The organism is Helicobacter sp. 13S00482-2 (assembly GCF_002272795.1).
Taxonomy (GTDB): Bacteria; Campylobacterota; Campylobacteria; order Campylobacterales; family Helicobacteraceae; genus Helicobacter_J.
Window position 1 is genome coordinate 1 of sequence record NZ_MLAT01000010.1, and the last position, 57,671, is coordinate 57,671.

Annotated in this window: 58 protein-coding genes, 1 other RNA gene and 1 pseudogene (1 of these 60 running past the window's edge); 44 read left to right on the top strand and 16 right to left on the bottom strand. The window is 33.2% G+C overall.

What is annotated here, in order from left to right:
- The 3 genes from BKH42_RS09505 to BKH42_RS05755 all read left to right on the top strand — a co-directional run.
- Window positions 1-224: hypothetical protein (locus BKH42_RS09505; protein WP_219349840.1), on the top strand; the 224-nt coding region annotated here is incomplete at its 5' end.
- 125 nt (window positions 225-349) lie between these two features.
- On the top strand, window positions 350-532 hold the full coding sequence (locus BKH42_RS05750) for a hypothetical protein (protein WP_095295673.1): 183 nt from the start codon (window positions 350-352) through the stop codon (window positions 530-532).
- A gap of 98 nt (window positions 533-630) precedes the next feature.
- Entirely contained in the window at window positions 631-864 is a 234-nt protein-coding gene (locus tag BKH42_RS05755) for a hypothetical protein (protein WP_095295674.1), read from the top strand.
- Between the two features lie 148 nt (window positions 865-1,012).
- Here the strand turns inward: BKH42_RS05755 and BKH42_RS05760 are convergent, their stop codons facing one another.
- Both BKH42_RS05760 and BKH42_RS05765 read right to left on the bottom strand, forming a co-directional pair.
- Complete coding sequence (locus BKH42_RS05760; protein WP_095295675.1) at window positions 1,013-2,413, bottom strand: outer membrane family protein; 1,401 nt, start codon at window positions 2,411-2,413, stop codon at window positions 1,013-1,015.
- Window positions 2,414-2,561: 148 nt separating this feature from the next.
- Window positions 2,562-3,440: an aspartate carbamoyltransferase catalytic subunit gene (locus BKH42_RS05765; protein WP_095295676.1), complete on the bottom strand. Its 879-nt coding sequence runs from the start codon at window positions 3,438-3,440 to the stop codon at window positions 2,562-2,564.
- Window positions 3,441-3,530: 90 nt separating this feature from the next.
- Here BKH42_RS05765 and BKH42_RS05770 point away from each other — a divergent pair, with 90 nt between their 5' ends.
- From BKH42_RS05770 to BKH42_RS05795, 6 genes are all read left to right on the top strand, one after another.
- Entirely contained in the window at window positions 3,531-4,022 is a 492-nt protein-coding gene (locus tag BKH42_RS05770; RefSeq protein ID WP_095295677.1) for a hypothetical protein, read from the top strand.
- 10 nt (window positions 4,023-4,032) lie between these two features.
- Window positions 4,033-4,746, top strand: coding sequence for a TlyA family RNA methyltransferase (locus tag BKH42_RS05775; RefSeq protein ID WP_095295678.1), 714 nt, complete (start codon window positions 4,033-4,035; stop codon window positions 4,744-4,746).
- Complete coding sequence (locus BKH42_RS05780) at window positions 4,712-5,572, top strand: bifunctional riboflavin kinase/FAD synthetase (RefSeq protein WP_095295679.1); 861 nt, start codon at window positions 4,712-4,714, stop codon at window positions 5,570-5,572. Before BKH42_RS05775 ends, BKH42_RS05780 begins: the two co-directional genes overlap by 35 nt.
- Window positions 5,573-5,787: 215 nt before the next feature.
- Window positions 5,788-7,065: an MFS transporter gene (locus BKH42_RS05785; protein ID WP_095295680.1), complete on the top strand. Its 1,278-nt coding sequence runs from the start codon at window positions 5,788-5,790 to the stop codon at window positions 7,063-7,065.
- 72 nt (window positions 7,066-7,137) lie between these two features.
- Window positions 7,138-7,235: signal recognition particle sRNA small type (gene ffs, locus BKH42_RS05790), an RNA gene on the top strand.
- Between the two features lie 1,046 nt (window positions 7,236-8,281).
- Window positions 8,282-9,022: a carbonic anhydrase family protein gene (locus BKH42_RS05795; RefSeq protein ID WP_095295681.1), complete on the top strand. Its 741-nt coding sequence runs from the start codon at window positions 8,282-8,284 to the stop codon at window positions 9,020-9,022.
- A gap of 29 nt (window positions 9,023-9,051) precedes the next feature.
- On the opposite strand, the gene tgt is transcribed toward BKH42_RS05795, so the two are convergent.
- Window positions 9,052-10,188, bottom strand: a complete 1,137-nt coding sequence (tgt, locus tag BKH42_RS05800) for a tRNA guanosine(34) transglycosylase Tgt (RefSeq protein ID WP_095295682.1) — start codon at window positions 10,186-10,188, stop codon at window positions 9,052-9,054.
- 69 nt (window positions 10,189-10,257) lie between these two features.
- Between tgt and BKH42_RS05805 the strand changes: the two genes are divergently transcribed.
- From BKH42_RS05805 to bioV, 6 genes are read left to right on the top strand one after another with little or no spacing between them, the layout of a single operon-like run.
- Complete coding sequence (locus BKH42_RS05805; RefSeq protein WP_095295683.1) at window positions 10,258-11,691, top strand: TrkA C-terminal domain-containing protein; 1,434 nt, start codon at window positions 10,258-10,260, stop codon at window positions 11,689-11,691.
- 4 nt (window positions 11,692-11,695) lie between these two features.
- The gene (gene aroB / locus BKH42_RS05810; RefSeq protein WP_095295684.1) at window positions 11,696-12,757 is read left to right on the top strand and encodes a 3-dehydroquinate synthase; all 1,062 of its coding nucleotides are present in this window, start codon (window positions 11,696-11,698) and stop codon (window positions 12,755-12,757) included.
- Window positions 12,747-14,384: a mechanosensitive ion channel domain-containing protein gene (locus BKH42_RS05815; RefSeq protein WP_095295685.1), complete on the top strand. Its 1,638-nt coding sequence runs from the start codon at window positions 12,747-12,749 to the stop codon at window positions 14,382-14,384. The genes aroB and BKH42_RS05815 overlap by 11 nt, the downstream gene beginning before the upstream one ends.
- 1 nt (window position 14,385) lies before the next feature.
- A complete protein-coding gene (mtaB, locus tag BKH42_RS05820) occupies window positions 14,386-15,651 on the top strand; it encodes a tRNA (N(6)-L-threonylcarbamoyladenosine(37)-C(2))-methylthiotransferase MtaB (RefSeq protein ID WP_095295686.1) in 1,266 nt (421 codons plus the stop codon).
- Window positions 15,641-17,305 carry an ATP-dependent metallopeptidase FtsH/Yme1/Tma family protein gene (locus BKH42_RS05825; protein ID WP_343286868.1) on the top strand — a complete coding sequence of 555 codons (1,665 nt, stop codon included), beginning with the start codon at window positions 15,641-15,643 and terminating at the stop codon, window positions 17,303-17,305. Before mtaB ends, BKH42_RS05825 begins: the two co-directional genes overlap by 11 nt.
- Window positions 17,295-17,840, top strand: a complete 546-nt coding sequence (bioV, locus tag BKH42_RS05830) for a pimelyl-ACP methyl ester esterase BioV (RefSeq protein ID WP_095295687.1) — start codon at window positions 17,295-17,297, stop codon at window positions 17,838-17,840. The genes BKH42_RS05825 and bioV overlap by 11 nt, the downstream gene beginning before the upstream one ends.
- Window positions 17,841-18,892: 1,052 nt before the next feature.
- Here bioV and BKH42_RS05835 read toward each other — a convergent pair.
- From BKH42_RS05835 to BKH42_RS05865, 6 genes are all read right to left on the bottom strand, one after another.
- Window positions 18,893-19,126 carry a hypothetical protein gene (locus BKH42_RS05835; protein ID WP_095295688.1) on the bottom strand — a complete coding sequence of 78 codons (234 nt, stop codon included), beginning with the start codon at window positions 19,124-19,126 and terminating at the stop codon, window positions 18,893-18,895.
- A gap of 1,421 nt (window positions 19,127-20,547) precedes the next feature.
- The gene (gene motB, locus BKH42_RS05845) at window positions 20,548-21,327 is read right to left on the bottom strand and encodes a flagellar motor protein MotB (protein WP_095295690.1); all 780 of its coding nucleotides are present in this window, start codon (window positions 21,325-21,327) and stop codon (window positions 20,548-20,550) included.
- Between the two features lie 10 nt (window positions 21,328-21,337).
- A complete protein-coding gene (gene motA, locus BKH42_RS05850; protein WP_095295691.1) occupies window positions 21,338-22,108 on the bottom strand; it encodes a flagellar motor stator protein MotA in 771 nt (256 codons plus the stop codon).
- Between the two features lie 60 nt (window positions 22,109-22,168).
- On the bottom strand, window positions 22,169-22,582 hold the full coding sequence (locus BKH42_RS05855; protein ID WP_095295692.1) for a M67 family metallopeptidase: 414 nt from the start codon (window positions 22,580-22,582) through the stop codon (window positions 22,169-22,171).
- Window positions 22,579-23,358 carry a HesA/MoeB/ThiF family protein gene (locus BKH42_RS05860; protein WP_095295693.1) on the bottom strand — a complete coding sequence of 260 codons (780 nt, stop codon included), beginning with the start codon at window positions 23,356-23,358 and terminating at the stop codon, window positions 22,579-22,581. The genes BKH42_RS05855 and BKH42_RS05860 overlap by 4 nt, the downstream gene beginning before the upstream one ends.
- Before the next feature lie 11 nt (window positions 23,359-23,369).
- A complete protein-coding gene (locus BKH42_RS05865; protein ID WP_095295694.1) occupies window positions 23,370-23,981 on the bottom strand; it encodes an MBL fold metallo-hydrolase in 612 nt (203 codons plus the stop codon).
- 275 nt (window positions 23,982-24,256) lie between these two features.
- Here BKH42_RS05865 and BKH42_RS05870 point away from each other — a divergent pair, with 275 nt between their 5' ends.
- Entirely contained in the window at window positions 24,257-25,255 is a 999-nt protein-coding gene (locus BKH42_RS05870; protein ID WP_095295695.1) for an SAM-dependent methyltransferase, read from the top strand.
- A 16-nt stretch (window positions 25,256-25,271) separates the two neighbouring features.
- Here the strand turns inward: BKH42_RS05870 and hsrA are convergent, their stop codons facing one another.
- From hsrA to BKH42_RS05885, 3 genes are all read right to left on the bottom strand, one after another.
- Complete coding sequence (gene hsrA, locus BKH42_RS05875; protein WP_095295696.1) at window positions 25,272-25,949, bottom strand: homeostatic response regulator transcription factor HsrA; 678 nt, start codon at window positions 25,947-25,949, stop codon at window positions 25,272-25,274.
- A gap of 319 nt (window positions 25,950-26,268) precedes the next feature.
- Window positions 26,269-28,815 (bottom strand): flagellar hook-associated protein FlgL, encoded by a 2,547-nt coding sequence (gene flgL / locus BKH42_RS05880; RefSeq protein WP_095295697.1) that lies wholly within the window; start codon window positions 28,813-28,815, stop codon window positions 26,269-26,271.
- A 145-nt stretch (window positions 28,816-28,960) separates the two neighbouring features.
- Window positions 28,961-29,374 carry a hypothetical protein gene (locus tag BKH42_RS05885; protein WP_095295698.1) on the bottom strand — a complete coding sequence of 138 codons (414 nt, stop codon included), beginning with the start codon at window positions 29,372-29,374 and terminating at the stop codon, window positions 28,961-28,963.
- Window positions 29,375-29,446: 72 nt separating this feature from the next.
- Between BKH42_RS05885 and BKH42_RS05890 the strand changes: the two genes are divergently transcribed.
- The 23 genes from BKH42_RS05890 (at window position 29,447) to BKH42_RS06000 (ending at window position 46,921) form a co-directional block, all read left to right on the top strand.
- On the top strand, window positions 29,447-29,818 hold the full coding sequence (locus tag BKH42_RS05890; protein ID WP_095295699.1) for a RidA family protein: 372 nt from the start codon (window positions 29,447-29,449) through the stop codon (window positions 29,816-29,818).
- A 111-nt stretch (window positions 29,819-29,929) separates the two neighbouring features.
- On the top strand, window positions 29,930-30,241 hold the full coding sequence (gene rplU, locus BKH42_RS05895; RefSeq protein WP_095295700.1) for a 50S ribosomal protein L21: 312 nt from the start codon (window positions 29,930-29,932) through the stop codon (window positions 30,239-30,241).
- 10 nt (window positions 30,242-30,251) lie between these two features.
- A complete protein-coding gene (gene rpmA, locus BKH42_RS05900; protein WP_095295701.1) occupies window positions 30,252-30,506 on the top strand; it encodes a 50S ribosomal protein L27 in 255 nt (84 codons plus the stop codon).
- Between the two features lie 126 nt (window positions 30,507-30,632).
- On the top strand, window positions 30,633-31,529 hold the full coding sequence (locus BKH42_RS05905; protein WP_095295702.1) for a DUF535 family protein: 897 nt from the start codon (window positions 30,633-30,635) through the stop codon (window positions 31,527-31,529).
- Window positions 31,530-31,535: 6 nt separating this feature from the next.
- A complete protein-coding gene (obgE, locus tag BKH42_RS05910) occupies window positions 31,536-32,642 on the top strand; it encodes a GTPase ObgE (RefSeq protein WP_095295703.1) in 1,107 nt (368 codons plus the stop codon).
- Window positions 32,643-32,662: 20 nt separating this feature from the next.
- Window positions 32,663-33,574 carry a methionyl-tRNA formyltransferase gene (gene fmt / locus BKH42_RS05915; protein ID WP_095295704.1) on the top strand — a complete coding sequence of 304 codons (912 nt, stop codon included), beginning with the start codon at window positions 32,663-32,665 and terminating at the stop codon, window positions 33,572-33,574.
- A 37-nt stretch (window positions 33,575-33,611) separates the two neighbouring features.
- The gene (locus BKH42_RS05920) at window positions 33,612-34,241 is read left to right on the top strand and encodes a biotin--[acetyl-CoA-carboxylase] ligase (RefSeq protein WP_095295705.1); all 630 of its coding nucleotides are present in this window, start codon (window positions 33,612-33,614) and stop codon (window positions 34,239-34,241) included.
- Window positions 34,242-34,255: 14 nt separating this feature from the next.
- Window positions 34,256-35,044 carry an AAA family ATPase gene (locus BKH42_RS05925; protein ID WP_095295706.1) on the top strand — a complete coding sequence of 263 codons (789 nt, stop codon included), beginning with the start codon at window positions 34,256-34,258 and terminating at the stop codon, window positions 35,042-35,044.
- Between the two features lies 1 nt (window position 35,045).
- Window positions 35,046-35,927, top strand: coding sequence for a ParB/RepB/Spo0J family partition protein (locus tag BKH42_RS05930; protein WP_095295707.1), 882 nt, complete (start codon window positions 35,046-35,048; stop codon window positions 35,925-35,927).
- Window positions 35,928-36,024: 97 nt separating this feature from the next.
- A complete protein-coding gene (locus BKH42_RS05935) occupies window positions 36,025-36,450 on the top strand; it encodes a F0F1 ATP synthase subunit B' (RefSeq protein WP_095295708.1) in 426 nt (141 codons plus the stop codon).
- A gap of 13 nt (window positions 36,451-36,463) precedes the next feature.
- Entirely contained in the window at window positions 36,464-36,976 is a 513-nt protein-coding gene (locus BKH42_RS05940; RefSeq protein WP_095295709.1) for a F0F1 ATP synthase subunit B, read from the top strand.
- Window positions 36,976-37,515 (top strand): F0F1 ATP synthase subunit delta, encoded by a 540-nt coding sequence (locus BKH42_RS05945; protein ID WP_095295710.1) that lies wholly within the window; start codon window positions 36,976-36,978, stop codon window positions 37,513-37,515. The genes BKH42_RS05940 and BKH42_RS05945 overlap by 1 nt, the downstream gene beginning before the upstream one ends.
- Before the next feature lie 20 nt (window positions 37,516-37,535).
- Complete coding sequence (gene atpA / locus BKH42_RS05950) at window positions 37,536-39,050, top strand: F0F1 ATP synthase subunit alpha (RefSeq protein WP_095295711.1); 1,515 nt, start codon at window positions 37,536-37,538, stop codon at window positions 39,048-39,050.
- 14 nt (window positions 39,051-39,064) lie between these two features.
- Window positions 39,065-39,961: an ATP synthase F1 subunit gamma gene (atpG, locus tag BKH42_RS05955; RefSeq protein ID WP_095295712.1), complete on the top strand. Its 897-nt coding sequence runs from the start codon at window positions 39,065-39,067 to the stop codon at window positions 39,959-39,961.
- A 15-nt stretch (window positions 39,962-39,976) separates the two neighbouring features.
- On the top strand, window positions 39,977-41,377 hold the full coding sequence (gene atpD, locus BKH42_RS05960) for a F0F1 ATP synthase subunit beta (RefSeq protein ID WP_095295713.1): 1,401 nt from the start codon (window positions 39,977-39,979) through the stop codon (window positions 41,375-41,377).
- 12 nt (window positions 41,378-41,389) lie between these two features.
- On the top strand, window positions 41,390-41,782 hold the full coding sequence (gene atpC / locus BKH42_RS05965; RefSeq protein WP_095295714.1) for an ATP synthase F1 subunit epsilon: 393 nt from the start codon (window positions 41,390-41,392) through the stop codon (window positions 41,780-41,782).
- Window positions 41,779-42,354 (top strand): MotA/TolQ/ExbB proton channel family protein, encoded by a 576-nt coding sequence (locus BKH42_RS05970; RefSeq protein ID WP_180673999.1) that lies wholly within the window; start codon window positions 41,779-41,781, stop codon window positions 42,352-42,354. Before atpC ends, BKH42_RS05970 begins: the two co-directional genes overlap by 4 nt.
- Window positions 42,354-42,752, top strand: coding sequence for a biopolymer transporter ExbD (locus tag BKH42_RS05975; protein ID WP_095295716.1), 399 nt, complete (start codon window positions 42,354-42,356; stop codon window positions 42,750-42,752). The genes BKH42_RS05970 and BKH42_RS05975 overlap by 1 nt, the downstream gene beginning before the upstream one ends.
- Window positions 42,752-43,471 carry a TonB C-terminal domain-containing protein gene (locus BKH42_RS05980; protein ID WP_095295717.1) on the top strand — a complete coding sequence of 240 codons (720 nt, stop codon included), beginning with the start codon at window positions 42,752-42,754 and terminating at the stop codon, window positions 43,469-43,471. The genes BKH42_RS05975 and BKH42_RS05980 overlap by 1 nt, the downstream gene beginning before the upstream one ends.
- Window positions 43,468-44,724, top strand: a complete 1,257-nt coding sequence (gene tolB / locus BKH42_RS05985; protein WP_095295718.1) for a Tol-Pal system protein TolB — start codon at window positions 43,468-43,470, stop codon at window positions 44,722-44,724. The genes BKH42_RS05980 and tolB overlap by 4 nt, the downstream gene beginning before the upstream one ends.
- A gap of 86 nt (window positions 44,725-44,810) precedes the next feature.
- On the top strand, window positions 44,811-45,329 hold the full coding sequence (pal, locus tag BKH42_RS05990; RefSeq protein ID WP_095295719.1) for a peptidoglycan-associated lipoprotein Pal: 519 nt from the start codon (window positions 44,811-44,813) through the stop codon (window positions 45,327-45,329).
- 19 nt (window positions 45,330-45,348) lie between these two features.
- Window positions 45,349-46,374 carry a tetratricopeptide repeat protein gene (locus BKH42_RS05995; protein WP_095295720.1) on the top strand — a complete coding sequence of 342 codons (1,026 nt, stop codon included), beginning with the start codon at window positions 45,349-45,351 and terminating at the stop codon, window positions 46,372-46,374.
- A complete protein-coding gene (locus BKH42_RS06000) occupies window positions 46,355-46,921 on the top strand; it encodes a peptidylprolyl isomerase (protein WP_095295721.1) in 567 nt (188 codons plus the stop codon). The genes BKH42_RS05995 and BKH42_RS06000 overlap by 20 nt, the downstream gene beginning before the upstream one ends.
- A gap of 479 nt (window positions 46,922-47,400) precedes the next feature.
- Here BKH42_RS06000 and BKH42_RS06005 read toward each other — a convergent pair whose 3' ends face one another.
- Window positions 47,401-48,762, bottom strand: coding sequence for an outer membrane family protein (locus BKH42_RS06005; RefSeq protein ID WP_095295722.1), 1,362 nt, complete (start codon window positions 48,760-48,762; stop codon window positions 47,401-47,403).
- Between the two features lie 1,096 nt (window positions 48,763-49,858).
- A complete protein-coding gene (recR, locus tag BKH42_RS06010) occupies window positions 49,859-50,440 on the bottom strand; it encodes a recombination mediator RecR (RefSeq protein WP_095295723.1) in 582 nt (193 codons plus the stop codon).
- Between the two features lie 141 nt (window positions 50,441-50,581).
- Here recR and dnaJ point away from each other — a divergent pair, with 141 nt between their 5' ends.
- Complete coding sequence (dnaJ, locus tag BKH42_RS06015) at window positions 50,582-51,748, top strand: molecular chaperone DnaJ (protein WP_095295724.1); 1,167 nt, start codon at window positions 50,582-50,584, stop codon at window positions 51,746-51,748.
- Window positions 51,749-51,786: 38 nt separating this feature from the next.
- On the opposite strand, the gene dxr is transcribed toward dnaJ, so the two are convergent.
- Together dxr and BKH42_RS06025 are read right to left on the bottom strand one after the other, a co-directional pair.
- Entirely contained in the window at window positions 51,787-52,878 is a 1,092-nt protein-coding gene (gene dxr / locus BKH42_RS06020; RefSeq protein WP_095295725.1) for a 1-deoxy-D-xylulose-5-phosphate reductoisomerase, read from the bottom strand.
- An 11-nt stretch (window positions 52,879-52,889) separates the two neighbouring features.
- The gene (locus BKH42_RS06025) at window positions 52,890-53,702 is read right to left on the bottom strand and encodes a phosphatidate cytidylyltransferase (protein ID WP_095295726.1); all 813 of its coding nucleotides are present in this window, start codon (window positions 53,700-53,702) and stop codon (window positions 52,890-52,892) included.
- Window positions 53,703-53,804: 102 nt separating this feature from the next.
- On the opposite strand from BKH42_RS06025, the gene mnmG reads away from it, so the two are divergent.
- The 4 genes and pseudogenes from mnmG to selD all read left to right on the top strand — a co-directional run.
- Window positions 53,805-55,703 (top strand): tRNA uridine-5-carboxymethylaminomethyl(34) synthesis enzyme MnmG, encoded by a 1,899-nt coding sequence (gene mnmG, locus BKH42_RS06030; RefSeq protein WP_095295727.1) that lies wholly within the window; start codon window positions 53,805-53,807, stop codon window positions 55,701-55,703.
- 9 nt (window positions 55,704-55,712) lie between these two features.
- Window positions 55,713-56,867 (top strand): succinyl-diaminopimelate desuccinylase, encoded by a 1,155-nt coding sequence (gene dapE, locus BKH42_RS06035; RefSeq protein ID WP_095295728.1) that lies wholly within the window; start codon window positions 55,713-55,715, stop codon window positions 56,865-56,867.
- Entirely contained in the window at window positions 56,864-57,217 is a 354-nt protein-coding gene (locus BKH42_RS06040; protein WP_095295729.1) for a DsrE family protein, read from the top strand. The genes dapE and BKH42_RS06040 overlap by 4 nt, the downstream gene beginning before the upstream one ends.
- 53 nt (window positions 57,218-57,270) lie before the next feature.
- Window positions 57,271-57,671 (top strand): annotated as a pseudogene (gene selD / locus BKH42_RS06045) (selenide, water dikinase SelD); its annotated part runs 568 nt beyond the window's last position; the annotation flags it as partial.

A 57,671-nucleotide genomic window follows, 5' to 3' on the forward strand; every position in this document is an offset into this window, starting at 1 on the left:
ATCATATCTATTTAATAGATGGAATTTATTATTTATTTATTCTACCCATGCCATCAATATTGTTTGTTTTTGCATTTGGAAAACTTTGTATTTCTTGTTTTAAATCCATCAAGAATAAAATCCATAGGCCACAAACAAATAGTACCCCTGCTTTAGATAAAATGCATAGCAAGAAAAAAGTACACGAGGGGAAAGAAACAACAAAGGAAGGTGAAGGTAAATGAAAAGAATGGAAATTTTAGCAGAAAGATTTAAAGACGTTAAGGAACCTATGGAAACTTCTCTTATCATCTCTCTAATTTCTTAGGATTCTCTTCTATAAACACAAAAGGCAGAGCCACACATCATAATGATAACACTACCACCTATGCTCCCATCTCTTCTAAACAATGGTATGAAAATCAAATCAACAACATTGGATTCAAAGAACCTAACTATCAAAGATACAATGCAAACAACACACAAGCAAACAATCAAAACAACACAAATAGCCCAAACAATCAGGACAATGCAAACAATGCAAATGTTCTAAACCAAAACAATCAAAACCATCCTTTATACTCAAAAGACACAGACTCAAACCATCCTTCTTTTAAAGATATTTTAGATTACAATAACCACCAAGCTTCTTTGGTAAAACAAGAAGATAGGGATAATAATGCTGCAGCTATCATAGGTGGGGGTGCATTAGGAATTGGGGTTTGTACTGAAAATCCTATAGGTTGTGCTATTATTGGAGGAGTTGCAACAGGAGCAGCGATCTATGAATCCTTAAAACAAGATTCTTCTAAAGAATCTATTTCTATAACCAATGTCAATGTTTTGATAGGTAGGGTATTTATTAAAATTATGCAGAGCGGTTGAGTTATTGTGAAGATTTTGATGAACAAGCTAGAAAATATTGACGATCGCTTTAGATGGCCAATAGAGAAGCAAAATCACTAGTTTATATTTTCATATAAACTAGCATGGATTGTCCTATTTCTAATCAAAGCACTGCGATGTGGTCAAACTAGAATCCATATCTCATGTATGCCATCATATGACTTCTATCTGAAACATCTTGAGCTTGTAAGGGTACGGGCTCACTTACTCCAACTTTGTAGCCCTCTTTTGTTAGATCTCGAAAATACTCTAGCTTTAGGCCAACAGCGAGTTGAAATGGAGAAGAGAACTGATAATCAACATTCACGGCGATACTTTGCTCGTTGCTCCTATCGCTAGTAGTTAGACGTCCTAGAATCCCCCAATTGAGCTTACCACCGAAGTTTTTACTATTTCCTAGCATATAATATCCTCCACCATAGAGAAATCCTGTGAAGGCATCTTTTCCGATCATATCACTTACAGAAGCCCCTATATCATACACGCTTGCTGTCCAAAAATCTATTCCTACGGGATTTCCATAAGTTCCTACGTGGGCATTAGCATTCTTGAAGTTTTTATATATTCCTCCACCTATATTGTAATTATTGATATCAAATCGTTGTTTTATCAATAAAGTTTGCCCATCCGTACCTGTTTCACTCCCATACCTATAGACACTTCGAACACGTTTGTCATACACGGGAAAAAGCCCAATAACCGTGGTTTGAGATCTAAATCCTTCACCGCTAAACTCAGGGTTGGTATCATAGCCTACTTCAATAGCTGGTGCCGTATAGGTCTTAGGTGAAAAATATATGAATGGTGCGATCGTGATACCATTGTGATACCAAGTTGCCTTAAAAGCATGAACTCCTAGATTGACGACCTTGCCTGAAGCTTCTGTATATGTCTTAGGGGCATAGAAATCATAGAGCCATTCATCATATGCAAAACCTCTCCCATATGAGCTAAACCACCAAAGCTTTAGTTCTGAGAGCTTGGCATAAACTTCAAAACCTTGTGTAAAGCCACTATAAAAATCAGCACCAGATTCATACCGTCCACCTTTGATACCAAAGACACCATTATAATCATAGTTCAAGTAGGCATTATAAATAACATAGTGCCTACTGTTTTGAGTCATTCCGATATTATAATCAGGACGTTGCCACGCAGCCGTACCATCGTATTTTGCGTAGTATCCGAAGTAGTTAAAAGTTGCTGAACCAAAAGGTTTCCCAGTTGCTTGATCAATAAGATTTCTTCCAGAATCATATGCAAGCCCTCCTATCATTCCACCTAATCCAGCACTCAAGCTTTGTTCTGAGAAGGATTTTGGAAGCAGGTTCATATCCACTTGCAGACCTCCCACCATTGTTACAAAGCTTTCAGTGGGATATTTACCTTCCGTTGAATTTATGGGCGTATTATTGAAACCGAATTTTGAAAAAGATTCAGCTTTCCCGCTTATCTTGTAGTCAAAAGCGTTTAGTGAAGTGGTTCCAAACAGAGCTAACGCGACGAAGCTCAGATAGTGTTTTTTCATAATGCTCTCCCTAATATGATGTTAATTTTAGAGGTTCTTGTGCCACCTTTTGAACCATCTACTAAGATTATAGCACATTTTGGCAGTTTGTTGGCTATATGGAGCGGGTAGTTTTTATTCTGTGCATTTTTTACACACACACTCACCCCTATCTTTTGAGTATGAAGTATTCCATAACTGCCATTCTCACTGCTACACCATTGGTTACTTGCTCAAGAACTTTGCACCTGCTATCTTTAAGCACTTCATCTTCAATATCAATATTTCTATTGACTGGACCTGGATGCAAAATGATAAGATTTTTATCTTTTATGAGTTCTTTTGTGATGCAGAAGTTATGGGCATAATCTTTCAAGGAACCATAAGTTTGCATATCATGCCTTTCGATTTGAGTTCTTAAGCTCATCAGCACATCTACAGAATCAATCACAGAACTAATCTCAGAGGTCGTTGGCAGATCTGTTTGAGGGAGAAAATGTGGTGGAGCCACTAAGGTGATTTTCATTCCAAAACGTGAAAGAAGTTCAATATTGCTATTAGCCACACGAGAATTTTTTATATCCCCGATAATGGCAATACGCTTTCCTTCTAGACTTGTCTTGAAGTGATTGTGCATCGTAAAAAGATCAAGTAATGCTTGTGTTGGGTGGGCATGGGCTCCATCTCCGCCATTAATAATTGGACAGGAAACATATTTTGCCAAATGATTTCCCGCTCCAGCATTTTTGTGTCGGATAATGATCGCATCAGGTTTCATTGCATTTAAATTGGCAGCTGTATCAGAGATAGACTCTCCTTTTGCAGTAGAACTTTTAGAAACATCAAGTCTCACTACACTTGCTCCTAGTCTTTTAAGAGCTATTTCAAAGCTACTTAAAGTCCTAGTAGAATTTTCAAAAAATATAGTGATTACCGTTTTTCCTTTGAGTGTTTGAATGACATCTTGTTTTAAATATTTTTTGGCATTATCTAAAATAATGTTTATCTCATCTTTATCTAGATCAGTTGTTTGTATCAAGTGTCGCATTCTTGCTCCAATCTTTGTGATAAAATTTGATATGATTTTATCTTAAGTAAGCATAAAAACAAAAATATTTTTATTTGGATTTTCACAATAATGAAGCATTTTTCTATGATCTGTTTTGCCATTTTTATTTTCTTTGGATGTACGAGCTATTATGAAGATACCTATAAGCCCGATATTATCTTTGAAAAAAAGATTCAAGCATCTCGTAAGGGTGAGATATTAAAAAATAAAAAACCCATTTTGGTTGCTGTTGCGATTCATCTAAATGAAGTCGATAATGTTATTTATGGTGGCAGGGAGTATTTTTTTGTCGAGATTTTTAGTGAAAACAAGGGAATATTTTTGAATGACATGATTGAATTCACTCTTTTTGGCAAAACTCCAATCTGGAGCAGAGAAATAACAAGAGATGATTTTGATGAAATTCTTCATCCATCAAATAAATGGAGTAAAACTTTTTTAGTTGCTTTTGAAAAACTTGATCCTCTCGCTTCAAGAGATGCCAAGTTGATGATGAAAGTTTATGATTTAGGGCAGATTGTATTTGATTTTGCCTATCAAGCTACTCCGATGCAGATTTAAGATTTTTCAAATGAGATTGGATAGTTATCTGACAAAAAATAAGTATTGTAAAAGTAGAGAAAAAGCAAAGGAGCTTATTTACGAAGACAAGGTGAAAGTCAATGGCTTTATAATAAATAAACCTTCTTTTGAAATATCAGAATGTGCAGAAAATCAAATTGAACTGGATTTAAAAGACGCTTTAGTCTCACGGGCAGGTAAAAAACTGCTAGGTTATTTTAGGACAAATGCTATTACTTGCACGGGCAAGAAGGTTTTAGATGTAGGTTCTAGTACGGGAGGATTTGCACAGGTTTTATTGGATTTTGGTGCAATAGAAGTGGTTTGTGTTGATGTTGGATTTAATCAGCTTGATAGGTCATTAAGAACTGATAGCAGGATCAGGTTATTTGAAAAGTGCGATATTAGAGATTTTTCATACGCAGAAAAATTTGATTTATTGGTGTGTGATGTTAGTTTTATTTCCTTGAGTAAAATTCTAGATCATTTATATATTTTTAGCGATGAGTTGATATTGTTGTTCAAGCCTCAATTTGAGGTCGGTATAGGGGTCAAACGAAATAAAAAAGGTGTGATTGTTGATAAAAAGGCGATTCAAAGAAGCATAGATGAATTTTCAAGTGAAATCCAAGCTAGATCTCTTATAGTCTGTAATATTGAAAAATCGCTACTAAAAGGAAAAGAAGGAAATGAAGAATTTTTTATCCATATCAAAAAATCTTGATTTTTCTAGCGTGGCTATTGGCAAGTTTGATGGAGTGCATCTTGCACATAAAAAAATTTTTGAATATCTAGATGAAAATGGTTGTGTGCTTGTCATACACAAAAGTCATTCAAATTTTATTACCCCCTTAAAGGGTCGTGAAAGACTTATCCCTAAACCTTCTTACAAACTTCCTTTTAGGGATATTTGTTCTTTAGATGGGAAAGAATTTATAGCTTTTTTATACAAAAAGCTTCCCAATCTTAAAAGAATCATCGTAGGGTATGATTTTAGGTTTGGCACAAATAGAAGCTATGGTGCAGATGATCTTAAGAGTCTTTTTGATAAAGAAGTACTTATTATTCCAGAAATCAAAATAAAAAATATTCCCTTACATTCAAGTATCATAAAAGAACTTATTGTTTTTGGGGATATCTCTCTTGCCAATGAACTTCTAGGAAGAAATTATATTTTAGAGGGAAGGGTAGTCTCAGGGCAAAATTTGGGCTCTAAAGAGCTTTATCCTACTATCAACATAAAAACTCAATCTTTTGTGTTGCCTGGAAATGGAGTTTATGCAAGTTTTACTCATATTAAATCGAAAATTTTTCCTTCGGTTTCTTTTGTTGGTAATCGTTTGAGTACGGATAGACATTTTTCCATTGAAACTCATATATTAGATAAAGATATTCAAATTACAGAGAAAACAATTCAAATTGAATTTGTGGAAAAAATCCGAGAGAATAGACATTTCAAAAACCTATCAGAGTTAAAAAATCAAATCTTTATAGATATTAAAAATGCTAGAAATATCTTGAATATTAAAAATATTATAACTTCTTTTTAATTCAAATATAATCAAATGTCCATCAGAGTATTCTCAATCATAAAAACTGGTAAGAATGTAAAAAATCCATAAAAAATATCATAGAATTTTTCATAAAAATATCTTTTTAAGCTAAAACATATCACAGTTATTTTTTGTAATTTTTTAGATGAAAATTTTTAGACTTCACAAGAGAACGAAAAAATGATGATATATCAATATATTGGGGACTTTTAATGAATACTCATAGTAAGGCAATTCAAGATGCAAAATCTATATTCAGAGTTTGCAGTGGAAATTTTTTGGAAATGTATGATTTTGCGGTATATGGATTTTATGCTAGTTTTATTGCACAGGTATTTTTTCCTTCGCATAATCAATTCATATCAGTAATGATGAGTTTTATGGCCTTTGGAGCTGGGTTTTTGATGCGTCCTGTGGGTGCGATTATCCTTGGAGCTTATATGGATAAACACGGACGAAAAAAGGGTCTGATCATAACACTTTCTCTTATGGCAGTTGGCACTTTAAGTATTGCAGCAACCCCTTCATATGAACAAATAGGTATCTCAGCTCCCATTATTGTTGTTATAGGGAGATTGCTACAAGGTTTTAGTGCTGGAGCTGAGTTAGGAGGTGTTAGTGTTTATTTAGCAGAGATTGCTCCAAAAAACAAAAAAGGTTTTTATGTTTCTTGGCAGAGTGCTTCTCAACAGGTTGCCACAATCGTTGCAGGACTTTTTGGAGTAGGGCTACATTATATACTTGGAGATTTGGTGGTTAGTGAATGGGGTTGGAGGATTCCTTTTATTTTTGGTTGTTTGGTCGTGCCTTTTTTATTAGTCATCAGAAAAACCCTTCAAGAAACTCCTGAATTTGAGGCTAAAAAATCTTTAGGGATTATAAAAACCACAGAAATACTCTTGGATATGTTTAGAAATTGGAAAATTATGACGCTTGGAGCATTATTTGTGATGATGACAACTGTGACCTTTTATTTTATCACATCTTATACTCCTACATTTGCTAGCACTATTTTGCATCTATCAAGGCTTGATAGTTTTCTAATCACTGCAATTATTGGAGCGAGTAATTTTTTTTGGTTGCCTGTTATGGGGTTGTTGAGCGATAGGATTGGCCGTAAGCCTATTCTAATTTCAACGACACTTCTAAGCATCTTAACGGCTTATCCAGCAATGTATTTTTTGGCACATCACATTACTTTTACTAATCTTGTAGTGGTTGAGCTTTGGCTTAGTTTTATTTATGGTAGTTATAATGGAGCAATGGTTGTAGCACTCTCAGAAGTCATGCCTTCTTCTGTGAGAGTGCTTGGATTCTCCTTAACATATTCACTTGCTGTGGCAGTTTTTGGAGGTTTTACTCCTGTGATTTCAACCTATTTCATCCATCTCACAGATAACAAGGCTATGCCTGGTATTTGGCTAAGTATTGCAGGAGTTTGTAGTCTTTTTGCCACAATAGTATTGCTTAGAAAAAGATCACATGCTTGATCTAAAATTTAAAATAAGTTTAGATATAGAAAGTTTTTATTAAGCCCAAAGGTTGTAAAATAACCTCGCCTCTTTTCAGACCTATGCAATCATATTTTGAGATAATGCTTCAGGGTGGGAACACAGCAGAGTTGCTTAATTTATGGTGTGCCTTAGCTATCTGGGAAGGGGTTTATTAATCTCTCTAAACTTAAGTATGTTTTCCTTTCGTTTTTAAAATCTTTTTTTTGATTAACTCTTCTTGATTTGCTTTGAGAACTTTTGTTGAATAGAATGAATCAATTTTACACACAGGGAAGATTTATGAGTTTTTCCAATGTTTATGATAAGTTTTGCCTTCATATTAACTCTAGTTGTCATCTTATCTATATTTAGTTTTTTGATATGTAGCGACGTGAAGCTCAATGATATATTTAAAAACTTAGAGATTAAAATAAAAAATAGAATCAATAAAAACCTGCAACTTAAAATCAGTGCGACTTGGCAGTATATTTCTATCAGGGGTCACAATACAAAATTCAATTATTTTATTTTTGCACGGTTAGCCTGGTGGCTCTATGAGTTCTTTTGCTCATGTGTATCAATCTCCCTTATAAAAAAACCATACCATATATGGATTAGGATTACAGTCATGCTAGAAAATTACTGAATCAAAAATAGGATTTAAAAACCAAAGCAAATCTTTCTACTGCAGTTTGAGCGGAAGATATTCATAAAATTACCATTTACTTGACCCATAGGTTTAAAAAAGACAAAATCATTATTATGGGGGATTTTTTGGGAATTGGGATTTGGAGTATCTCAATGTATTAAAATATCTCGAATTTATTCAAGTGCGTATAGGTATGGGAGAGGTCACTGATCCAAAGATCAAATACTTCTAAAATAGGAAATTATGCACGTTGGTTAGCTATTGCACAAGGTGATGAAGATAATCTAAAAAATACTAGTAAAATATCTTGATTTTAAAGATGTATGTCATCTTGCTTTTATTAACTAGCTAACTCTCCTTGTAGAAGAACTTCATCAAGCCCTTAATGAACAGGGTATTGTAATTGTCAGCTTTGCTTGAATAGACTTATGGTCTTTTTGATTTATATTTTATTCTTAAAATATTTGAATTTTCTTGACAAATTCTCCTCATTTACTTTTTGTAAAGATTTTTTTATAATAGTTATTAGGCATATAAAAAAACATTAACAAAAGGAGATATGCAATGAAAAAATCAGCTTTATACCTCTCATCTATTTTTGTGCTTTCAGCACTAGCTTTTGCCAACGGACCCAAATGGGATTATGAAGGAAAAAATTCTCCCGAACATTGGGGAAAGATTTCAAAAGAGTTTAGCACTTGTGCAACTGGGAGATTGCAATCGCCTGTGAATATCAATGATTTTGCACAGACAAAAAGTCCTGACAAAATTATTTTTTCTTATAAGGGCACCCCAAAACTAGAAATCAATGATGGTAGAACCATTAGAGTTGAATATGATAAGGGTGGATATGTGGATGTTGATGGACACAGATATTATCTTAAACAGTTTCATTTTCATTCACCAGCAGAAAATTTACTTAAAAATAAGCAGTATCCACTTGAGATGCATTTGGTGAATGAGGACAAAGATGGACATTTAATGGTTGTGAGTATTTGGTTCAAAGAAGGCAAAGATAATAAGATCTTAAATCCTGTATGGAAAGTGATGCCTAAAAAAACGGGTGAAAAAGTCAAAGTTTCAAATGTTGATTTAGCAAAACTTATTCCAAACAAAATTCATTTTTTCCATTATAATGGTTCTCTGACTACTCCTCCTTGCACTGAAGGTGTTAGTTGGTTTATACTTAAAGAACCTCTTGAGATTTCAAAAGATCAGATAAAAAAATTTCAGCAGACTATAAAAGAACCCAATAATAGACCAATTCAGCCACTCAATGGTAGGAAAATTATACAGGAAGATTGATACCATCATATTTGCCCACAATGCCTATCTTATTGGCAATGTGGGTGATTATATCTTTCATAAATGCTTTTTTTATATTCTTTAAATGTTCCCTTAATGATAGCTTCTCTAGCACCTTTGGTAAGATTGAGATAGTATTTGAGATTATGAATACTTGCAAGCCTATGATAAGTAATCTCATTGCATCTAAAAAGATGGTGCAGATAGGCTTTTGAATAGTTTTTGCAGGTATAACAATCGCATTTTTCATCAAGTGCTCCTTCATCAAGTTTGTATTTAGATGATTTGATGCCAATCTTTTCTGTAGAGGTAAATAGTGTGGCATTCCTAGCATTTCTAGTTGGCATCACACAATCAAACATATCCACACCCCTCTCAATAGCTTCTAGTATATTTTCAGGCGTTCCTACTCCCATCAGGTATCTAGGCTTATATACGGGCAAGATCTCTGTAACATATTCGATACTTTGATACATTTCTTCAGCTTTTTCCCCGACAGCTAATCCTCCAATAGCATATCCGTCAAATTCTCCTAATTCTGTGAGTGATTTCGCACTTAAGATTCTCAGATCTTTATCTGTGCCACCTTGCACTATCGCAAATAGATGATTGGTTTGTGCAAGATCGTGCTTTTTTTGTAAAAGATGATATTCTAGACTTTTTTTTGCCCATAGTGTGGTTTTTTCTACAGATTCTTGGAGACGATTTTTACTCGCAGGAAGCCCTATGAGATCATCTAAGACCATCATAATATCACTATTAAGGGCATATTGCATATCCAAAACATTAGTGGGAGTAAAAAAGTGTTTGCTCCCATCAATATGAGATTTAAATTCAATTCCTTCAAGGTGTTTTTTCATATTTCCACTCAAGCTAAATGCTTGGAATCCTCCGCTATCGGTTAAAAAATTCCTATCAAATTGTGTGAATTTATGCAATCCTCCCAATTTTTGCATCATATCTTGACCTATTCGTAAATACATATGGTAAGTGTTGGCTAAAATGATATTTGCATCTAAAAGATTTTTAATATCATGGGCATCTAGTCCTTTTACACAAGCTTGTGTTCCTACTGGCATAAAAACTGGTGTTTGCACAATGGAGTGCGCAAGTTTTATCGTGGTTGCTCGGGCATTTTCATCGGTTGCATCAATTTTAAAATCCATATCTCAAACCTTTTGGTATAATCACGAGTGTTGAAAACGGGTCAATAGAAATTAACTTTACATTAAGGGATGTATTTGAAAAAAATTGTTTTGATTGGCGATGGAATTGTAGCAAAAAAATTTTTGGAAACCGTACTTGAGAAGTATTTTAGTAACAATCTTTACACAGTTGTAAGCAAAGATTCAAGCTTTGTGCCAGAAAAAATCCCCAGTACATTTAATTTTCAAATCTTTGATCCAACCTCTGCATACAGACTTTTAAATGTTGTTAATAATGAAATCAGTGATATTTTTATCATAATGGAAGATCCAAAAGAACGTGAGATTGTCTATGAAATCATCAAAAATAAACACAAAGATATACGAATTGTATTGAGTGCATATGAAGATGAGATCACTCTTTCTAGCATACTTGAAGATGAGAAATCTGTACTAATAGAGGAGGCTAAGACCATTGCAGGAAGACTTTTAGCAAGACTTCCTAATGTGCCTTTGATTCCACAAGGATTTGGTTTGGAGCAGGGCGAAGTTATGGAGATAGGGGTACCTTTTGGTAGTGTTTTTACCTATCGCCATATCGGATCAATCCAGCAAAAAAATTATAAGATCGTGGGGATTTATCGACACGGTGAATTTATATTGAGTAATTATTCTATTGTGATTCAGCCCGCAGATGTGCTTTTGGTTGCTGGAGATCCAAAGGTCTTAGAGAATGTTTACAGACAAATAAAAAGTGATATAGGGCAATTTCCTGCACCTTTTGGAAAGGATGTTTATGTCTATGTGGATACGCTTTTGCAGTCAAAAAAGGCTGTAATGAGAGATATTCATCAAGCTTTGTATATTCATAAGAATACAAAAAGCACAAGACTTAATATTTGTGTGCTTAATCCTTGTAATTTTGCACTACTCAAAGAAATAAAAGCTCTTGATGAACCTGATGTGAATGTGAGATTAGAATACAGCGGGATGAGTTTTGTGCAGAAATTGCAACAAGATGGTGAGAAAAAGATAGGCTTAGTGGTTGTAGGTAAAGAGATATTTTCTTCCCGTTTTCATCGTAAAGCTCTTTTCGCACTTTCTACTCCTGTACTAAAAACCAGTTCAAGAAGTTTGGAAAACGTCAAAGATAGTGTAGTTGTTCTCAATGATGAAATGAGTGAAGGAGAAAATATTTCTTCCATTATTTTTGATATTTCTATCCAGATGGGATTAGGGGTGTTGCTCTATGATTTTGACCCTGATAAACACTATCAGCTTCAAGTTGCTCAAGATTATGATAATCTCTCACGTATTTTTGATAAAAAAATAAAAATCACTCGCACAAATTCTAAAAATCCTATTTTATTTTTAAAAGAATCCAAAAAACCTCTTTTACAATTTTTGCCTTTTGAAAAATGCATCACAAAGACGAGATTTTTTTGGTTTGCTTCCACAAAGGTGGAAAAAATATCTTTTATGTTAGATAATAATCCACAGATTTTTATTCCTATTACAGAGTGATTAGATGAAACCAATACAAGAAATCACTATTTCCACAGACAACTTGACCTATTGCGTGAAGATTGGTAAATTCGATAAAATTTCCCATAAAGGAAAGGTTTTAATAGTAAGTAATCCAAAAGTAGCTGGAATGTATCTTCAAGATCTATTGGATCATTTGCAGGCTGATGAGGTGTTTGTAAGCATTATTCCAGATGGAGAAAATCATAAAAATTTTGAAAGTATTGATAAAATCCTAGAGATTGCTTTTGAAAGCAGACTTGATAGAAAATCTCTGATGATAGCACTTGGGGGTGGCGTCATAAGTGATATGGTAGGATTTGCTAGTGGAATTTATCAGAGGGGCATTGATTTTATAGCTATTCCTACTACCTTACTTGCTCAAGTTGATGCTTCTGTAGGAGGAAAAACAGGTATTAATAATAGATTTGGGAAAAATCTCATAGGAATTTTTCATCAACCAAAAGCTGTCTATGTTGATCCGCTATATTTACAAACTTTGCCACAAAGAGAATTTAGAGCAGGGGTGGCCGAAATCATTAAAATGGCGATTTGTTTTGATAAAGATTTTTTCAACTGGTTGCAAGATAGTGATTTAAACGATCAAAATTCTTTAGAGATGGCTATTTCTAAGAGCATACAGATAAAAGCTAGTGTTGTAAATATGGATGAAAAAGAAAATGGGATTCGTGGAGCACTTAATTATGGACATACATTTGCTCATGTTATTGAGAATGAGACGAACTATTGTGAATTCTTGCACGGAGAAGCAGTCGCAATAGGCATGAAGATGGCAAATGATTTAGCTTTTAGGCTTGGATTATTGACTTCTAAGGAAGTTGAATGTATAGAAAATTTACTCAATCATTATGGACTTAACCACAGATACTTTATTGAAAATATTGAAAATTTTTATGAAAAATTCTTTTTGGATAAAAAAACACAAAATCATAAAATTAAGTTTATTTTACCAAAGGGTATTGGAGATGTTGTAATAACAGATGATATTCCAAAAAATACACTCTTTCAAACACTCAAAAAATGGGGTAATCACAATGAAAAATAATCTTAAAATACTCTTTTTCGGATTCTTTTTTGTATTTTTAAGCTCTATTTCTCCTTTGAACGCTCTTCCTAAAAAGACTGCAAATAAAATTAATGAGGTTGAGATTCAATCTCTTAAATCACAAATAGAACAACTTGATAATAAAATATCTTCAAACAACAGTATTTGGTTAAAAAAATATACAAACTTTGAAATTTATAATCAAATCACAGACGATATTGAAAAAATCACAGAAGAGCTAAAAAACCTAAAAAATCATAAATCTACCACCGATAAAGTCAAGATAACCACATTGACTCATAAACTAGAGACCTTGCAGAGACAAGAAGAGCTTTTGGAGGAATATAAAGCAAATCCCTTTAAAGAGCTCATAGAAAAACCACAGATAAATACTATTCCAGATATAACCAATCCTATAGCCATTATTGGGGGTATTTCTTTTATTAAAAACATTGAAAATCAAAAATCTATTCTCAAAAAAAATCAAAGAAGTTTAGAATCAGTTTTAAAGAATTTAGATGACAAAAACTCTTTACTTAAAGAACTTTTTGAGCTCAATCAATCAAAAGAATTATTTGATCAGATTCGTCAAAATCAAAGCAAAAAATTAGAGCTTCAAAGTGCTCAAAATATTCTCAATACAACTATTGACATTTATACTAAAGATACTGATGAGATTATCAATAGACTGAAAATACAGATTAAAAATCAAATTTTTAAACTTGTTTATATTGGACTTACGATTGTTTTTAGTATTGCTTTAGCGTTGGCTTTAAAACTCTTTGTAAGACGCTATATTCATGATAACGAAAGGGCATACACTGCTAGTAAGATTATCAATTTTTTCAATATTAGTATTATTATCTTGATCTTGCTGTTTGCATATTTAGAAAATGTAACTTATTTGGTGGCGTTTTTGGGTTTTGCTTCTGCGGGATTAGCTATCGCAATGAAAGATCTATTTATGAGCGTGTTGGGATGGTTTGTTATTGTTCTTGGGGGGAGCGTACATGTTGGAGATAGAATTCGTGTGAGTAAAGATGGGAGTGTTTATGTTGGAGATGTTCTAGATATTTCTATGTTGCGTATCACGATGCATGAAGATGTGACTTTGACCACTTATTTGGAAAATCGCCGTGCTGGTAGGATTATCTTCATTCCTAATAATTATATTTTCACTACGATGTTTGCTAACTATACGCACGGAGAGATGAAAACGGTGTGGGATGGAGTGGATTTTACTATTACTTTTGATTCCAATTATAAAAAAGCCTTATCTATTGCCTCAGATGTTGCCACAAAATATTCACGAGGATATACAGAGATAACACGCAAACAACTCAATAAAATGCGAGATAAATATTCTTTGAGAAATAGTAATATTGAGCCAAAAACTTTCAGCCTCATAGAAGCCAATGGAATAAAGATTTCTATTTGGTATCAAACCAACGCGTATGCTACATTGACACTTAGAAGCACTATATCTGTGGAGATTATTGAAAAGATCTTAAAAGAGCCTGATATTTTTATCGCTTATACCACTACCAAACTCGTAAAAGATGGGACAGATGGTTTTGGAGATAAGCCTACTAAATCAAATATCATTGTTGAAGATGAAAAGGATTGATATGGCACAAAAAGTATTTTTTAAAACCTTTGGCTGTCGCACCAATGTCTTTGACACTGAGGTGATGCGTGAAAATCTAAAGGACTTTGAATGTGTGGATAATGAACAGAATGCAGATATTGTAGTGGTGAATTCTTGCACTGTAACAAATGGTGCTGATAGTGGTGTCAGAAGTTATGTAAAAAAGCTCCATAATAGTGGTAAAAGGGTTTATTTCACAGGTTGTGGAGTAAAAACACAAGGACAAAAGCTTTTTGAAAAAAATCTCACTTTTGGAGTTTTTGATCATAGCTACAAAGAAAAGATTGATGATTTTTTACATCATCAAGATAGGTTTTTTTATACCGATAAACCAGATACAGATCATCTTGATTCTACAATGGTAAGTGAATTTGTAGGAAAACACAGGGCATTTATTAAGATTCAAGAAGGATGTAATTTTGCGTGTAGTTATTGCATCATACCTTTTGTTAGAGGCAAGGCAAGGAGTATGGATAGTTCAAAAATACTCAATCAGATAGATATTCTTTCAGATAGGGGTATATCAGAAGTAGTATTAACTGGTACAAATGTGGGAAGTTATGGAATAGATAAAGGAAGTTCTATTGCTAAGCTTATAAAGTTAATTTCAAATAATAAAGCTATCAAACGTATCCGTGTTGGTAGCTTGGAGCCTAGTCAGATTGATGATGAATTTTTAGAACTTTTAGATGCTGATTTTATGGAAAAGCACCTTCATATAGCACTCCAATACACTCAAAATACTATGCTTGAAAGGATGAACCGATACAATCGTTTTGAAAGTGATTTTTTGCTTTTAGAAAAAATATCAAAAAAAGGCTTTGCACTAGGAACAGATTTTATCATAGGTCATCCTGGTGAGAGTGATGAGATATGGCAAGAAGCTTTTGAGAATGCAAAATCTCTTCCACTCACCCATATTCATCCATTTATTTATAGTGTGCGTGAAAATACCCCTTCAGCTCTTATGGACGATAGCGTAAATGGAAATCTCTCAAAATACAGACTCCATCAACTCAATGCCCTCATCAAAGAAAAAAATTTACTCTTCAGACAAAAACTAAAATCTGAAAAAAAATCGCTTAATGTTCTAATAGAAAATTTTCAGAATGGTTTTTATAATGGACTTGATGAATATTTTAATAAAATCAAAATATATTCAAAATCACCCATTTCTTCCAAATGGTTAATTCTCTCAGACTATAAGGTACTAGATAATATCAACGAGGTTAAAATTGAAGAATAAAAATAATCTAAAAATTGGCATTATTGGAATAATTATAGTGATGCTTCTGCTTGCATTTCTCTTTTCAAAAGATAATTCAGAGCTCATAAGCGAAAGCTCTTTTCAAACTCTTTTAAAAACAACACCTCCAGCAGAAATGTCAATAGATGAAAAATATATCTATTTTTTCATCAACGATAAATCCTATAAAGTTGCCAGAATTGGCATTGACACCTCCCTTCTTCGGGATATTCCTATAAAAGTTAAAAGTGATATACGGTTTAGTAACTTTTTTTATTTTGCTATTATTCTTATCCTTTTGACATTTATTTTTATTTTGCTTTGGAAAAAAAGATTGAATATCCAATCTTCTAATAACTCGCCTCTTATGCAGAATGAAACTTCTAGGTTTATCCAAAATAAAAATTCAGAATCTAGTAATCCTTCTTTTTCTATGAATTCTTTGGTTAGATTTGAAGATGTTGCAGGCATAAAAGAAGTCAAAGAAGAGTTGATAGAAATCATTGACTATCTTAAAAATCCTCAAAAGTATCAAAAATTAGGAATTTCTCTACCAAAAGGAGTTCTTTTAGTAGGCCCACCTGGAGTTGGAAAGACAATGATAGCTAAGGCTGTTGCAGGCGAAGCAAATGTTCCGTTTTTTTATCAAAGTGGCAGTAGTTTTGTTCAAATATATGTAGGAATGGGAGCAAAGCGTGTCAGAGAGCTATTCTCAAAAGCCAAAGCAAATGCACCTTCAATAGTTTTCATAGACGAGATAGATGCGGTGGGAAAAGCAAGAGGCGAAGGACGTAATGATGAAAGGGAAGCCACTTTAAATGAATTACTCACAGAAATGGACGGTTTCCAAGATAATAATAGTGTAATTGTTATTGGAGCTACAAACAATATAGAAGTGATTGATGAAGCACTGCTTAGGAGCGGGAGATTTGATAGGAGGATTTACGTAGAGCTTCCAGATTTAAATGAAAGGATTCAAATTTTCAAAGTCTATCTTAAAAACAAAAAGTATGATTTTAATCTCCTAGAAATATCAAGGATGTGCGTGGGTTTTAGTGGTGCAATGATAGCTTCTGTAGTAAATGAGAGTGCATTGAATGCATTTAAAAGAGGAAGCGAAATCATTGAACTCAGAGATATCTTAGATGTAAAAGACAAAGTCGCACTAGGGAAGAAAAAAATTCTAAGCCTTACTGAGGAAGAAAAAAATATTCTCTCTGTTTATCAGTGTGCTAAAGCACTAAGTGCGTATTGGTTGGATATTGATTTTGATAAGGTTACTTTGGTGTCAGATTTTATCATCGATAGAGACAAAGATATTTTAAGTAAGAGCGAAATGAACAATAAAATAAAAGTCTATTTGAGCGGTATCATTGCACTTGAGATTATAATGAATGAAAAATACACGAATGCAAAAGAAGATATCAAAAAAATAAAAAGCATAGCTCAAGAAATGTGTGAAGTTTATGGAATGGGACAAAACATCATCACCACTGATTTAGATATCTCAAGAATTATATCTAATGCTTATGTTGAACAAATGGAGTTTTTAAACAATTGCAAACAAAATATTATTTCCCTTGCAAAAATTCTTTTGGAAAAAGAAAGACTCACCAAAGAAAATATTCAAGAGATAATAGAAGATGCACTTTAGTGGTTTTTGTTTTCAAGGAGAAGAGGATTTATTTTCTAGATTTTCCCATAAGAGCACTTATGATGTGAGTGGCTTTAGTTATGGTGCCCAAAAAGCTTGCGAGGAAGTTGTGAATAGGCTTAATAAATCTCATAGAGTGCACAAGCTAATTTTATATTCACCCGCATTTTTTCAAGATAAAACTGAGGCTTATAAACGTTTGCAACTCTCCTTATTTAAAAAAAATAAAGAAACCTATATGCAGAACTTTTTAAAACAAATAGGTATCAATGAGGAAAATAAAAGATATTTCAAAGAAGGAAATTTTAATGATTTGGAGGATTTGCTCTCATATAATTGGGATGCAGATAAATTAGAATTTATCGTAAAAAAAGGGGTTTGCATTGAAGTGTTTCTAGGGGAATGTGATGAGATTATCGATGCAGAGATAGCAAAAGATTTTTTTGCTTCTGTGGCGATAGTATATTTTATCAGAGGAGCAAACCACTGTCTGATAAATGATACTTATCATAAAAATAAAAAATTAAATCTTTAACCATCGTTTTATGCTGCAAACTTGTATTTAGCAAACGACATAGCAAATAAGCTAGTTCATAATGATAAATATCCTCTTATCAATGGAATAATGAGAAAGATGCTAATAGTTTTATTTCGGATACACTATCGGTAATCTCAAAGATGTTAATGGTATTCCTTTTGATCTAGATCTAAACAATGCTCATCAAATCAATCAGGTGTAGATCATATAATTTGAAATCTCATTGCCAAAATTCTATCTAAAATATTTATGGAAGATCTTGCAGTGATGAGGCCGATTTGAGTGTTTATGTTTATATTCTTGTTAGTAATGATGAAAAAAATCTCACATTGCCTTTATACCCATGATGATATTAAAGACAATTATGTGTAGCTTCATTGACTTTTGAAAATTAATACTTCCTTATTGAGTAAAAATGGAGAATTCAATAGAGCTATCACTTGGATAGAAATATCCTATCATGCAGCTCTTTAAAACCACCATTAACTTTGATTTCTTGCATTATTAGGTAACAAAAATTAAATTTAATATCTATGGAATCAAAACAGACTCTCAAAATATTATCTTTGATTTTGGAGAAAGTATTCCTGAAGATGTTTTTCATCACGAAAATACTAGCTTTTATAAGATAATAGGTTGTATAGCCCAAACAATTGACGGTGCAGAGTATTGGTATGTCTTATTTAGTGTGGTTATCTTTTTGTAAATCTTGAAAAACTAAGCTTAGGAAGAATCGGAGTTGTTCTAATAGTGATATTTTCTTTTGGAATAACAGTTCTTTTTTGTGTTAAAATGATTTTGAGAAAAATTAGACAATTAAAGGAGTTGAGATGAATTTAATATTGATAGGAACCGCAGCTTTCGTTTTATGGATTTGTTTTTATATAATTTATAAATTTTCAAGAGTGGAGTTGAAATGACAAATTTAATATTAGCAGTCATTCCTTTATATTTTTTGACTATTTGTTTTTGCGTTGTTTATATGATTTCAAGACCCACAAAAAAATCCAAATAAACCTACCTCTTATCGAAAAGATAAGAGGCTAAACTTAAAAAATACGACTAAAAGGCAATTTCTTCATCACCCTTTTATATTCCTTCAGTACATCTTCTTTTTGATTTTTAGTTGCTTTAGGGTCATTAAGAACGTGACTCAGCTTTCTATCAGCATCTCTTGCTTTTCTGACTGATTCCGCACCAGGATTGAACTTTCTTACTCCCATAGCCCTATATATGATTGTCGGTACTCCAAATTTCTCATTATATCGATCCTTCATTGCCATTACCAAATCCAACAATCATTGGGAGCATTGATATCGCTTTTACTCAAATGCTACCATCAATCTAGCGAACCCCAAAAGAGTCCTAAAAAGCCATTCAAATTAGCAAAGAAAATATTGGGATTGCCAATACAAAAGCGATTGAATATTTCTTTTCTTCTAGCAGGGCAAAATATCTTCTTGGGATTGAAATATAAAGTAAAATTTATTTTTACTAGCATCTATAATTTTGAAGCCCCAATCAAGAGAGATAGTCTAAAAGATGTTAGCTTCCAAAAGAAGAGCTATGATTTGCAAAGAAGTATCCAAATACAAAAACAGTAAAAAAGAAAAACAAATTAAGAAATCAATAAGCCAACACAAGAGATAAATTAGCACATTGAAGAAAATCAAATCATTCTAGATAGAAAACAATAAGATAAGGTAGATTATCAAGGTTGTCTTTTTGAAGAAGAATTTTTGTTTTCAAGTAACTGTTCTAATATAAGAAGATTCTAAAGCTTTAGAATTATTTTTTAAAATTTTTTATCATGTGTATGAATTTATCTTTGCTTCTTTTAGAGAAAATATCAAAGCTAAAAGATACCTCATAGGGTCTTTAAAATTCAGAATCTTAAAAACAAATGAAATTCAAAAGAGTATCCATAAGAAGTTCTTTAAATAAATCCTAACAGAATCTCAAAACATCTGATTTTTAAAATTAAATAAGACCTCCTCTGTTAGTCACCCGATTAAGTTGTAGTTATATTGTCAATGCGAATAGAGAGGAGGAGGGGGGGGGGGATAGTATGCTGCGAAAAGTAATGTTTTAAAATCTCAATTAATTTAAAATAACATTACTGGTTCAATAACATTATCTATCCAAAATGATCTGAAGTTTCAAGCAGATGAAATATCTCAAAAAGATAGATTCAATACTCTCTTAAGGGATATTTAAAATCTGAATAAAGAGTAACTATAATCTATAATAATTTAAAATAAAATATTTATTTAAATTAAAAAATAAAAATATATTAGATATAAGATGAAATATTTTCTAATATAAAACTTAATTGATAATATTAAAATTTAGGATTTAATATTCAAATTTATTTTTTAAAAAAATGGAATTTATTGGGATAATTGTTTTTCATAGAACAAATCATTAGAGCTAGAATTATTTTTAAATTCGGAGAGATAATCTTAGAATTAATGGATTTAAAAAGAAATTAAAAAGAGCATTGATATTTCTAGAATCAAACCTTGTTAAGGTCAATGAGATTTATTTACAAAAGAATAGGAGAGTTCTCCTTATTTGATAGGATGCCACTTTTGGTAATTAATCTCCATATTTGTATGGGGGGGGGGTAACCAAAAATCAGAGGAGAAATTTTCTAAAATTATTTTATTTAAAAAATATGGAAAATACATATTGATTGGATCAATTATTTGTGTTTATTTTTATCCAGAATGGATTTTACTTGCTCAAGACTATTTGGATTTGTGGAGAGATAGATTTCTACGCGATTATTTTTAAGTTTATTTTCAATGCTATTGTTAGGAGCAATTGGCTTGTATTCACCATAAGATGAAAAGGAAAGTTGGTTAGGTGAAATACCATTTTGTATTAATGCTCTCATTACTCTTGCGGCCCTACTTGCTGCAAGTTCGTAATGATCTTTAAAATCAGAAGTTTTACTCAATGGAGAATTGTCGGTATAACCCCTAACATCTATCATTACTTGAGGAGGGAGTTTTTTAATAATCTGTGCAATTCTTTTAATGTACATCATCATATCGCTATTGGCAATTTCTGAGCTTCCTTCTTTAAATAAAAGATTTGCAGGAAGTCTAAGAGTTGTACCTTGCTCTATTTGCTCTAAAATACCTCCTTCTTCGGTCATATCTTCAAGCTGGGCAACATTTTCTATCGACATTGAAGAGGAGTTTTGATCAGATTGTTGGATTTTCTCTCCTTCTGTTTGTTCAGATTGTTCGCCTGGATTTGGAGGTATGGGTAAGACAGGTTGAAGAGTTTCGGGTTTGGCAGTGGAGTCAAAAATTTTTATAAACTCAACTTTTAGAGCTTCAAGCTTTGCTTTATTTGTAGCGGAAATAGCATAAAGGGCAATGAAAAGTGCGAGTAGCAAAGACAAAAAGTCAGCATAGGGAACTGCCCATTTTTCTCCTGCGGGACATTCTTGTGCTTTTTTCTTTTTTGACATTTAATTTTCTTTATTCAAATTGTGAAATTTTGGGCTCATCAGGCCCCAAGAAACTGAGTAATTTTGCCTCCAAACTTCTAGGATTATCGCCATTAGCAATTCCTATGATACCTTCTAGGGCAACAATTTTTTCTTTCACAATGTCTTTTGATTTTGCCTTGAGTTTATTACCCCAAGGACCAAATATAGCATAACTACACATAATCCCTGTAACTGTGGCGGTGAATGCACCAGCTATACCTGCGGCCATCTCTGCTGGGTTATCAAGTTTTTGGAGTGCCAACATTAAACCCATAACCGCTCCAACAAGTCCAAAGGTAGGAGCTGACTCTCCAGCAATAATCCAGTAATGTGCTGCACCATGATAATACTCTTCAAGCTCTTCTATCTGAACTTCCATATCTTCTCTGACAGACTTCGCATCTTTACCATCAATAATCATTGATAAGGCTTCTCTAGTAAAATCATCTTCTATCTGTGCAGCTTTTGCTTCTAAAGAGAGTACGCCATCTCTCCTAGCCAAAGTGGCAAATTCTACAAGTTGCCTAATGGTAGTATTTAGATTGATTTTTGATCCAAGAAATACAATTTTAAGTTCCTTGTAGCCAGCTTTCACAAAACGAGCGTGCGTACCTGTCATAGCCGAGAATAAAGTCGTTGGAACAATAATAATAACGGAGCTTAAATGGACAATGTGTAGCGGATTCCCACCTTCTAAAATATCTCCAAGAGAGATTGCAGAGAGTGCAAGAATCATACCTAATAAAGTCGAGAGATCCATAGTCTATCCATCTTCTATTTTATTTTGAAACCATTATAACTAAAATAATCGGGATTTTTTTTAATTTTTTATTCCTTCTTCATAAATCTTTTTTTCTTTAAATCTGAACGATTTAATTTTAGGTTCTTCATCTAGGAGAGATATTATGATATAGCTTTGCGTACTAGTGTACATATATTTTATATCTTCATCTGATGGATATGCTATTGAATGGGGATGAGAATGAAATATTCCGACAATATCAAGATTCTCTTTTTTTGATTTGATTAAAGCTTCTAGTTGTTCTTCAGGAGAAAACATAAAAAAATTTTGTCGATTTTTGTGTGTATTGGTCATTTTGAATATTTGTTTGATTGTATTTTGATCTGTTGGCATATCATACAACCCAAATAAATAACCACAACATTCATTCGGAAAATTGGATTTTGCATAGGTAATGATTTCTTCAGCAAGTGATTTTTTTAAAATCATCATTGTGGATAGTCTTTAAGTTCTTTGATAGCATTGTTTCCACATATGCGACATTCTGGATTTTTGGATACTTTTATTTTGCGAAAATCCATTGTTTTTGCATCTACCATTAGAAGATTATTAGTAATTAAATCACCGATATTGAGTAAAAATTTTATCGTTTCTGCAGCTTGAATACAGCCTATTAATCCTGGAATGACTCCAAATAAACCAGCTCTAAAAATAGGGTTTAGTTCTGTTGGTGGAGGGGCATCAAACGCACAAGCAAAACAAGCGGTTTTATGTGGAAGGATAGTCATTGTCTGCCCTCTATATTTTAAGATACCTGCGTGAGAGTAGGGTTTGTTTGCCAAAACACAAGCATCATTGATAAGAAATTTTGCGGCAAAATTATCTGTAGCATCAATCACAAAATCATAATCTTGAATTATTTTAATAGCGTTTGAAGAAGTGAATTTTTCAAAATAAGTATGAACTTCTACTTCTGGATTGATTGCGTTCATCCTTATTTTAGCAGATCTAGTTTTTGGATGTGATATTTCTTCTGTGGTATGAATGATTTGTCTTTGTAGATTGCTTATCTCTACGATGTCAAAATCTAAAATACCGATTTTACCCACTCCTGCTGCTGCTAAATACATAGCATTTGGAGAACCAAGACCACCAGCTCCTATAATAAGAACACTTGATTGGAGAAGTTTTTCTTGACCTTCTTCGCCTACATCTTCAAGCATTGTATGCCTTAAATAACGTTCTTTTTGGTTTTGAGTTAGTTTCATTTTTTATCCTTTTAAATTCTTTGGATCCATAGATCTACGTTTTTTTGTTCTTGAAATAAAGACGTGCTCTGACCGTGACCAGGATAAATGATTTTATCAACATCTGATTGAATTTGTTGAAATCTTTTCAGAGATTCTTTCATGTCAGAAGGATTTGAATATGGAAAATCATATCTGCCAATGGAGCGATAAAATACAAAATCTCCACTAAAAATTATATTATCTATTTCTATGATTGAGCACCCTGGAGTGTGGCCAGGTAGATGGTGGTATTTTATTTGATAATCAGAGACTTTGATTAAAGAGGTAGATTTGTATCCTTCAATTATATTGTCAGGGTTGCAAGGTTTTAGACCTGTTCTAAAACAGTCTGTTTTTAACATAAAAACATCTTCTTTTGGGCAATAAATTGGAACATTTGGGAGATGAGATTTTAAATCCGCTAAACTCCAAATATGATCATAATGCCCATGTGTTATGAGTATAGCAAGGGGGTTCTTTGTATTCTCTAGCACCCAAGCTGTAGCTTCAATTCCAGGATCTATGATAAATTCACCACTTGAGTTACTGTAAATATAGCAATTAGTCTGAGGTTCTCCAAAGGCTTTTACTAGGAGTTTCATTATGGTTATTCCCTTTTTTCCTTATGCTTTTTATGCTTAGAGCAAACGCTTCATTGTAACTAATATTAACCTAATATTTTATTAAACATTCAGGGAAAAATAGTACAATCCTCGGAAATATTATGTTGTGAAATTATAAGGATAACGAGGTATTTGATAATGATTACGGTAGAGACAACATGGACTAAAAAAATTTATTTTATTACTAAGGATGATTTTAAGAATAAAAAGTTTTTTGAGGGTTTTAGGCATTCATATAAGGATTGTGAGAAGTTATGATTAATTTTTCTTCTTATATGAATGAGTGGCTTTATGGTAAAAATGGTTATTATCGTGGTGCCATCATTGGTAAAGCTGGAGATTTTTATACTTCTGTATCAGCAACTAAGATTTTTGGTGGGGTAATTGCTTGGCATATTGTGAAACTTTTAGAGAAAGAAAGGTTAAATTTACCACTTAAGATTATTGAAATAGGTGCGGATAAGGGCTATTTAATAGGAGATGTGACTCAGTTTTTATATTCATTATCAACTGGCGTGATACAGGAATCTGAATTTATTACGATTGAGCCACTTTTAGAGTTGCAAAAAATTCAAAAGCAGACTTTTTTACAACAAACAGGATATGAGCTTCAAGCTTATGAAAAGATTGAAGATATAAAATTGGACAAAGATGATAGTGTTTTTATATTTTCCAATGAGCTTTTTGATTCTTTTGTTTGCGAAGTTATTGATGAATCAAAAATGATTTATGTAGATAACCATAGGGTAATTTGGAGAAATATGTCTTCGGAAATAAATTCTTTGGCAAAAAAATATGGTATTTTCAAAGGAGAGATACCCATTGGATTAGAAAATTTTGCTTTATCTTTAATGCATACTCTACAGGATTGCAAAAAATGGGAATTTTTAAGTTTTGATTATGGACAATGGGAAGCTAGAAATGATGTTAATTTGAGAATTTATCAAAAGCATCAGGTTAAAAACTTTTTAGAAATTACAGATGAATTGGGAAATTTTTATCAAAACTCTGATATCACTTATGATGTGAATTTTTCTTTGATAGATAGAATTTTTACAAATTTTGATGCAGAAAGAGTATTCTACGGTACTCAGGCAAAAGCTATGTTGGAAATGGGAGTTTTGGAATTGCTTGAACAATTCTCTGAAAACGTTAGCTATGAAACATATTTGAGAGAAGTTGGAAAGATAAAGCCCCTTATCAGTCCAACAGGGTTAGGAGGGAGATTTCAAGCTATAAGGTTTCGTGGATAGTTTTTAGCGATGTGATTTATTCTTCGGCTTGTTTTGGATAACAGAATCTATAACCTCTCCGACGAACTGTTTCTACAGTCGAAATATTGAGTGGTTTATCCATTTTTTGTCTGATTTGGTTGATTGCAACTTCAATAACATTTGGTGTTACCAGTTCAGGTTCTTCCCAAATAGCATCAAGAAGTTGTTCTTTTGATACAATCTGATCCCTATGTCTTGCTAAATGTGTAAGAACTTCAAATGGTTTGCCTTTGACTTCAATTTCTTTTCCTTTGTAGGTTATTTTTTCTTCATCAGGATTGATAATCAAGTCTTCTATCTCAATTAAGCTTGAACCCCAAAATCTCAGTCTAGCCTCGATTCTAGCAAGTAATACACTCATATCAAATGGTTTTGCTATAAAGTCGTCTGCACCAGCTTTAAAGGCATCTACCTCTTCTTCAGGCTTATGCTTTTGAGCTAGCACAATAACAGGAACACGAGGATACTTTGATTTGATATGAGGGATAATATTTGTAGCTTCACCATCACGAAGTTTAGCATTGCTAAGTACTAGATCGTAATTTCTGATACTGATAAAATATTCTCCATCTTTTAGGTTTTCGGCCATATCTGTTTGATAGCCATTTTTATTGAGGAACTCAGTAAGGGCTTTGCTGAGTTCGGAGTCATCTTCTATTATTAAAATACGCATCTACTATCCTTGAGCTTAAAGTTTAATATTTTTAAATCCCGCTATTATAACATAGTTTTAGATTATTTTAAACGAAAATAATACCTAATATTTTTATACCATCATTATCCTATTGTATACTTTTTCATTATACAATGCCTTTAGCCAAATCTTTAAATATTCAAGATTTGGTTAGATGTGCACGGTAGAGCAACCTCCCCTCCTTCTCTACTTTTATTGCACATCGACTCCTTTTTGTTTTGTTAAGTTTATAAAATATTATTATTTTTATTAACCATCACTCAATGTGGGTGGTGGTTATCTTTTCAAGCAAGTTTAATTATAAGTAATTTACCAAAGACATTTGATTGATTTTGTTAGTAGAAGCTAGAACAGCATTATAGTTTGTTGTCAGGTTCGAAAATTTATTATAAGTTTCTGCAAGGTCTGTGCCTATCGTTTCCCCTTTAATTGAATCTACCTGAACTTTTAATATCTCATTTCTTCTGATGATATTTTCAAAGGTTTTTCCGTGAACACCGTTTAAAGATACCATTTTTTCAATATGATCACTAAGGTGATCAAGTGCAGTTATTCCATTTTGTATGCCTATCTTTCTCATATCTTGGGTATAGTTTTTTCCTGCTGTGTCAGGCCTATAGATTCCCCTTTTGACAGAATCTATAATATCATCAATTTGCTCAAAAAAATTAACATCAGGTTGATCGATTGTGAGTGCATTGTTTGCGTTGAGACGGATAGATGAAATATCGTTTCTTGTGGCTTGTGCTGAAAAATCGCTCGTATTGTCGTTATAAAACATAAATTTCATCTTGCTGATAGAACGAATATTATCTTCTATTTGTATTTTTCCATCTCTAGTCATATGTACAGATAAAGGACCTTTGGATCTTTGGAGAATGGCTTCATAGCTGTCTTTACCATCTTGTGAGGGTTCTGTGCGGTTGCCTTCTGCTTTTATGAAGCTATCGGCAGGTTCGTTGCTATAGTTGAGTGCGATCGACATTGCGTCCATAAGTTGCTGATAGGTTACATCATCTGCTTTTGTAATAGTAATAGCTGGAGGTTCATCATGTGGATTATAAAGAGGTATTATATATTCGGATTTATTGGGTGTTTTACTTGGAAGTTTAAGATAAGATCCTTTGTTGTCAAATAAAATTTGTGCTTGAACTGGAATGCCGTTGCTGTCTTTTAGTTTCAAGGTATATGACTGTCCATTTAAGCTTCCTCCTGCAACTTCAGAAAGTTTTGTTTCAGGTCGTGCAAAACCGCTTCCATCTGCTAAAACTTGCGAAACATTACCAGTAACTTTAGGACCTTTATTTATGAAGTAGGTTTTATCATATTCTGTTTGATAATCAGCAGGAATTCCATCTGTTTCTAAACCATTTTTATCGAATGTTTTGAATGTTATGCTTAGTCCATGTTCTCCATCAAATGGTGGATTTTTGCTATCATTTTGTTTATTTGTGACATTTTTATCAACAATGCTGATTCTTCCATTTGTTAGTTCCACGTCCATATTTCCACCAAAATGCGATTTAATACTATCCATTAAATCTTGCATTGTGGAGTTCTCAACATTGATTTCAAGTGGTTCTATTGGATCTTGATTGATAGTCCCATCTTGATTATTTGGACGAGTCCCACCAATAATAAGTGTGTTTGTATCAGAACCTAAAATATCTGATAATTTTGTATTTTTTGTAGCTGCAGAATTATCTTTGTCAATAAAAGCTGTAGGAATATGTATGTATCTGAAATCATAGTCATCATCCACGCTTTTTATGCTAGATAACGATCTATCTGTTAAAAAAGGGCTTTTATTGAATGAAGTAATGCGTACTCCATTGCTTTTAAGCTCTTCAATATTGTCCACATCTTGATCGCTAGAAATTAGATGAAAATCAATGACGCTATTGCCTGGTTTTAAATCTCTTATTTCAATTTGTCCCCAAGCGTTCATTGAGACATCCACAACTTTATTTTGAGGAGTGTTGCCGTATTCTTTTCCTATTTGCTCTAGCAAATCATTCACGGTGGTGGCATTACTTCTGTCCTTGTATGCTTTGTCAAAACTAAATTTTGCTTTAAATGTCGAGCCATCTGGACGCACACCACGTAAATAGAAATATTCTTTGGCATCATTGGTTGTGTCATTATCATTATCTCCTATAAGATCTCTTAATGTATCTTCAGGTTTTATATAGGCTTCTTCTGGAGCATTTCCCTTGTTGAGGGCATCCATTATGTCAGGGTGAAGTTTGTTTTGATTGAGCATTTTGATATTTGAAGTGATGATTTTTTGCTTGTCTGAATCTCTACCAAAAAATAGTTCCTGTCCAGTTATATTGTAGGGGACGAGGTTGTTAGAGCTGATAAGAGCATTTAGTTTTTCATCATTGCCATAGTAGTTTCCTTGAGAATCAAAAGGAGCTCTATCCACCTTACTGCCACCAAATAAAAATTCCCCGCCTATAGAGGTGTTAGCTATATTTATAATGTGATCTTTAAGTTTTTCTAAATCTTTTGCAATTGCTTCACGTGAATTTGGAGAATGAATATCATTGGCTGCCTGAATAAGTTTGGTTTTAAACTGAACCATTACTTCAGATAATTCAGAGAGAGCTTTATCGGTATTTAATGTTGAACTTTGGGCATCTTTTGCCACATCTATACCCTGATCAAGAGTATTTTTTTCAAATTCTAGCTTGAGGTTTTGATTATTTACGCTACTATCTTGATAGCCATACTGGATCTTTAATCCTGAGGCTATTTTTGTATTCATTTCGTTGAGTTTGTTTTGGAGTACATTTTGATAATAATTCATCTGATTGTATTTTGTCCCAAAGGTTATACGCATTCCAAATACCTCAAAATAAGTTTAAAAATCATCTCAATACTAAAGCAAAAATAATTCCACTTATCTTTAATTGATATGATTCATCTTTGCATTAAAACTACTTGAGAAACATCGGGTTTTTTAAAAAATAATGAAATACTATTTCTTAATTTTCTTCATTAGGTATAGTTTCTTCTTTTATCAAATAGGGAATCTTTTTTTTGTTCCATTGTTTATTTTTGTTAATGAGTGGTTCTTGTGAACTTGTCTGTGGCAAGGCATTGGGACGATTTTTTATATTTTGTTTTTTTCCTAGTAAATCTTCTTTTAAGGGCATATTAGTGAGATTTTGTGATGAATCTTTATTTTTAGAATTTTTGGGAAGAGGAATTCTAATTATTTTTCCACTTGAAGTCATTTCGATTATCCCCACGGCTTTTTGAGTACGACCATCAAACAGTAAAACCTGATTATCTTTAAGAGGAATATTTGCAATGATGTCATTTTCGTCAATCATAGAATCGGCTATTAGATGAGTAAAAATAGTGCTTAAGATAATAAAAACGATACGAATTTTCATAAACTGAATCTCCTGTATTTTGAAGTTTGAATATATTATAATGGAGAAAATAAAAAATTACAAGGATTAAAAATGAAAATCGTTTCTTCACCCAATGCCCCAGAAGCTATAGGACCATATTCGCAAGCAATCATTTCAGGAGATATTATTTACACATCAGGGCAGATTGCACTTAGACCTGATGGATCATTTTTGGATGGAGATATTGTTTTGCAAACAAGACAGGTATTAGAAAATCTCAAACAGGTTTTGGAATCTCAAAATAGTTCTTTGAAAAAGATTATCAAGACCACAGTATTTTTATCTGATATGGATAATTTTAAGGAACTCAATGAGGTTTATGGACAGTATTTTGGAGATCATAAACCAGCTAGGACGACCGTAGCTGTAAAAACTTTACCAAAAAATGCACTCGTTGAAATAGAGTGTATTGCACAAAAATAAAAGTTTAAACTAAAAATCAGATTCTATCATGTATAATCGCACACTTGTTTCGCACCAAAAAAGCCTAGAACTCTGGGGCGTCTCAAAAGAATAACTTCGCAAGGAAAAGCAATGTATGCAGTATTTAAGAATGGAGGCAAACAATACAAGGTCAAAGAAGGGGATATTGTCCTGCTTGATAAAATGAACCTTGAGCCAAAGTCAAAATTAGAAGTTAATGAAGTTTTAGCTATTTCTAACGAAGATAAATTTAGTCTTGGAACTCCTTTTGTAAAAGGGGCTAAAATTGAGATTGAAGTTATTAACGAAGGTAGAGCAAAAAAGGTCATTACTTTTAAGAAGAGAAGAAGAAAAGATAGCAAAACCAAAAGAGGTTTCAGGCGAGATTTTACTCGAGTAAGAATTTTGAAGATTGTAGGATAAGGAGCAAAGCATGGCACACAAAAAAGGTCAGGGAAGTACTCAGAATAACCGTGATTCGGCAGGTAGAAGATTAGGTGTAAAGAAGTTTGGTTCTCAATTTGTTAGAGCTGGGAATATTATCATCAGACAAAGAGGAACAAAAGTTCATCCTGGCTTGAATGTAGGTATGGGCAAAGATCATACTATCTTTGCTTTAGTAGATGGAATTGTGAAGTTTCAACAGAAAGATAAATATCGCAAAAAAGTTTCTGTTATTTCTGCGTAATTCATAAAGTTACAGAAAAATATTTCCTCAGGGAAATTTTTTTCTTCTTCGGTCTGCTCTTCTAGAAAAAACAAATCATTTTTTTTTGATAGCTTTTTTGTTTTTAACTTAGTAAGAAGGATATTAATGCAATATAAGTTTTTTGGTCCGAGTTGTTTGAAGGATAGCAAATCAAAAGTTACTATCAGTCGTTATGTTCGGTATTATCTCAGAAAGATTATTTTTTATCCTTATGTTAAAAAATTTGAAAAATTTGTCAATGCTGATTTGTTTTTTATTGATTTTTTTCAAAAATATCCTGTTGCTGATTATGTTGTTATAAAACGTTTTTGTAATAAAAATTTTAACGCAACACAAAGATATAATCACGTGATCTCGGATTTATCTTTTATGCAAAGACTTTATTCTAAGACCGGTACTTGTCTGTGGAAAAAAAGAGTAGAAGTTTGGAGTATTAAAAATGAAGATGAGATTTTATACAAATTATTTTTAGAAAAAAATATAGAAACATCAGAGGAGGGGTTTTGGGCATTGGTTTTGCGAGATAAGGGTGAAACCAGAATCTATCAGGCGACATTCACCATTACTCCTGATAATAACTTCTTAATAGCTTCTGTGCAAGGCTCTAGAGAGAGTGGAGCAAATGAAGAGATGAAAGTTTTGACAAAAAAATTATTTGGATTACGTCCTTCATCATTTTTGATAGAAGTTTTAAAAATCCTAACAAGAGCATTTGGATGCAATCAAACATTAGGTATTTCTCCATCATTACAGATTCGATCAACAAAAGGATTAAAAAAAGGTTTTTATGCCGATTACGACAGAATATGGCTGGAGTCATATGGTGAGTTAATAACAGTATCTGGCCATCATTATTATTGTTTGGCACATAAACAAAAGAGTATTGAGGAAGTTTCAAGCAATAAACGTTTGATGTATAAAAGGCGTTTTGAAATGTTAAGACAAATAGAAGACGTTTGTAATGAAAAATTTAAAAATTCTTTAGTTTTGACTATTAAGTGAGCACTGATGTTTATTGATAATGTGGATATTTTTATTTTTTCAGGAAATGGTGGAGCGGGTGCTGTTAGTTTTAGAAGAGAAAAATTTGTTCTCAATGGTGGTCCAGATGGTGGAGATGGTGGAGATGGTGGAGATGTATATTTTGAGATTGATAGAAATACTGACACACTTTCAAGATTTCGTGGCACTAAACATTATCGAGCAAAAAATGGCCAGCCTGGTGGAGGGAAAAAATGTAGTGGCAAGAGGGGAGAAGACATTATCATAAAGATTCCTCCAGGTACGCAAATATTTGATTTTGAAACAAATGAGTTACTCTATGATTTCACAACACAAACAGATAAAGTAAAAGTTCTTAAAGGGGGAAAAGGCGGACTTGGAAATGCGAGATTTAAAAATTCTGTGAATCAAAGACCCACTTATGCACAAAGTGGGTTACCTGGTGTTGAGTGTCATATTCGTCTTGAGCTAAAAATGATTGCTGATGTCGGTCTTGTTGGTTTTCCAAATGTTGGAAAATCCACACTGATTTCTACTCTTTCAAATGCAAAACCAGAGATAGCGAATTATGAATTCACAACTCTGGTACCCAATCTTGGGGTTGTAGAAATTGATGAGATGAACTCTTTTGTTATGGCTGATATTCCAGGTATCATAGATGGTGCTAGTGAAGGAAGGGGATTGGGAATAGAGTTTTTAAGACACATAGAAAGAACAAAGATTTTGCTTTTTGTGCTCGAGGTTGGAGGGCATAGAAAACTCCTAGATCAATATGAAAAACTTCAAATGGAATTAGGGAATTTTTCAGACGACCTTGCTAAAAGACCATTTGGGATTGTTTTGAGCAAAGTAGATATTTTAGAGACTAGCTCTAGCGAAATTGAAGAATTTTACAAATTTTTTAAAATGAAATCTTCTATCTGTAATGATTTTTCGTTAGATCAAAAGTGGGGTTATTTATTCAGAGAAGAATTTTTCAATAACAGCATTGAAGATGTCATTAGCCCACTGTTTGTGTTACCAATTTCCTCTTCTGTTCATATCAATACAGATACATTAAAGTTTATTTTATTGAAAATTTTGGCAGCAATATCTAAATGTTCAATGATTTAACTTGCATAATAAGGAATTGAATGAAAGTTTTGTTTATGGGGACTCCTTACTTTGCTAGAATCATTTTAGAGAGATTGATAGATGATTCTGATTTGGAGATTGTAGGGTTATTTGCTCAGCCAGATAAACCTTTTGGTAGAAAACAAGAATTAAAATCTCCAGATACCAAAGAATTTTTGATTCAAAGAAAAGAAAAAATTCCAATTTTTCAACCCAAAGTCTTAAATGAAGAATGCGTGGATATTATTTCAAATCTAGCACCAGATGTGATTTTGGTGGTTGCATATGGAAAAATATTACCCAAAAATATTTTGTCATTGAGTAGATGTATCAATATTCACGCTTCTATTTTGCCTAAATATCGGGGAGCATCGCCGATACATGAAATGATCTTAAATGATGAAAGTCATTATGGTGTAAGTATTATCAATATGGAAGAATCCCTTGATAGTGGGGATATTCTAGGAATAGATTCTTTTGAAGTAAAAGAATATATGGATATTGAATCTTTGAGTGAAGTTTTAGCACATATCGGTGCAAACCTAGTTTTAAAAGTGCTGAAAAACTTAAGAGATATCGAGCCTATTAAGCAGGTTCATTCTCAAAGTTCATATTGTAAGAAAATACTAAAAGAGGATGGATTGATTGATTTTAAAAATGCCAAAAAGATATTTTTAAAATCATTGGCTTATGTATCTTGGCCTAATGTATTTTTAAAAAATGGTTTGAAACTTTTTGGAATAAAAGTACTACATGACGATAAAAACTTTCAGCCTGGGGAGATCTTGGAAATTGATGGAGATGAAATTGTGGTGGGATGTGAAAAAGGTGCTATAAAAATAGCAATGCTACAATTTCCAGGAAAACAAAAAATATCTGCAACTGCCTATATCAGAGGTAAAAGATTCAGCATTGGTGATCGATTACAATAAAAAATCATTGATTCATTAAAGGAAAAGTATAATACAAATGAAAATCATACATTTTGATGAATTACCATCAACCCAGATATATTTAAGAGAACAATTGGAATTAGGGGCACTTACATCTCCTATTTGCGTGATTGCAAAAAAACAAAGTGCAGGAATTGGAAGTAGGGGCAATACTTGGAAGCAAGTCAAAAATGCCCTTACATTTTCTTTTTCTTTTGAAAAATCTACCTTGCCCCAGGATTTACCTATTCAAAGTGCCTCTATTTTTTTTGGATTTATTTTTAAACAAGCTCTTGCTTGTATTGGGTTTGATGTATGGTTGAAGTGGCCAAATGATATTTATTTTGGAGATAGCAAAGTTGCTGGCATTATTGTAAATGTATGGAAAGATCACTTGATTTGTGGAATCGGTTTAAATATTAATGCAGATAATTTTTCATCTTTACAAAAAAATATTGACAAAGCCGAACTTTTAGATATTTTTTTTGAAAAAATCAAAAATACCATTAAATGGAAGGATATTTTTAGTAAATATGAGTTAGAATTTTATAGAAATTTCGGTTTCACATTCCATTATAGAGATCGCAAATTAGAACTAAAACAGGCTAGATTGCTTCTAGATGGAGGGATAGAGATAGATGGCGAAAAAATTTATAGCTTTAGATAAATTGAGGTGGTAATATGTGTGAGATTATAGCAGTTGCAAATCAAAAAGGCGGAGTAGGCAAAACTACTACAGCAGTTAATTTAGCAGCCTCTTTGGCGTTGGCTGAAAAAAATGTGTTGTTAATAGATTTTGATCCGCAATCAAATGCCACAACGAGTCTAGGTTTTCGCAAAAATGATATTGAATTTGATATTTATCACGTATTGATGGGAACAAAAAAGCTTTCTCAAATCATCAAAGAAACAGAGATGCCTTTTATGCATTTAGCACCCTCAAATATTGGATTGGTCGGGATTGAAAAAGAATTTTATAACAAAAAAAATGCCGGTAGAGAACTGATACTCAAAAAGAAAGTTCAAGAAGTTGTGGACTCTTATGATTTTATTATTATTGATTCCCCACCTGCACTAGGACCTTTGACTATCAACGCTCTTTCAGTTGCTAATTCTGTTATTATCCCAATTCAATGTGAGTTTTTTGCATTAGAAGGCTTGGCACAACTTCTCAGTACGATAAAGATTTTACGTGATTCAATCAATCCAAATTTGAAGATCAAAGGATTTTTACCCACGATGTACTCATCTCAAAATAATCTTTCTAAACAAGTTTTTTCTGATTTATCTCAACATTTTGATGAGAAACTATTTAAGGACAAAGACACTAGTAAGTATATCATTGTTCCTAGAAGCATAAAACTCGCAGAATCTCCAAGTTTTGGAAAACCTGTTTTGTTATATGATGTTAAATCAAATGGAAGTGTTGCTTATCAAGCCTTAGCGCAGACAATACTCCAGGGGGCGTGATTTGGGAAAAAAGAACTTAGCACTAGGAAGGGGATTGGGTGCTATACTCAGTGAAGTTGGTCAGGCGTATGAAAATAATTTTTCCGACAATTCAGAATTAGTGGTTGAGCTAGATGTTGATAATATCAAACCCAATCCCTATCAACCTAGAAAACATTTTTCTGATGAGTCTGTGAGTGAATTATCTCAATCTATATTAGAGCATGGACTTTTGCAACCTGTATTGGTGTATGAGGATGAAAACAATGATTATGTCCTGATAGCTGGAGAACGCCGTTTGAGAGCTACCAAACTTGCAGGTATAAAGACAATCAAAGCCATTATCGTTGAGATTAATTTAAATAAACTCAGAGAAATAGCTTTGATTGAAAATATTCAAAGAGAAGATTTAAATATAATTGATTTGGCCAATTCCTATAAAGAGCTTATAAACGATTATCAGATCACGCACGAAGAGTTGGCCAAAAGAATTAAAAAATCAAGGGCTCAAATAACAAACACATTGCGAATTTTGAATTTATCTGCCCAGACTCAAGAAATGCTTATTGATGAAAAGATATCTCAAGGTCATGCCAAGATATTGGTAGCTTTAGAACCAAAAGAACAAAAAATAGTTCTTGATTCTATTGTTGGTCAGAAACTTTCAGTGCGTGATACCGAGTTTTTGGTGAGAAAACTCAAAGATGAAAACCAATCCAAAGGTAAATCAAGTATCAATTTAAATAAAAATAAATCCTCAAAATTGGCATCTGATTCTGAGATAGAAACATTGATAAAATTATTTAAAAATTATTTTATTTCTGCCTCAATAAAAAATAATCAACTTGTTCTGAATCTCTCAAATAAATCAAAAATCAATGAGATCGTGAATAAGTTATCCTGATTCTAGACATTATTTTTTAAGCTATTTTGTGGTACAATGTGACGCTATGAATGATTTTATTATAATATAAACGTAATTATAAACACAGGGAGTTGAAATGACCATAACTGTAAATCCTTATCTCATGCTCCTAGTCTTTGGAGTGTTTTTGGTCACTGTTTTTTTGTTAAACATTTGGCTTTATAAACCATTGCTTCGTTTTATGGATAGAAGAGAGGCCTCGATTGCCCAGGATTTAGAAGACATACAACAAAGTGATCAGGAAATTATTAGAATAGACGAAGAAATTAAACAAGTCATAGAAGATGCACGAGTACAGTCAGCTCAAATTATCGAACAAGTTAGCGGTGAAGCAAAGTTAGAGTATGAAACAAAGATTGCAAATAAAAGAATTGAATCTGCTTCAAGATTGGAGGATTTTTTTGAAAATTTAAAAAAAGAGGAATCAGATCTAAAAAAATTTCTTTTATTACATATGCCAGATTTTGAATCATCCTTAATAACTAAAATATCTCAAATATAGGGGAGTGCAGATAATGATAAAATATATTTTATTTTTTTTACTTGGAGGTTCAGCTTTATTTGCCACAGATGTGAATATTTCACAGACTGATATTGTAGAGAGGGTTATCAATTTTTTAATATTTTTAGCTATTTTGTGGTACCTGATTGCAGATAAGCTTAAACAAATGTTTGCTAGTCGTAGAAACCAGATTGTTTCTCGCCTCAATCAGGCTCAAGATAAATTAAAGGTAGCCAAGAAATCAAAGGAGGAAGCTCTAAAAAGACTTGATGATGCAAAGCAGAGAGCAACTGATATGATTGCATTGGCCAAAAAAGAGGCTTATATGATATCCCAAAAATTTGATGAACAATTTAAGCTAGATATTGAAAATATGATTAAAAGCAATGAAGCCATTATGGAATTTGAACGAAAACAGATGGAAAGAAAAGTTATTCGGGAAATACTTTCTGATCTTTTCAATACACAAGCAAGTTCATTTGATACTTCAAAGTACATTGATATATTGAATAAAAAGGTTGCTTGATGATTGAAATAATTGCTAAAAAGTATGCCAAGGCGGTTATTGAAAGTGTTGAATACAATCAACTTGATTGTTTTTTAGAAAATTTGAGAAAAATATCACAAGTTTTCTGTTTAAAAAAATTTGTAGATATTATCCAATCCCCCTATATCTCAAAGGTTGATAAACAAGATCTTTTGCTTGAATTGATTGATAGGAAGTATTCCAATCTTAATATAATGAAGAATTTTATCGAGATATTAGTTCAAAACAATAGAATTGATATTATTCCATATGTCTGTGATGCTCTTCAGGCACATATTGATGAGAAAAGTAATTTTTATACAGGTATCTTATATGTGAATAAACTAATAAAACCTGAAAATATTGAAGAAATCAAAAAAAATCTTTCGAAACGTTTGAATATTGATTTGAACATTGAGCAGGTTACATCTGAAATTGAAGGTGTTAAATTTGTTATTGAGGATTTGGATATAGAGATTTATTTTTCCAAAGAATATTTCTTGAATCAACTTAAAGTACACATATTAAAAGCAATTTAAATAAAAAAAGGAGTTAAAACGTGCTATCAAAACTAAAACCAGAAGAAATAAGCTCGATCATCAAAGAGAGAATAGAAAATTTTGAAATCAATATCGATATAGCCGAAACAGGAAAGGTTATTGCCTATGCCGATGGAGTTGCTAGAGTTTATGGATTAAAAAATGTTATGTCTTATGAGATGGTTGAATTTGATACAGGCGATAGAGGTCTTGCTTCAAATCTTGAAGAGGGTAGTGTGGGCGTTGTTGTTCTTGGAGCTGGAAAAAATATTAAAGAAGGAACATCTGTTAAGAGACTTGGCAAGCTTATGAAGGTTCCTGTTGGCGATGCTGTTGTAGGAAGGGTTATAAATACATTAGGAGAACCCATAGATGGAAAAGGTTCTATTGAGAGCACTGAATATCAGTTTGTCGAGCAAAAAGCACCTGGTATTATGGATAGAAAATCAGTCCATGAACCACTTCAAACAGGAATAAAGGCCATTGATGCACTTGTTCCTATTGGTAGAGGCCAAAGGGAACTTATTATTGGAGATCGTCAAACGGGTAAAACCACGGTTGCTATTGATACAATCATTAATCAAAAAGGTCAAGATGTTGTTTGCATTTACGTCGCCATTGGTCAAAAAGAATCAACTGTTGCTCAGGTTGTTAGAAAACTTGAAGGGTATGGTGCAATGGAATACACAGTCATTGTAAATGCTTCAGCTTCAGAGTCTGCGGCTATGCAATTTTTAGCTCCTTATACGGGAGTAACCATTGGAGAGTATTTTAGAGATAATGCAAGGCATGCTTTGATCGTATATGATGATTTGAGTAAGCACGCTGTGGCCTATAGAGAAATGTCTTTGATTTTAAGAAGACCTCCAGGTAGGGAGGCATTTCCAGGGGATGTATTTTATATTCATTCAAGATTGTTAGAAAGAGCCGCAAAAGTTAGTGATGAGAAAGGTGCGGGTTCTCTGACTGCATTACCTATCATTGAAACTCAGGCGGGTGATGTTTCTGCTTATATACCTACAAATGTAATCTCTATTACTGATGGTCAGATATTCTTAGAAACAGATTTGTTTTTCTCTGGTATTAGGCCTGCCATTAATGTTGGGTTATCTGTTTCTAGGGTGGGTGGAGCAGCTCAAATTAAGGCAACTAAACAGGTTTCTGGAACACTCCGATTAGATCTTGCACAATATAGAGAATTGCAAGCTTTTGCACAATTTGCTTCAGATTTAGATGAATCAAGCCGAAAACAATTAGATAGGGGTCAGAGGATGATCGAGGTTCTCAAGCAACCCCCATATTCTCCACTGTCTATTGAAAAACAAGTGGTTGCAATTTATGCTGGAGCAAAGGGCTTTTTAGATGATATTCCTGTCAATAAGGTTGTTAAGTTTGAAAATGAACTTTACCCATTCTTGGAAGCCAAATATCCTAAAATTTTTGAGGATATCAGGATGAAAAAAGCATTGGATAAGGATTTGGAAAGTGTGTTATCAAAAGCCTTAGATGAATTCAAGATAAGTTTTTCAGCTTGATATTAGGATCGTAAATGGGTAATAACTTAAAAGAAATTAGAAAAAAAATTGGTAGTGTTAAAAATACCCAAAAAACAACTCGTGCAATGAAGTTGGTTTCCACTTCAAAATTGAAAAAAGCTGAAGAAATGGCTAGACGCTCTAGACTTTTTGCAGATAAGTTGAATGAAGTCTTTGATGATATTATTTTAAAGATGAAATCAAGGGGATTGGAGAATATAAACAGTAAGTATTTTTTGAATTCACAAAATCGTGATATTAAAAAGGTTGATATCGTATTTGTGACTGCCGATAAAGGTCTTTGCGGTGGATTTAACTCTGCCACTATAAAGGAAGTTAGTCGGCTTATGAGTGAATACAAAAATAAGGGTATTAAGGTTAGGCTTAGGGGAATTGGAAAAAAGGGTATTGCCTATTTTTTATTTAATGACATTAAGGTATTGGATAAAATAACGGATTTGAGTTCCTTTCCTGATTTTCAAAGAGCTGCTGATTTTATAATGAAAATTACTGAAGATTATCTAGAGGGTCTTACTGATGAAGTTCTGATTGTTCATAATGGGTTTAAAAATATGATTTCACAGGAACTAAAAATTAAAAAGGTATTACCATTAGGACTTGACACTCAAGAAAGCTCATCAAAAATAGATTCAATATCAATTGAACCTGATGAAGAAGAAGATGTTGTGTTAGAAGAACTTGCCAAAAAATATATAGAGTATAACATGTATTATGCGTTAATCGATTCTTTGGCCGCTGAACACAGTGCGAGAATGCAGGCGATGGATACTGCTACAAATAATGCTGGAGAATTGGTAAAAAGTTTGACAATTTCTTACAACAAAGCAAGGCAAGAGGCTATCACTACAGAGCTTGTAGAGATTAATGCGGGTGTTGAGGCTATGAAATAAAGTTAGGAGATAAATATGCAAGGAAAAATTATTCAAGTTATGGGACCGGTGGTAGATGTTGATTTTGAATCATACCTGCCAGCTATTAATGAGGCGTTAGATGTAAAGTATGATTTTGATGGCACTTCAAAATCATTGGTTTTAGAGGTTGCTGCTCATTTGGGCGATAATAGAGTTAGAACTATTGCTATGGATATGACAGAAGGACTTACTAGAGGGCAAGAGGTACTTGCTAGGGGTAAAATGATTGAAGTTCCTGTTGGCAACGAAGTGCTTGGTAGGATTTTTAATGTCATAGGTGAAACTATTGATGGAGGCGAGCCTATAAAAAGTTCGACAACTTGGCCAATTCATAGAAGTGCACCTACTTTTGAAAATCAGAGTACAAAAACTGAAATGTTTGAAACAGGTATCAAGGTAGTTGATTTGTTAGCTCCTTATTCAAAGGGTGGAAAGGTTGGTCTTTTTGGTGGTGCTGGTGTCGGTAAGACTGTTGTTATTATGGAGCTCATTCATAATGTTGCCTATAAACACAGTGGTTATTCTGTATTTGCAGGAGTTGGAGAACGAACTAGGGAGGGCAACGATCTTTATCACGAAATGAAAGAAGGTGGTGTTTTAGATAAGGTTGCTTTGTGTTATGGTCAAATGAATGAGCCACCAGGTGCAAGAAATAGAATAGCTTTTACAGGTTTGACTATGGCGGAATATTTTAGAGATGAAAAAGGTCTTGATGTGCTGATGTTCATTGATAATATTTTTAGATATGCCCAATCGGGTGCCGAGATGTCTGCATTGCTAGGAAGAATACCTTCTGCAGTTGGATATCAACCTACTTTGGCAAGTGAAATGGGTAAACTTCAAGAAAGAATTGCTTCTACAAAAAAAGGATCAATTACTTCAGTGCAGGCTGTCTATGTTCCTGCTGATGACTTGACAGATCCAGCTCCCGCATCGGTTTTTTCGCATCTTGATGCTACTACCGTTTTAAATAGAAAGATTGCAGAAAAAGGTATTTATCCAGCAGTTGATCCGCTTGATTCTACTTCTAGAATCCTAGATCCTCAGATCGTAGGTGATGAGCATTACAGAATCGCTACGGGTATCCAACAGATTTTACAAAAATACAAAGATCTCCAAGATATTATTGCAATATTAGGCATGGATGAACTTTCTGAAGAAGATAAAAAAACAGTAGAAAGAGCTAGAAAAATAGAGAAATTCCTTTCCCAACCATTTTTTGTTGCTGAAGTCTTTACTGGAAGTCCAGGTAAATATGTCACTCTTGAGGAGACTTTGGAAGGTTTTAAAGGAATATTAGAAGGCAAGTATGATCATATTCCTGAAAATGCATTTTATATGGTAGGAAATATACAAGAGGCTGTAGAAAAAGCAGAGAAAATGAAAAGTGCATAAAAGGACATAGTCATGGAAGAGTTGTTGGTTAATATTATTACCCCTTATGGAGAGATTTTTTCAGGCAATGTAAGCAGTATTACTTTGCCTGGCTCTGAAGGAGAATTTGGTGTTCTTGCAGGACATAGTGAAATGCTCTCTTTGCTAAAAACAGGTGTGATTGAGATTGAGAGAATTGATAAATCGAGAGATTTGGTAGCTATTAACTGGGGATATGCTGAAGTAAAATCGACCAAAGTAGATATTCTAGCAGATGGTGCTGTTGCAATTGGTGGTAAAAATGAAGATGAAATTTCCAATGCAATCTCTAGTGCTAAAAAACTCTTAGAAGATGCAACCTCAGATAGAATAGCCATATCAAGTGTTGTGTCTAGGATAGAGAACTCCGCTAAAGGTAAGATATAATGACAACTATTCAGGGATTTTTTTATGAAAGTGGTGCAATAACGATATTTGTAATATCTTGGTTATCTCTGTATTTTATTTTAACATTATGGATATTTATTTACAAGTTTTTTTCGATAGGAGTATCAATTCAAAGAGAGAAAAAGTCTCTTGACAGAATCATAAAAAATGAGCAAAAACTTCCAAATTATCCTATTTTTGATGTTCTTGCAACAAATGGAAATACTCCAAGGGAAATGCTTCAAATTTGGAAAAATCAGGTTTTAAAATATAGCACTACGGGTCTAGTTGTCCTTAGTATAGTGTCTTCCACTGCACCTTTTATTGGTCTTTTTGGAACAGTTATTGAAATACTAAACGCTTTCGGTCGCCTTGGTACTGGAGGTCAGGTATCATTTGATGTTATAGCTCCTGTCATTTCAAAGGCCTTAATAGCAACTGCTGCAGGTATATTGACGGCAATTCCCGCATATTCATTCTTCCTTTTATTAAAAAGAAAGACTTATGATTTATCTGTATATATTCAGATGCAAATTGATGTTATTCTTTCAAAAAATATTGAGAATAAATAATGGAAAATGATTTTGATTGGAACGAAAAACCTGAGTTAAACATCACTCCCCTAGTTGATATTATGCTGGTTTTATTGGCTATATTGATGGTTACAACGCCAACTATCAATTATCAAGAGCAAATAACGCTTCCCAAAGGATCTAAAACTACCAAGGCAGATCAGGAGAGATCTCTTGAAATCAGAATGGATGCAAAAAAGAAAATATATGTAAAAAATACTACCTATGATTATAATTCTTTTCCTGATAGTCTTAATCTTTTAGCAAAACAATATGATAAAAACACTAGCGTTTATATTCGTGCAGACAAAAACTTAAGGTATGACAATATCGTTTATTTGCTGAAAAGTATAAAAGAAGCAGGGTTTTTGAAAGTTTCTTTGGTTACTAGCGATTGATGAATTCAAAAAAATTATTAATTTTATCTGGTATTTTTTCTATCGTTGTTTATTCTATTGTCCTTTTTTCCTTGATTTTTGGAATTGATTTTTCTAGTCCAAAGCGTTATGTATCTAAATCTGATACCGTCATTGAACAGTCCATAGCTATTGATGCAATTATGTCTTCACCTACCAAGGAAGATTTTTCAGAACAAGGGGGTAACCCTATGGAAGGTACAGGTATAAGAGATATTTTTTCTTCGATTCATTCTCAAATCAAGCCCAGCGATAAAATTCCTGATAATCGTGATGAGATTGCAAAAAATATAGAATTGAATAAAAAAAGAAAAAAAGTTCTAGAAGAAATGCAAGGGAGTTTGCAAAATATTAATTCCAAACTTCAAACTATCAAAAATAAGACCATTGATATAAAATCCGAAACTCCAAAACCTGATACCTCTGATGGACTCTATGATGAGTGGTTTGCACAAGTTTATAAGATTTTATATTCAAATTGGAAGGCAAACTTCTATCAGAATGCTTCTGTAAGTGTACTCTTTAGTATTACTGATAATGGAGATTTTAGTTATAAAATATTAAGATATTCTCGTTATGATGACTATAATAAAAGCGTTCAAATACTTTTAGATTCATTGCAAGGAAAAAAATTTCCCCCTTATCCAAAAGGAAAATCCATCAGCATAGAGGTAAATTTTAAAACAGAAGGAAATAAATGAAAATATTGAAAGCTATATTATTAGTCTGTGTATTCTATACGAATTTGTTTGCTATCGATGCTACATTAGATATTGTTAAGACAATTCAAACACCAAATATTGAAGTAACTTATTTGGATTCAAAAAATTCCGAAGTAGCAAAAAAGATTTATAAAATTTTAATGAATGATCTAAAAGTTAGTGGTCATTTTGAGGTATTTGATGGAGACAAAAATAGTGGTAGTGTAAATTTTCCTATTTATAAGACAAAAAAAATCGACCTTTTAGCACGTGTAGAAGTTCAAAACAGCGACAATGGTTTTAGGGCAAATTTGTATTTATACGATATTAATGCATCTAACATTAAAATAAATAAAACATATAATATAACCGATAAAAATTTGTATCCATTTGCTTCACACAAAATGGCTATAGATATAAATGATTACATTGGTGCTCCTTCAATTGCTTGGATGAATCGGTTTGTTGTCCTTTCAAAATATACTCAACCTGGCGAAACTGATATTTTAGTCTCTGATTACACCTTGACTTATCAAAAAATCGTTGTTCGTGGAGGACTTAATATTTTTCCAAAATGGGCCAATATAGACCAAACAGAGATTTTTTTTACTAAGTATCTAAAAAAACCTACTATTGTCAAATATAACATTTATACAGGAATCACTCAAAAGATTATTCAGAGTGATGGAATGGCAATTGTTTCTGATGTCAGCAAAGATGGCAATAAATTATTACTTTCATTAGCACCTGAAACGCAATCAAATATTTATCTTTATGATTTGACCAATAAGTTAAATACCCAACTTACTAAATATCCAGGTATAGATGTTTCTGGGAATTTTATCAATAATGATACGGCGATGATTTTTGTTTCAGATAGAGCGGGATATCCTAATATTTTTGCAAAAAAACTTGATATTAATGCACCTGTAGAACAGGTTGTTTATCACGGCAGAAACAATAGTTCGGCTTCAGCAAATGGTGATTATGTTGTTTATACTAGCAGAGAGAGTGCAAATGAATTTGGATTGAACACTTTTAATTTATATTTGATTTCAACAAAGAGCGATTATATAAGACGGCTTACCGCTAATGGAACAAATCAAATGCCTAGATTTTCAAATGATGGAGGGAGTGTCATGTTTTTAAAACATACTCAAAATCAAAGTGCTTTGGGAATCATTCGATTAGATTATAATCGTAGTTTCTTATTTCCTTTAAATAATATTAAAATTCAGGCATTTGACTGGTAGATTTAAAAGGCTAAAATTGACTTGAATAAAAAATTAATTTTTTTAGGTATAATCAATATTACAATATAAATTTGAGGAGCTTTTTTATGAATAAGATTCTAGGTATCGGATTTGTTTCCATCGCTTTATTGATTAGTGCTTGTGGCCAAAAAGATGTCAGTGTTGCAAATTCCGGCCTTTCAGAACAAGAAAACATTGAGACTGCAGTTGCTGAAGCACCACAGCCACAAGAAGAAGTAGCACAACCCAAAACAGAAGAAGAAATTCCTAGCGGAACAGTCGTGGGTAGTGTTTATTTTGATTTTGATAAGTATAATATAAAGCCCGATATGCAAGAGGTTGTAGATCAGTCTGCTCAAAAGATAAAAGATGCCAATATGAATGTGTTGATTGAAGGAAATACTGATGAGTTTGGAAGCGATGAATATAATTATGCACTCGGCACAAAAAGGGCATTAACTGTTAAAAATGCTTTAGTTGTAAAAGGTATTGCAAAGGATAAGATTAAAACAGTAAGTTATGGAGAAAGTAAGCCTATTTGTGAAGAAAAAACAAAAGCTTGCTACCAAAAGAATAGACGAGCTGATGTCAAGTTAGTCAAGTAATATAAAATAGTGATCATATATGAGGCAAACTATAAAATTTTCCCCTCATAATGTTGGTTTTTATTTTTTGATTGGGGTAATGATTTGCCCCTTTTTGGTTTCGTTTTTATTGGCCGAGCCATCAGCATTTGAAATGCAAAGTGGTGCTACAAAAAAAGAGTTAAGATCGCTTAAAACTAGTAGTAAAAACCTTGAAACTATTATCGCGGAGCTTCAAAATAAAGTTATATCGCTTGATCAGTCTCAAGATGGCATAAAGAGCTTGTTTGAAGGTCAAACCTTGAAGATAAAAAATCTTTTAGACAGCTCCCTCGCCCAAGAGAACTCTATTAAATCTTTAAGTTCTGTTCAGGATACTCATTCAACCACACTTAAGCAACAATCTGATCTTTTGACTGTCTTGAAGGATCGTATAGACAAAAACCAGAAGGCTATTTCAGATTTGAATAAAAAAATTGATGATGTTGCAGAGCTTGTTGAAAGAATTAATTCCAACCTAATTACCCAGTTTGAGCTTATCAAAAAAAATTTGGAGATTCCTTTAACTGACACACCAACTCTAGATGAATCTAAAGCTAAAATCTCTAGTCCAAAACAACAAGCTCATTCTAAGGAATCAAAGACATCCACTACGGATACATTTACAAAAGACAGCTCTAAACAGAAAGAAATTTTTACTCAGGCTGAAAGTTTGTATAAAAAAGGGAAGCTTAAAGAAGCAAAACAACGTTTTGAATGGTTAATGGAGATGAAATATAGACCAGCAAACACTTTGTATTTATTGGGAGAAATTGCCTATAAAGAGAAAAACTACCAGGAGGCTGTAAGTTTTTATAAAAAAAGTGCATTAGAGAACGATAAGGCGAATTATATGCCTATTTTGTTATGGCACACTGCTTGGGCATTTAGATACTTAAAAGATTTCCAAAATTATCAAAAATTTTTGGATTCTTTGATATACTTATACCCCAATAGTGAGCAAGGCCAAAAGGCTAAAGACATTAGAAAACCAACAAAGGATAAAAATGAATATAGAAACAAATAAAGTTGTAGCGATTGAATATGAAGTAATGGATTTTGAAACCAAAGAAATAGTTGATTCAAATATAGGTGGAAAGCCTTTGGAATTTTTGGTTGGTGCTGGTCAGGTCATCACGGGTCTTGAAAAGGCTATCATCGGTGCGGAAATTGGTAAAAAATTAGAGATACAAATCAAACCTGAAGAGGCATACGGGATCTATCAGAATGATTTTTTGCAGGAAGTTCCAAGGGAGCAATTTGAAGGAATTGATTTGCAAAAAGGTATGACTCTTTTTGGACAGGGCGAGAATGGTCAGACTGTTCAGGTTGTGGTTAAAGATTTCAGTGATAAAATGGTGATGATAGATTATAACCATCCTTTAGCTGGGAAAACTTTGCTTTTTAACATAACCGTTTTAGATTCTAGAGAACCTACAGAACAAGAGATTATCAGCGGTAGCGTAGGGGGAGGATGTGGTTGCGAATCAGGAGAGAAGCATGATCATCACCATCATCACGGAGAGGGTGGCTGCTGCGGTGGCGGAGGTGGAGGATGTGGTTGCTCACACTAAAGTTTATTTTTGCTTGAGAGAATCTCTCTAGCAAAAATTTTTACGATTGATCTACCAAATCGCCATTTTTTAAATAAATTTTTATAAATTCAAATCATTCTTTAGGGCTCCTTAACTTCATAATAAGCTTATTCTGACTTTATCTTCTTATTCTATAAGTAAAGAGTCCTTAATTGCCTAATAAGTTATATCATAAATGATTTAGGATAAATACAAAGAAAGCATTTTGGGTGATTTGATCTATGAAAATTTCTAAGCCTTGTTGCAAGAGATTATTAAAATGGGTCTTTCTTTATTCTATAGTTTGGATGTTTTTCTCATCGTTCTTTGAACCAATAACATATTCTAGTTGTATGAAAGTCTTTGATATTTATAGTGTTTGATAATCATATTGGAATATAACACAAAAGATCCTTAGAAGATTTTGTGTTATATGAAGTTTGATACTAGAAGATAAGTAGTAAGCAAACCTAATGATACTAAAAATTATAACTGATATAGGTTGAGGCATAACTTCTATCTTGCGAAATAGTTTTTCCAAGCATAGTTATTTTGTTGCCTATACCAAGCGTGTATCCTGCAAAGGTTGTATTGTTGTAGTATTCCACCTTTATTCCTGCAGTGATATTCCAAGGAAATTTATAATCCACATTCACAGCTAAAGCTTGTTCATTTGATCTTGGAGAGTGAGTGATTCTACCTATAATCCCCCAACTCAAGTTAGTATAAGTTCCTCCACCAAATAAAAATCCAGAAATCGCATCTCTGCGGAACATGTTATTCCAGGCAGCATTATCATAAACGCTGTTATCATAATTATCAAATCCTGTAGGATCTCCATAAGGGGTCAAAAACTCATTAGGATTGCCGAAATTTACATATAATATGCCTCCTACATTGTAATTATCAATATCAAAACGTTGTTTTATCATCAGACTCTCACCACCTTTTCCCACAGGAATTTTGTCTGTATTGATCCGAGCATCATATGCATAATTATTGTAGGCTGTATTTTTTGAGAGTGCAGGTCCTACTATTTGCATATATAAAAATAAAATTTCTGTTTTCGATCGAAAACCTTCAGATTTAAATTCAGGGTTACTATCATAACCTAGATGGAAACCTGGTGCGATAAATCTAGAATCTTGAGCATATACATATCCTTGAGCGATAAAATTTTCACGCTTAAAATCCGCCCCTATAGCATATACATCAAATCCTTTTCCATTATCAACAGGAATATTTTGATTCATATATTTAAAATCTTTAAGCCATTTTCCACCCACACTCGCCCTTTTATGAGCAAGAATTCCCCAAAGTCTAGTATATGGAAGCACGTAGCTATCTAAAGAAGCTCCTTGTATGTATCCACTGAGCCAATCTCCAGGAATTGAAAAACGACCGATTTTGGCATCAATATACTTGTCGTATTTATAGCCAACATATAGATTTTGAAGAACATAATTTCTAGCAGTTCTTGGATTCGCAGGAGATCGATAATCTCTGCCAGGCCAAAAACCAAAATAGTTGTATGCTAATCCCTCTGGATTATAAACAATATTTCCATCACCTTGAAATTTTGTATTATCAAAAATTAGCCCACCAACAGTTCCCATTATACCTGCATAAAATCCAGCCCCAATGTCAAGTTTTAATCCTAAAGAAGCAGTAAGAACAGAAAACGAATCCGTAGGATATTTACCTGCAATAGTATCGATTTTATCATTGTTGAAGCCGAACTTCGACCAGTTTTGAACCTGTCCATTTACCTTATAGTCAAACCCATAAATACTTGAAGTAAGTATCGAAAATACTATAATACTCTGTATTGGCTTTTTCATAAACGCTCTCCTCTATAGTTTGAAATTGTGCCATGCTTAATTTTAAACATACAAAGCATTAAAACTAGTTTAAGTTTAAGGGATATTTTTAGCTAAAAAGATATTATTTTATAATTTGTAACATTTTAATTAAAGAATCTAAAGAAGTATTTTATAGAGCACTAGATTTTCTATGAAAATAAAATATTTCAAAAATTAGAATTTATAGTTAATATCATTTATCAAATCACTGATTCTATGAGTTATTACGCTAGAGTTGATGTTGTTTTCCAGATCACCAAAGAATCCTGCACTAGAATTGTAACCCGATTTGACTATGTAGCCAAACCATTACAATTTGAGTCTTGCTTGAATGTTGTGAGTGAATTGATAATCTAGATAAAGTGCTAAACTCTGTTCATTTGTTTTGGGAACGGTTGTGATTCTGTATAGCAAACTTCAATTAAAACTCCATAATTACCCTCGCCTTGAAAAAATATATGTGCACATCTGTAGCGGTTATGTTATTAATATTAGCATTTCTGATTTTATAGATACTATCTATCCATTTTCAACGCCAATAAGATTTTCGTATGTCTAAATATTTTGATTTGTATTGCCAATGTTGATATAAATATCTACTCTTAACATTGGTAATTATCAATATGAAATCTTCGTTTTTAAGAATGGTTCTTTTTCTAGATCCTTGAAAACCTACCCATTTTCGATCATCTAGATGGGGATTTAAGTATTGTATGTAGCTAGTGTATATCTTTCATCTTGTGTATTGCATCCTGGCACATATGCATCCCATAAAATGTCATTTGTGATTTAAAGCTAGATTCTAAAAGTCAGGATTGCTATGATATACAGTTTTCGATTCTAGAGCTATATAAGTTTGAGGAGAAAAACATACATAAGAATCTATGTCAAGATCTAAGCATTTTAATTAATAAAAATCATACAACCATTATCTATCACCAATTCCTCTTCACCAAGAAGTAAAACTATAAAATCTAAACTCTCTTAGTTTGAAATAAACCTGTGCTCCCTTAGTGTATTGATAGAACCAATTCAGATCTGATTCATACCTACCAACCCTAATATCTGTCAATTATTATAATTTAACTCTGCTGCTAAAAGCTCTTGAAAGTGATAACTGATCAATATTCTCAAGTCCAATTCCAGTAGGTACGCCCTGGGCAATTTTAGTAAAATTCAGATCCATATCATCTAATTTATCTTCAACATAAAGCATGATTGCCTCATTAGCAAGAGTAGGGGAAAAGGCAAAAATAATTTCCGTGATAGTGGATTTTTGGATATATTTTTTTAGAGTTTCAAAATCCAAACTTTCCAACTCTTCTATCACCCAATATTGGCCTTTAAAATCTCCAACCTCTTCAATGGTAAAAATATCCTTAGGATGCAAAACCATACAAAGCTGTCCATTGATACGTTCTTCATCCATACAGATTTCGCAGATTTCATCCTCGCTAAGTCCTCCGCATATAGTGCATTTACGAATATTATCAATCGCATTTTCAAGTAAATGGGCGATTTTTAGCCCCAAGTATTTATCGCTTACGCTTAAATTGTAGGCCATTTTTTGAGCAGATTTTTTGCCTATACTCGGAGTTTGTTCAAAAGCTTCTATCAGGGAAAAAAAATGATTCAGGCTGTTTTTATAGTTTTTCATAGCTCAAATAATATCTCAAGCTATTTTAACAACGAATAAAATTTTATTCGTTGCGGGTTATCATTTTTATAACCTGATTTTATTATCAGCTTTTTTAAGCTAAAATGCGGGATTAATTTTGAGTTTTGGGAGAATATAAATTTGGAAAGTTTTGATTATTATGAGATTTTAGAGGTTAGTCAAACTAGCGATAAAGAAACAATCAAAAAAGCTTATAGGAAAATGGCACTCAAATATCATCCAGATAGAAATCCAGATGATAAAGAAGCTGAAGAGATGTTCAAAAAAATAAACGAAGCTTACGAGGTTTTGAGCGATGAATCAAAACGACAAATTTACGATAAATACGGTAAAAAAGGACTTGAAAATAATGGATTTAGTGGTTTTAGTGGAAAAGACTTTGGAGATATATTTGGGGATCTAGGTTCTATTTTCGAGTCTGCTTTTGGATCAGGATTTGGTTTTGGAAGCCCTAGAAAGCAAGAATCTAAAGTTAAATTTATGCCTGATTATCTCTATAAGCTAGATTTGACTTTTAGAGAAGCTATCTTTGGTTGCAAAAAAAATATCAAAACAAAATACAAGGCTTTTTGCAAGGATTGCGATGGCACAGGTGCAAAAGATGGAAAACTTCAAACTTGTTCGCATTGCCAAGGTAAGGGGCAAACGTTTATGCGTCAAGGGTTTATGACTTTTGCTCAAACTTGTTCAAAATGTAATGGGGAGGGGCACATAGCAAAAGATAAGTGTACTTCTTGTCATGCTGAGGGATTTGTTTTTGTTGAAGAAGAATTTGAAATCAATGTTCCAGAAGGAGTGGATGATGAAAATAGAATTCGCATCATCGGCAAGGGAAATCAACAAAAGAATGGTTCAAGAGGAGATTTGTATATCCTTACTTATGTGGAATCTGATGATTATTTTGTGCGTGATGGAATTGATGTGTATATTGAAGTTCCTGTATTTTTTACTTCCATTCCATTAGGAACAAGCGTAAAGATACCTTCTTTAAAAGGAGAGCTTGAGCTTCGTATTCCTCAAAATTCTGAAGATGGATCTAGGTTTGTCTTCAAGGGTGAAGGGATTAAAGAAGTCAATAAAAATAATTATGGGAATCTCATAGCAATCATAAAAATCATGTATCCCAAGTCTATTACAGAGGAGCAAAGAGAGCTTTTATTAGAGCTTCATAATAGTTTTGGTTATGAAAGCGAACCTCATAAAAATCTTTTTGAAGAGTGTTTTGATAGAATCAAGGGTTGGCTCAAGCCAGAAACTAAAACAAAAGGCAAAGCTAGAAAAAAATAATCACTGTATATTTACTTAAAATGAGGCTATATGAGGCCTCAAATCAAACTTCTAGCAAAATCCCTCACTTCTTTATCTAGTTCAAATATGTCACTTTTGTTTTTGATTCCATTAGCTTCAGTAGTGAATCTTCGAATACTTTTTAGCACTATAGAGCTAATATTGCCAAAATTAATTTTATGATCCAAAAAATATTCCACAGCAATTTCATTACTTGCATTTAAAACAATCCCTAGCTTAGGATTTTCTATTAGAGATTCCTTTAATTCCCATAGAGGATACCTTTCAATATCAATAACCTCAAAATTTAAAGGCGAAATCTCCAAAAGATTGATACTATTTATGATAGGGGTTTTTTCTGCTTGAATAATATCCAATGCGTATGCAATGGGTAATTTCATATCTGGATGAGCAAAATGTGCTACCAAACTCCCATCTTGAAATTCAATCAATGCATGTATATTAGAGCTTCTTTCAATATAGCCTTCTATTTGATTGTATCCAAAAAGCCATTTTGCTTCTAAAACTTCAAATAATTTATTCACCATACTTGCAGAATCAATAGTGATTTTTTTCCCCATGTTCCAATTTGGGTGTTTGAGTGCGTCAATAGGTTTTTTAGAAGGAATCTCTTTTGAAGGGGTGTCCCTAAAAGCTCCTCCACTTGCAGTGATAATAAGTTTTTTTATAGGTCTGCCATTACTTAGATACCACAATCCAAAATGTTCGCTATCAATAGGAATGATTTTTTTTGTGTCAATAAGCCAACCAGCCACAACAAGAGATTCTTTATTGGCCAATGCAAGTTTTTTGTTATATTTCAAACTCGTAAGAGTGGGATCAAGTCCTCCAAATCCTACAATGGCATTTAAAACCAAAGAGGAAGAAGATTCAGCAATCATTTCACAGATACCTTCATTCCCAACATAAACCTTTGCATTTTGAGCATTTAATTTAGCAATGTCTTCTTTGTGGGTTATCGCAACTTTTTTTGGTCGATGAGCATTGATTTGCGAGTTTAATAAATCAATGTTTCTCCCAGCACTTAAAGACTCTATTTGGATATGAAATTTTTGAGCCATTTCTAGGGCATTAACCCCAATACTTCCTGTACTTCCTAAAAGTATCACTCAGAACTTCCTCAGATAAATATTACTGAAGGTTCTTTCCATATTGTTAAAAAATATAGTAAGAAATGCATCGTAATCGCTCCAAACAAAATTGCATCCAAGCGATCCAAAACGCCTCCATGTCCTGGTAAAAGTTTGCCACTATCTTTTAGATTTGCATTTCTTTTAAGGTAGCTTTCATACAAATCACCCAAAATAGCACTCAGAGAAATAGCAAAACTAACAAATATTCCGATAATAAAATTCGTACCTACCCCTATTCCAAAAAAACTACCCACAGCAACTGCAATAGCCAACCCAATAACCGCACCTTCTAAAGTCTTGTTTGGAGAAGTGGGAGTAAAAGGCGTTCGTCCAAATGCTTTGCCTCCAAAATATGCTCCAATATCAGTAAGTGCTACAACCACAATCAACCAAATAATAGCTACCCTTCCAAAATCTTTATAAACCGAAAATAACACTAAAAAAGGAATGCTTGGGTAAATAAAAGGGAGGATTTGTTTAGGATTAAAAGATTTTTTATACCCTAAATATCCGGCCATAAGCATTGCTATAAATATGCTTGATTCTAAAGGTCTGCCATTGAGCCCTGCAAAAATCCAGACAATAACGGCCAACACATACATCACTGAATGTGATTTGCAATCAAAAAGTTTGATAGACTCACTAAAGCCAACCAAATAAGCGATTCCTAATATAAACCAAACCAAAATAATTTCATTGACATAAAGAATCAACGCTAAAGCAGCTATTATGAGAACCCCAGTAATATAACGTTGTTTTTCTTTACTAAAGCTGTTTGAAAAAAATTCTTTAAGATTCATTTTTGCCTCATCTTCAATATTGTTGAGAAATTATAATCTAAAACTCATTAAAGCTTGTTATAATCACAAAAAATTAAATTTAATAAGGGTAATAAAAAAGTTATGAAATATGATGTGATTGTCATTGGTGGAGGACACGCGGGAATTGAAGCGAGTCTTATTAGTGCGAAAATGGGGGCAAAAACGCATCTTTTGACAATCTTAATAGAGAATATAGGTTTGGCAAGTTGTAATCCTGCTATAGGGGGACTTGGTAAGGGTCATTTGACTAAAGAAGTTGATGCCTTGGGAGGAGCTATAGGGATCATCACCGATCATTGTGGCATACAATATCGCACTTTGAACGCCTCCAAAGGACCAGCTGTTAGAGGCACTAGAGCACAGATTGATATGGATAAATACAGAATCTTTGCTAGAAATCTTGTATTGAATACTCCTAATTTGAGTGTTTCTCAAGAAATTGCAGAAGATTTGATTATCCAAAATAAAAGCGTCGTCGGGGTAAAAACAAATATTGGAAAAACTTATTATGCTAGTAAGGTTATCATCACAACGGGTACTTTTCTTAGGGGATTGGTTCATATAGGGGAAAATAAAAGTCAAAACGGTAGATTTGGTGAAAGTGCGTCCATCAATCTATCAAAGAGTTTAGAATCTTTAGGTTTTGATATGGGCAGACTCAAGACAGGAACTTGTCCAAGAATAGATGGAAAAACCATTGATTTTCAAAGACTTGAAATTCATAACGGAGATTTTCCTGCACCAAGCTTTAGCTACACAACTAGCTCTGATACTTTTAATCCTACTCAACTGCCTTGTTATGTTACTTACACAAATGAAAAAACACATCAACTCATCAGGGATAATTTTCATAGGGCACCTTTATTTACTGGTCAAATAGAAGGTGTGGGACCTAGGTATTGCCCCAGCATTGAGGACAAAGTCAATCGTTTTGCAGATAGAGAACGGCATCAGTTGTTTTTGGAACCTCAAACGATTGATGCCACCGAATATTATGTGAATGGATTGAGCACTTCTTTGCCTTTTGATATTCAAGAAGAAATGATTGCTTCTATAGAGGGGCTTGAGAATGCCAAAATCACTCGCTATGGTTATGCGATTGAATATGATTATGTACAGCCCACAGAGCTTTTTCACACACTTGAAACTAAAAAAATCAAAAATCTTTATCTTGCTGGTCAAATTAATGGCACTACAGGATATGAAGAAGCCGCAGCACAGGGCATTATGGCAGGAATCAATGCAGTTTTAAGCTTAAAAAAGGAAGATAATAGATTTGCTAATTGCTTTGGCGATATGCAAAACCTTGTTTTGCGAAGAGATGAAGCATATATTGGAGTGATGATAGACGATCTAGTGACAAAAGGCACAAAAGAACCTTATAGAGTTTTTACATCTCGTGCGGAGTATCGGCTTTTACTTCGTGAAGATAACGCAATTTTTAGATTGATACCATATGCGCATATTCTAAAAACCATACACGAACAAGAATACCAAAAAATAACTAAAGATCATAACGATATTCTAAAAGCAATGGAGTTTTTAGAAAACTCTATCCTCACTCCCTCAAAAGAAAATTTGGCTTTGCTTAAAGAGCTTGATGAAGATCCAATAGGAAATAAATGCTCTGCAATGCTTGTGATAGGTAGGGATAGCTTTGATAATCAGAAATTAAGAAAATTCAATCCTGATTTTAAAGATTTCAGTGATTTGGCTTTAGATCAAATTCGTATAGAGTGCAAATATCACAGCTATATTAAAAAGCAATATGAAAGCATTTCCAAGATGAATGAAATGCTTCAGGTTGAAATTCCAGAAGATTTTGTATTTGATGGAATTCCAGGCCTCAGTCTTGAAGTTGTAGAAAAACTCAATAAATTTCGCCCCAAAACCCTATTTAACGCGTCTCGAATCAGTGGCATAACTCCTGCAAGTCTTGATGTGTTGCATCTATATATTCACCTCAGAAAATCTTGTTAGGAAAATCAAATGCAATCAGATGTATGTGAATTTTTAACTCAGTTGATAAGATATCCTACTATCACGCCAAATGAATGCGGTATTTACGATTTTATTCAATCACACTTAGCTGATTTTGAAGCCTTAAGAATAAATAAAGGAGATGTAAAAAATCTATTTTTATTTAAACATTTCGCACAAGGGGAGGGGAGGGCATTGCATATTTGTTTTGCTGGACATATCGATGTCGTTCCACCTGGAGATGGATGGGAGAGCAACCCATTTGAACCAACCTTTAAAGAAAACCATATCTATGGCAGGGGTGCTCAGGATATGAAAAGTGGCGTGAGTGCGTTTGTGTGTGCCATAAGGGACTTTAGTAAAACTTATGAAAAAAGCAAGTCAAAACAACCTTTGATTATTTCTGTATTACTCACAAGCGATGAAGAGGGCGAAGGTATTTATGGAAGCAAAATTGTTTTAGAAGAGTTGAAAAACTGTGATTTACTCCCTGATCTAGCTATCGTAGCTGAACCAACTTGTACTGCCAAGATAGGGGATACTATCAAGATTGGAAGACGGGGATCTATAAATGGTATCATAACCATAAAAGGGATTCAAGGACACGTAGCTTATCCTGAAAAATGTTCCAATCCAGTTGAATTATTGGGTGCAAAATTAGGATCACTTGCAGGAGTGCAGCTAGATAACGGAGATGAGTATTTCTCTCCTAGCAAACTCGTTATAACCGATATTAGAGGAGGAATACAAGCAGTTAATGTAACCCCTGCAAATCTTACAATCATGTTTAACATCAGGAATTCAACTCATACAAATGTTAGCGATGTGCAAACCTATATTAAAAAAATCTTAGAAGGCCTAGAATATGATTTAGAACTAAGGCAAAGTTCTATTCCTTTTATTGCTCAAAAAGATTCAAAGATTTCAGAAGTTTTATCCACTGTTATTGCAGGAGTTTGCTCTATTGTACCATCTTTTAGCACTACTGGTGGAACAAGTGATGCTCGTTATTTTAGCGGTTTTGGGATAGATGTAGTAGAATTTGGGGTATTAAATGATAGAATTCATTCAGCTAACGAACGTGTAAATACAGAAGATTTGAAGACTTTATACGAAGTATTTTTAAAAACAATCCATCATCTCAATCAAGGAGCAAATCAATGAAAAACAAAACCGTACTTTTTAAGTCAGATAAAATAGGTGAGGGTGATTTGGGGAATATTGTCTCAAATGGTTTTATAGCAGCTATCACGAAGATGCCTAAAGAAATTTTACCAAAAAGGATTGTCTTTCTCAATCGTGGCGTATTGCTAAGTACCGAAAACACACTTATAAAAAACACCGATATTATAACTTCTTTGAAAACTTTAGAGAATCTTGGTGTGGAGATTCTTTCTTGCGAAACTTGCTTGGTTCATTTTGGCTTGAAAGATAAAATTCTTGTCGGAAAAATTAGTAATGCCATTGATGTGATGAATGACTTACTGAGCAATGAAGGAACAATTTCATTATGAATAATAAAAGACTCACAAAATTTGTCCATTGTGCAGGTTGAGCTGCTAAAGTAGGTCTGGAAGATCTCAAACAAATCACAGCTAATCTCAAGCAACCTGATTACAAAAATCTTTTAGTTGATTTCAAAGACAATGATGACTGCGGTATTTTTCTTTTAGATGAGAATACCCTTTTGGTTCAAAGTGTGGATTTTATCACACCCGTAGTGGATGATCCATATATATATGGACGCATCGCTGCAGCAAATTCTCTCAGTGATATATTTGCCAAAGGAGCTAAAGCTATCAGTGCCATGAGTGTTTTAATGTGGGATAAAGAGCATCTAGATATTGAAGATGTGAATGCAATTTTGCAAGGTTCTTTAGATGCACTCATAGAATCTGAATGTGCGCTATTAGGAGGGCATAGCGTTAATGATACCGAACAAAAATACGGTTTATCTGTGAGTGGCAT

Coding starts and splice junctions, on each gene's coding strand:
- BKH42_RS05750 (WP_095295673.1), top strand. CDS start 350: ATGATAACACTACCACCTATGCTCCCATCTCTTCTAAACAATGGTATG.
- BKH42_RS05760 (WP_095295675.1), bottom strand. CDS start 2,413: ATGAAAAAACACTATCTGAGCTTCGTCGCGTTAGCTCTGTTTGGAACC.
- BKH42_RS05765 (WP_095295676.1), bottom strand. CDS start 3,440: ATGCGACACTTGATACAAACAACTGATCTAGATAAAGATGAGATAAAC.
- BKH42_RS05770 (WP_095295677.1), top strand. CDS start 3,531: ATGAAGCATTTTTCTATGATCTGTTTTGCCATTTTTATTTTCTTTGGA.
- BKH42_RS05775 (WP_095295678.1), top strand. CDS start 4,033: ATGAGATTGGATAGTTATCTGACAAAAAATAAGTATTGTAAAAGTAGA.
- BKH42_RS05780 (WP_095295679.1), top strand. CDS start 4,712: ATGAAGAATTTTTTATCCATATCAAAAAATCTTGATTTTTCTAGCGTG.
- BKH42_RS05785 (WP_095295680.1), top strand. CDS start 5,788: ATGAATACTCATAGTAAGGCAATTCAAGATGCAAAATCTATATTCAGA.
- BKH42_RS05795 (WP_095295681.1), top strand. CDS start 8,282: ATGAAAAAATCAGCTTTATACCTCTCATCTATTTTTGTGCTTTCAGCA.
- tgt (WP_095295682.1), bottom strand. CDS start 10,188: ATGGATTTTAAAATTGATGCAACCGATGAAAATGCCCGAGCAACCACG.
- BKH42_RS05805 (WP_095295683.1), top strand. CDS start 10,258: ATGTATTTGAAAAAAATTGTTTTGATTGGCGATGGAATTGTAGCAAAA.
- aroB (WP_095295684.1), top strand. CDS start 11,696: ATGAAACCAATACAAGAAATCACTATTTCCACAGACAACTTGACCTAT.
- BKH42_RS05815 (WP_095295685.1), top strand. CDS start 12,747: ATGAAAAATAATCTTAAAATACTCTTTTTCGGATTCTTTTTTGTATTT.
- mtaB (WP_095295686.1), top strand. CDS start 14,386: ATGGCACAAAAAGTATTTTTTAAAACCTTTGGCTGTCGCACCAATGTC.
- bioV (WP_095295687.1), top strand. CDS start 17,295: ATGCACTTTAGTGGTTTTTGTTTTCAAGGAGAAGAGGATTTATTTTCT.
- BKH42_RS05835 (WP_095295688.1), bottom strand. CDS start 19,126: ATGGCAATGAAGGATCGATATAATGAGAAATTTGGAGTACCGACAATC.
- motB (WP_095295690.1), bottom strand. CDS start 21,327: ATGTCAAAAAAGAAAAAAGCACAAGAATGTCCCGCAGGAGAAAAATGG.
- motA (WP_095295691.1), bottom strand. CDS start 22,108: ATGGATCTCTCGACTTTATTAGGTATGATTCTTGCACTCTCTGCAATC.
- BKH42_RS05855 (WP_095295692.1), bottom strand. CDS start 22,582: ATGATGATTTTAAAAAAATCACTTGCTGAAGAAATCATTACCTATGCA.
- BKH42_RS05860 (WP_095295693.1), bottom strand. CDS start 23,358: ATGAAACTAACTCAAAACCAAAAAGAACGTTATTTAAGGCATACAATG.
- BKH42_RS05865 (WP_095295694.1), bottom strand. CDS start 23,981: ATGAAACTCCTAGTAAAAGCCTTTGGAGAACCTCAGACTAATTGCTAT.
- BKH42_RS05870 (WP_095295695.1), top strand. CDS start 24,257: ATGATTAATTTTTCTTCTTATATGAATGAGTGGCTTTATGGTAAAAAT.
- hsrA (WP_095295696.1), bottom strand. CDS start 25,949: ATGCGTATTTTAATAATAGAAGATGACTCCGAACTCAGCAAAGCCCTT.
- flgL (WP_095295697.1), bottom strand. CDS start 28,815: ATGCGTATAACCTTTGGGACAAAATACAATCAGATGAATTATTATCAA.
- BKH42_RS05885 (WP_095295698.1), bottom strand. CDS start 29,374: ATGAAAATTCGTATCGTTTTTATTATCTTAAGCACTATTTTTACTCAT.
- BKH42_RS05890 (WP_095295699.1), top strand. CDS start 29,447: ATGAAAATCGTTTCTTCACCCAATGCCCCAGAAGCTATAGGACCATAT.
- rplU (WP_095295700.1), top strand. CDS start 29,930: ATGTATGCAGTATTTAAGAATGGAGGCAAACAATACAAGGTCAAAGAA.
- rpmA (WP_095295701.1), top strand. CDS start 30,252: ATGGCACACAAAAAAGGTCAGGGAAGTACTCAGAATAACCGTGATTCG.
- BKH42_RS05905 (WP_095295702.1), top strand. CDS start 30,633: ATGCAATATAAGTTTTTTGGTCCGAGTTGTTTGAAGGATAGCAAATCA.
- obgE (WP_095295703.1), top strand. CDS start 31,536: ATGTTTATTGATAATGTGGATATTTTTATTTTTTCAGGAAATGGTGGA.
- fmt (WP_095295704.1), top strand. CDS start 32,663: ATGAAAGTTTTGTTTATGGGGACTCCTTACTTTGCTAGAATCATTTTA.
- BKH42_RS05920 (WP_095295705.1), top strand. CDS start 33,612: ATGAAAATCATACATTTTGATGAATTACCATCAACCCAGATATATTTA.
- BKH42_RS05925 (WP_095295706.1), top strand. CDS start 34,256: ATGTGTGAGATTATAGCAGTTGCAAATCAAAAAGGCGGAGTAGGCAAA.
- BKH42_RS05935 (WP_095295708.1), top strand. CDS start 36,025: ATGACCATAACTGTAAATCCTTATCTCATGCTCCTAGTCTTTGGAGTG.
- BKH42_RS05940 (WP_095295709.1), top strand. CDS start 36,464: ATGATAAAATATATTTTATTTTTTTTACTTGGAGGTTCAGCTTTATTT.
- BKH42_RS05945 (WP_095295710.1), top strand. CDS start 36,976: ATGATTGAAATAATTGCTAAAAAGTATGCCAAGGCGGTTATTGAAAGT.
- atpG (WP_095295712.1), top strand. CDS start 39,065: ATGGGTAATAACTTAAAAGAAATTAGAAAAAAAATTGGTAGTGTTAAA.
- atpD (WP_095295713.1), top strand. CDS start 39,977: ATGCAAGGAAAAATTATTCAAGTTATGGGACCGGTGGTAGATGTTGAT.
- atpC (WP_095295714.1), top strand. CDS start 41,390: ATGGAAGAGTTGTTGGTTAATATTATTACCCCTTATGGAGAGATTTTT.
- BKH42_RS05975 (WP_095295716.1), top strand. CDS start 42,354: ATGGAAAATGATTTTGATTGGAACGAAAAACCTGAGTTAAACATCACT.
- BKH42_RS05980 (WP_095295717.1), top strand. CDS start 42,752: ATGAATTCAAAAAAATTATTAATTTTATCTGGTATTTTTTCTATCGTT.
- tolB (WP_095295718.1), top strand. CDS start 43,468: ATGAAAATATTGAAAGCTATATTATTAGTCTGTGTATTCTATACGAAT.
- pal (WP_095295719.1), top strand. CDS start 44,811: ATGAATAAGATTCTAGGTATCGGATTTGTTTCCATCGCTTTATTGATT.
- BKH42_RS05995 (WP_095295720.1), top strand. CDS start 45,349: ATGAGGCAAACTATAAAATTTTCCCCTCATAATGTTGGTTTTTATTTT.
- BKH42_RS06000 (WP_095295721.1), top strand. CDS start 46,355: ATGAATATAGAAACAAATAAAGTTGTAGCGATTGAATATGAAGTAATG.
- BKH42_RS06005 (WP_095295722.1), bottom strand. CDS start 48,762: ATGAAAAAGCCAATACAGAGTATTATAGTATTTTCGATACTTACTTCA.
- recR (WP_095295723.1), bottom strand. CDS start 50,440: ATGAAAAACTATAAAAACAGCCTGAATCATTTTTTTTCCCTGATAGAA.
- BKH42_RS06025 (WP_095295726.1), bottom strand. CDS start 53,702: ATGAATCTTAAAGAATTTTTTTCAAACAGCTTTAGTAAAGAAAAACAA.
- mnmG (WP_095295727.1), top strand. CDS start 53,805: ATGAAATATGATGTGATTGTCATTGGTGGAGGACACGCGGGAATTGAA.
- dapE (WP_095295728.1), top strand. CDS start 55,713: ATGCAATCAGATGTATGTGAATTTTTAACTCAGTTGATAAGATATCCT.
- BKH42_RS06040 (WP_095295729.1), top strand. CDS start 56,864: ATGAAAAACAAAACCGTACTTTTTAAGTCAGATAAAATAGGTGAGGGT.